Source organism: Enterobacter sp. TCD1-1 (assembly GCF_020567405.1).
GTDB lineage: Bacteria > Pseudomonadota > Gammaproteobacteria > Enterobacterales > Enterobacteriaceae > Enterobacter > Enterobacter quasiroggenkampii.
Genome location: NZ_JAJCXF010000007.1, coordinates 56,911 through 112,994, shown reverse-complemented (window position 1 = coordinate 112,994; position 56,084 = coordinate 56,911). Strand labels below are relative to the sequence as shown.

The following is a 56,084-nucleotide window of genomic DNA, read 5'->3' as shown; positions in this document are numbered from 1 at the left end:
ACAGCGGCGGTGGCGAGCATTGAGAGTGAAGCGACAAGCAAGGTACGGGTGTGCATGGTGGCTCCTGTATATATGTGAGTTCTACTTCACCAGCTTCTTCGTCATCGCCAGCAGGGTACGCACATCTTCCGGACGCGTATCACCGCTGGCTTTGTCGATAATCGAGCTGTAGATATGCGGGATGATTTTGCTCACGCCCGCGTCGAGGGCGATCTGCAGGATCTCCTCATAGTTTTCCAGATCGATACCTCCGGTCGGCTCCAGCCAGAAGTCGTGACGGGCGCAGGCTTCCGCCACCGCTTTGTACTCGTCACGGCACTTCAGGCCGCCCATCGGGAAGTATTTGATAGAGCTGCCGCCGAAATCTTTCAGCAGGGCAATCGCCGTTTCAACCGGCACGATGCCGTCCGGCGCTGCGCTGCTCAGCGGGCCGGTGGAGATTTTCACCATTCCGACGGTGCCGGTCGGGGAGACCAGACCGTTGACCACGGACTCGTTCTGCCCCAGCAGCGCGCGGCTGGTAGCCACGCCGGTAAAGACCTGGTTGACGTGCTGCGGCTGCACCTGACGGGAGATCTCGCTCACCATCGCCGACTGGTTCGGGTCGCCCGCGCCCAGCCCAACGGAGAGCGCGTTATCAATCAGCGCCGCGTACTCGCGCATATCCGCTACCGCGCTGGCCACGTCCGGGTAATTTTTGGAGAGCACGCCCACCAGCACATGACCTTCCGCAGCCTCGTAGATGGCGCTGGCGTTGGCTTTCGACCCTGCCAGCACGTTCAGACAGACGCGGTCACGGTAAAAGTTGGGGGTCAGTTTCATGCGTTTTTCTCCTGTCCTAACACTTCGCTAATGCGGCGGTACACGATGTTCAGCTGATCAGCATTCACGCTGCGCACATCCGCTTCGATAATCCCTTCGTTGGCCTTGTAGCCACGGAAGTAAATGGCGTATTCGCCCTGCTTCAGCTTCGCCACCAGGTCACCCGTGCCGACGCCGGTGGTGGCTTCGTCAAATTTAATCTCGGTGCGGGCGATGTCGCGTCCGGCGCTGTCCCAGACCACGCGCGCGGTCACACCGTTCAGGGTGTTGAGCGCCTCGATAAACGGCGTCATTTTCGCCACCATCTCGGCGCCGCTCTCTTTGGTGGCCGTCAGATAGTGTTCGATGGCGCAGGTCAGGCCAAGAATGCCCTCTTTACCCACCTTCATGGCACGGCCAATGCCCGCCGTCTGGCGTTTGACCCACTCAATGTACTGGGTTTTGCCGATCACCAGCCCGCTGGTTGGGCCTTCGATCGCCTTCGCGCCGCTGTAGATCACCAGGTCCGCGCCGGAGCGGTAGTAAACATGCAGATCTTCTTCCGCCGCGGCATCGACGATGAGCGGCAAGTCGTGTTTACGCGCAACAACGGCCGCCTGCTCGACGCTGAGCATGCTTTTCTGCACGCAGTGGTGAGATTTGATATAGAGGATCGCCGCCGTGCGCGGGGTGATCGCCGCCGCCAGCTGATCGGCGGAACATTCGTTGGCGTAGCCAGCCTCCACCAGCCTGCCGCCGCCCAGCGCGACCATGGTGCCCACCGGCGCGCCAAAGTTCACGTTGTGGCCTTTCGGCAGGACGATTTCGTTGTTCTCAATTGGGGTAACGTGCAGATTTTCCAGCAGCCAGTCGCTGTCTTTGACCAGCACCGCCGCCACGGACTGGGCAATGCCCGCCGACGCGCAGGAGACGACCGTCGCCCCTTCCACATTCAGCAGCTTCGCGATGTACTCCCCGGTTTTATTGACCAGATCCTTCATCTCGAAATAGTGATTCATGCCGTCCATCGCCGCCTGCACCACCTCCGGGCGCGGCGTAGAGACGCCCAGCGCCGTCATGCGGCCAGAGGTGTTGATAACCTGCTTTAAATGGTACTTCTCATAAATCGAAGGCATTTTCCGTGCTCCCTTGTTCGGTCATGTAGCCCTTGCCCGCGCGGATCGCGGCAAGCGGCACCAGAATGTGTTCAGCCTGCAGGCTGTCTTTTTCGGCATCCGTCAGCACCGTCGGCTGACGTTTGAGGATGAATAGCGTCAGGTCGGCGTCGAGACCCGGCTGAATGCGGCCCTTGCGCGTCAGGCGCAGACCGTCGGCGGCGTTCGCCGTGACGCAGTCAATCACCTGCGGCAATGACATGCCGATGGCGAGAAACTTCGACATCACGCTTGCCAGCGAGCCTACCGGGCCGTTGATGCGGTTGCGGCAGTAGATATCTGAGCTGATGGTGTGCGGCAGAATGCCCATCGCGATAGCGCGTTTTGCCACCTCAAAGCTAAAGCTCGCCGTGCCGTGCCCCACATCCAGACGCACGCCGCGCTTCAGGGCAGAGGATATGGAGGCGCGCAGCTCGCCCGAGGGCGTCAGAATGCGGTTAGGCTTGCCGTTATAGCAGTGGGTAATGATGTCGCCGGAACTCAGGAGTTCGGCGATTTCGTCGAGATTTGGCGGGTTGTTGCCGATGTGCACCATCAGCGGCAGGTCGCCGTTCTCTTTCTGAATCGCTTTCGCGCGCGCCAGCGGCGTGATGCCGTTGTCACCGACCACGCTGCTGCTCATGCGCGCCTTCAGGCCGACGATAAAATCAGGGTGGCGCTTCACCGCCTGCTTCACCGCGTCGGCATCAACATTGGCCATATTGGCGAGCTCGTTCTGGGCAATCAGCCCCACGCGGGAGATGTTCAGCAGAGCAAAAACCTCAGTGGAGGCCTTGCGGGTGATCTCATAGAAATCGTCCACATCGTCGGCGCCGGTGCTGCCCGCGTCCACTACGGTGGTGACGCCGGTGGCAACGCCCACGCTGTCGGGTTCGTCGTGGTAAATCGGGGAATTCGGGTAGCAGTGTACGTGGGAGTCAATCCAGCCTGCGCTGACGAACACTTCACCGTTCAGCTCAACCGTTTTATGCGCGGGCGCGTTAATCTCGCCCAGCGCCGCGATTTTCCCGTCCTGAATGGCGATATCGGTCAGGGTATCGTCGGTGAGGCGCGCACGGCGCAGGAGTAAATCAAACATGAGGATCTCCTGATAAGGCGGGCGCCAGCGCGCCCGCGGGTATTAAAGGGCAACCGGGAACAGCCAGCCCAGAATCATCGCGCCGAGGATAGCGCCACCGGTAATCGGCTTCTGCCAGATGTAGAACAGCAGCGCACCCACCAGCGAGCCGACGCCGATTGGAATGGAGGCGGTCATGGCGCTGAGGATAATCAGCGGCCCGAGGAAGCGACCGGAGGCGTTGCCCGCGCCCATCATCACGTCTGCGCCGTAGGTGGAGTTGCTCTGGTTGATGGTGAACTTACGCGCCAGGATGATGACGTAGCCAATCGCCAGACCAATCACCAGGCCGGTGATCAGCGAAGCAATAAAGTTGGTCACCGGGAACATGATCCCCGCGCCCAGCAGCAGCGCCGGTACGCCGAGACCTACGCCGGTCTGGATCGCCCCGCCGATGTCGAGAATACCGACCAGCGACCCTTCGATAATACGGGCGAACAGGAAGCTCGCGCCAAACGCCGCCACCGCGCCGTAAACGCCGGTATCAATGCCCGCTTTCAGCATCGCCACGAAGGCCACTTCGTTAAACGCGCCGATGCCGTAGAGGTAGTACATGTGCGTCCCGGCAAACACGCCGGAGGAGAGCAGGCCAACGAAGATCGGGAACGACCAGTCGGCATACCAAAAACCTTTATTCTGTTCCATTTAGAGGCTCCTGTTATTTACCGCTGAGCGAGTTGTGGATCATGTCGAGCCAGTTCGGCACGGTCAGATGGAAGGATTCGATCATCTTCATGTCGAAACCGCGGAAGAAGCCGCTCAGCACGAAGAGCAGGACGATAGCCGCCATCATCACTTTGGTGACGTGGTTCCAGCCGCTCTCTTCCACGCCTTTCCCGATCAGGATCCCCAGCACCAGGCCCGGTACGGCGTTGCCCATAATCAGCTGCGCCGCGCCGCCGAAGATGGTGGCCCAGAAGCCCGATTTTTTACCCGCATCGATGGCCGCCAGCCAGAAGATCACCGGCATCACGGTGTTCACCAGCAGGTTTGCCGCCGGCACCAGCACCTTCACGGCGGTGACCTGAAGCGCAGCGGGAACGGAGGAGGCGGTCAGGTTAAGGAAGGTCACGACGATCATGCCGATCACGCCGCAGGCAATCGCCATTTTGCGGGGATCGTGCAGCGTTTCGCCGACGTTACGGTTTTTGATCATCAGTGCAGCCGCACCCCAGTTCGGGATGATGCGGTGGTCAACGTCCTGTGTGAAAGCCCCTGCGGCCACGGAAGAGGCCCAGGCGTTAAAGAAGAAACCTAACCCAAAGGAGAAGTGGGACGCCGGATCCCCTTCACAGGAGTTCAGTTCCCCCAACGTACGAAACGCGCCCATACCCTGAGTGGTAGGCGCATGAAACATGCGTGCAGCCCCGGCGCCCACACCGACGCCAACCAGGCCGCCAATGATGAGCGATTTTATTAATATAATTAAGAACATCAGTCTGCCCTTTTATGAATAATCAGCGTTGCGTGACGAAATCCACCTGGTCGAGATTGATGGCTGTCACGTTGACGGTCACATCCAGCTCCACGCTGTAGGTGCGTCTTTCCCGGCGCAGAAAGAAGAACAGAAACGCTTCTTTACGCACCGCTTCTTGCGCCTGAACGACCTGCACATCCTGTGGCTCAATACGCAGTAAGATATGCGGTGAGGCTTTCATCACCGCGGCCTGAACGTGGTTGAGCGCGTCGGCAAAGGCGCGCGCTTTGGCGTCGCCCTTCCCCTTCACTCTCACCGTGGTTGTGAACTGTTCTTTCATGCTTATGCGCCGTATTTCTTCTGCCACGCCTGTACCAGACGCTCGCCAAGCTCTTCTTTATCCATAAAGCCAAAGCCCAGCACGTTGCAGCCTTCGTTGATGGCGGTCACGCCCTCTTCCACGGAACGCATGCCGTATTTGGCTTTGTAGCCATACTTGGTCTGGGCGGTGATGGCACCCGCGCCGCCGCTGCCGCAGAAGGAGATGCCGAAGGTGGCGTTTTCCGCTTTCATCATGTCGCCCAGCTTCATGTCTGCCGCCATGCCCGGTACGACAACCGCGCGTCCACCTGCTTTTTCCACACCGGCAGCCACTTTCTGACCTTTACCCAGGCGATCGCCAATCACGACTGTAATCTGTTCCATGTGTTGCTCCTTAAAGGTTGTCTTTTGCGACTTCAAAGTGAACGGAGAGCAGCCAGGCTTCTTCATCAGGAAGGTTGCCAAACTGCGCGACCACTTCACGGGCAAGCCGCATTGAATCCGGCGAAATTTCGTCAAACAGCTCTGCTTCAACCTCCGGCAGCGGCTCGCCGGTCACGGACCGGTGCGCCATGGCGCGCACGTGGGAGGTGAGCATCTGCTCCTGTACTGCATTGGGGATGATGTTGTTCCGGGCCAGCAGGACATAGACCTGCTGCAGCATGGTGTTTGCGAGTTGATCTGTTTGCACCGCCTGTTCCCCAACGTCGTTCATTACCGCTCCGTTAATCACTGGTCTTACCCCGTTAATGGCTCTGGATTAAAACTAACGGTGGGAGGGACGGGTTTGTAGCGAGTTGTTTTCCACTTCGAAGTGGAAAGGCGAGCCGCAGCAGTGATCTGTGCCACATAAATGCGCCGAATCTGGATAAATCAATGTATTCGCGTGATGAATATCACGCTATTACGCGGCAACGAACGGGTAAGCAGAGTGGAAAAGATTCCGAGCAGGCTCGTAGAAATGTGACGTGGATAAGGTTTTCTTATGGGGATTGGGTAGAGTGGCGGCGGGTGCTTGAGACTGACCGTCTCAGGCATGGGACGGAAAGTGGAAAGCCCCGCCTGATAGAAAATCAGGGCGGGGGCTCGAAACGACACGTCACGACCGTGGAGTTCGCTACCTCGCCCGCTTTACAGCAAGGAGGCATCCATGAAACGCAGAAACCCAAGTATCGGGGTTTTGATGATTATTGCTTTGACAATAATCATCTTAACGCTGGTGACGAGGAAAACACTGTGCGAAATCCGTTTTCGAAACGGCTCGCTTGAAGTGACAGCGCGGATGGATTGTCGCTCCGGCCAGTAGGGAGCAAGGATGCGGAGGCGCGTCATGCGCCTCCGCATACGGGGAAGGACGTACAGCTCAGGCACCCAATTAACGATACTTTTTGTGGTACGTATTGCGCGTGGTCACAAACTGCTCGGCCGCCGCCTGGGCCTCTTTCACTTTGCCTTCGTTAGCGAGCTTCAGCGCGCCGTCGATCTGGCCGACCAGCACGTCAAAGCCGTGGCGGTAGTCTTTCATCTCTGCACTGTCTGCCGCTTTGCTTTCCAGCTTTGGCGGCGTCGCTTTTTGGGCGTCCAGCGCCGCTTCACGCATTTTGGTCAGCGCGTCTTTCATTTCCGCCGCATTGTCGGTTTTCTGCACCACCTTCAGGTTTTGACCGAGGATGCCCATGTCGTCTTCAAGATCGGCAGCAAACGCAGAAGAGCCAAGAACCAGCGTTGAAGCTGCGACGATCGCTAACAGATGTTTACGCATTGCTCACTTCCTTTTTTATTATTAACAAAACGCTATCTCTATTGTCCGGCGATTTTCATTTCCGGAAGTAATACAGAACCACACTGTATATTGCTGCGTGTTTCAATATCGTTACCGACCGTAACGATATTGCGCCACATATCCTTCAGATTGCCAGCGATGGTAATTTCGCTCACCGGATACTGGATTTCACCGTTTTCCACCCAGAAGCCCGCCGCACCGCGAGAGTAGTCTCCGGTGATGCCGCTGACGCCCTGACCCATCAGCTCGGTCACCACCAGACCGGTGCCCATCTCCTTCAACATCTGCTCAAAGTTGAGGCCCTGTCCGGCAATGCGCCAGTTGTGAATGCCGCCCGCGTGCCCGGTGCTTTTCAGCCCCAGCTTGCGCGCAGAGTAGTTGGTCAGCAGCCACTGGGTCAGCACGCCGTCTTTGACGATGTCACGACGTTCGGTGCGCACGCCTTCGCTGTCGAACGGCGTGGAGGCCAGCCCTTTCAGCAGGTGCGGATGTTCTTCGATGGTCAGCCATTCCGGCAGGATCTGCTTGCCCAGCGAGTCGAGCAGGAAGGTTGATTTACGGTAAACGGAGCCGCCCGCAATCGCGCCCACCAGATGGCCAAACAGACCGGTCGCCACTTCATTGGCAAAAATCACCGGCGCTTTCATGGTGGAGAGTTTACGCGGCGACAGGCGAGACAGCGTGCGTTCAGCGCATTCTTTGCCTACCCACTCCGGAGACTGCAAATCCCCCAGCGCGCGGCCAATGGTGTAGGCGTAGTCACGCTCCATGTCACCGTTCTCTTCGGCGATGACGCAGCTGGAGAGCGAGTGGCGGGTAGAGCAATAGCCCTGCAGCATGCCGTGGCTGTTGCCAAAGACTTTGATGCCGTAGTGGCTGTTAAAGCTGCCGCCTTCGGTATTGGTGATGCGCTTGTCGGCCTGCAGGGACGCCTGCTCGGCGCGCGCGGCCAGTTCAATGGCTTCGTCCGGGGTCACTTCCGCCGGGTGGAAAAGATCGAGATCCGGCGCGTCAAACGCCAGCAGATCTTTATCCGCCACGCCGGCGTAAGGATCCGGCGAGGTGTAGCGGGCGATATCCAGCGCGGCCTGCACCGTACGGGCGATGGCATCCGGACTGAGATCGGTGGAGGACGCACTGCCTTTGCGATTCTGGTGGTATACCGTGATACCCAGCGCGCCGTCGCTGTTAAATTCGACATTCTCCACTTCGCCATAGCGGGTGCTCACGCTAATGCCGGTGGTTTTGCTGACCGCCACTTCGGCGCCATCTGATTTTTCTGAAGCAAGCATCAGCGCGGTGGAGACGGCTTCTTCCAGAATCTTACGCTGCGCTTCAACTTGTGAGGTTACTTTCATCGCAAATGCCATACTGTAAGAGAGAGTTAACTGAAGTCTAACAGAGAACCGTTTTTCAGTGCGCGTCTTAACTGGTAACATTAGCCTCTTTTTTTTAAGGAGCCTGACATGACTAAGCAGCCCGAAGACTGGCTCGACGACGTTCCCGGTGATGACATCGAAGACGAAGATGATGAGATCATCTGGGTCAGTAAAAGTGAAATTAAACGTGACGCCGAAGAGTTAAAACAGCTTGGCGCGGAAATGGTAGAACTGGGTAAAAACGCGCTGGATAAGATCCCGCTCGACCAGGATCTGCGCGATGCCATTGAACTGGCACAGAAAATCAAAAAAGAAGGCCGTCGTCGCCAGCTTCAGCTTATCGGGAAAATGCTGCGTCAGCGCGATGTTGATCCGATCCGCCAGGCGCTGGACAAGCTGAAAAACCGCCACAACCAGCAGGTTGCGCTGTTCCACAAGCTGGAGCAGATCCGCGATCGTCTGATTGAACAGGGTGATGACGCCGTACCAGAAGTGCTGAACCTGTGGCCGGATGCCGACCGCCAGCAGCTGCGTTCCTTGATCCGAAACGCGAAGAAAGAGAAAGAAGGGAATAAGCCGCCGAAGTCTGCGCGCCTGATTTTCCAGTATCTGCGCGAGCTGTCTGAGAACGAAGAGTAATCCGTTCCCCTCACCCCGGAGGGGCGAGGGGGAAAAGAACGTAGGCCCGGTAAGCGCAAGCGCCACCGGGCTTTTTTTTACGCCTCGGCGGCCGCTTCCGCTTTCTTCGCCAGCCCGTCCAGCAGCTTCTGATGGATCCCACCAAAACCGCCGTTGCTCATCACCAGAATATGGTCGCCAGGCTGAGCGGCTTTCACCACCATATCCGCGAGCGCATCCACATCTGCACTCCAGTGTGCCGGCTGAATGCAGGCATCGGCCACTTCCGCGACCTGCCACGGAATATGCTGCGGCTGCAGCAGGAAGACTTCATCGGCACGTCCTAACGACGGCGCGAGATCGTCTTTGCAGATGCCCATCTTCATGGTGTTCGAGCGTGGTTCCAGCACCGCCAGAATGCGCGCGGTACCGCCAACTTTGCCACGCAGGGCGGCAAGCGTGGCCAGAATGGCCGTTGGGTGGTGCGCGAAATCGTCATACACGGTGACGCCGTGGGCTTCACCGCGCAGTTCCAGACGGCGGCGGGCATTGATAAACGAGCCCAGCGCATTCGCCGCATCCGCAGGCTGAACGCCCACGTGACGCGCTGCGGCAATCGCCATCAGGCCGTTGTGCATATTGTGTTCGCCCACCAGGCCCCACTTCACCTCACCCACTTTTTCACCGTCGAGCAGCACTTCCCACTCGGAGGCATCGGCATTGAGTTTCTTCGCCTGCCAGTGGCCCTGCTCGCCCACCAGCTCCTGCTCGCTCCAGCAGCCCATTGCCAGGGTCTGCTTCAGGTTAATGTCGTTTTCCGGCAGGATGATGCGGCCCTGGCCTGGAACAATGCGCACCAGGTGATGGAACTGTTTCTGAATGGCCTTCAGGTCGTCAAAAATATCCGCGTGGTCAAACTCAAGGTTATTGAGGATCAGCGTGCGCGGGCAGTAATGCACGAACTTAGAGCGCTTGTCGAAGAACGCGCAGTCATACTCGTCGGCTTCGATCACAAAGAACGGGCTGTCCCCCAGGCGCGCAGAAACGTCAAAGTTGCCCGGTACGCCGCCGATGACGAAGCCCGGCTTATAGCCGCAGGCTTCGAGGATCCAGGTCGCCATGCCCGCGGTGGTCGTTTTGCCGTGGGTACCGGCAACGGCAACCACCCAGCGGTCACGCAGGACGAAGTCATGCAGCCACTGCGGGCCGGACATGAACGGAATATTGCGTTCCAGTACCGCCTCAACGCACGGGTTGCCGCGGGTCATGGCGTTGCCAATGATCACCAGATCCGGCTCAGGATCCAGCTGGCTGGCATCGTAGCCCTGAATTAAAGCGATGCCCTGTTTCTCCAGAAGTGTGCTCATTGGCGGATACACATTGGCGTCCGAACCTGTCACCTCATGGCCCAGCGAGCGCGCCAGCATTGCCAGTCCGCCCATGAAAGTGCCACAAATCCCCAATATATGAATGCGCATACGTCACTATCCTTCTTCAATGTGGCGCACATTTTACTCACATGTCAGCGGGTGTGAAACGCATTTCAGGAAAATCCGTATCCTGCTGGCGCGATTCACCTCTGCGCTACTATTTGAATATTTGTTAAGATTGTTGGGCTTTAGTCGTTTTAGTGAACATACAATCGCTCTACTCACAAAGATGCAGGGAAAGTGTTATGAAAACGTTAGGTGAATTTATTGTCGAAAAGCAGCACGAGTTCTCTCATGCTACCGGTGAACTCACTGCTTTGCTGTCGGCAATAAAGCTGGGCGCTAAGATCATCCACCGTGATATCAACAAGGCCGGTCTGGTCGATATCCTGGGTGCCAGCGGTGCCGAGAACGTTCAGGGCGAGGTTCAGCAGAAACTCGATCTGTTCGCAAATGAAAAACTGAAAGCTGCACTGCGCGCGCGCGACATCGTTGCGGGTATCGCCTCCGAAGAAGAAGATGAAATTGTTGTTTTCGAAGGGTGTGAACACGCGAAATACGTTGTTCTGATGGATCCGCTCGACGGCTCCTCCAACATCGACGTTAACGTTTCTGTCGGTACCATTTTCTCCATCTACCGCCGCGTCACGCCTGTTGGCACGCCGGTGACCGAAGAAGATTTCCTGCAGCCGGGCATTAATCAGGTTGCTGCCGGTTACGTGGTTTATGGCTCCTCCACCATGCTGGTGTACACCACCGGGTGCGGAGTGCACGCCTTTACGTACGATCCATCACTGGGCGTTTTCTGTCTGAGCCAGGAACGCATGCGCTTCCCGGAGAAGGGCAACACCTACTCCATCAACGAAGGCAACTACATCCGCTTCCCGAACGGTGTGAAGAAGTACATCAAATTCTGCCAGGAAGAAGATAAAGCGACGCAGCGCCCTTACACGTCCCGCTATATTGGCTCCCTGGTCGCGGATTTCCACCGTAACCTGCTGAAAGGCGGCATCTACCTCTACCCAAGTACCGCCAGCCACCCGGACGGGAAACTGCGTCTGCTGTACGAATGCAACCCGATGGCGTTCCTGGCCGAACAGGCGGGCGGCAAGGCGAGCGACGGTAAAGAGCGTATTCTGGAGATCGTGCCGGAAAGCCTTCACCAGCGCCGTTCATTCTTCGTCGGCAACAACCACATGGTTGAAGATGTCGAACGTTTCATCCGTGAGTACCCGGACGCATAATCCCTCTCTTCAGGGGAGCCGATCCGGCTCCCCTGGTCATTTATATATTTTACCGTATAAGTGTTTATAAAAAACATGCTTTAATCTTCGCCACTGCTCCTGCATTATTTCCATAACAGTTTGACAGATATTTCGTGGAGCAGAATCGCAATGAAAAATTATTCCCGTGCTAACACCGGTATTGATTTAAATCTTATCCCTGTATTTATTGAAATCGTCCGTTGCGGCAGCATGGCAAAGGCCTCTTTGCGTCTGGAGATGTCCCGTCCTGCGGTGAGTCTGGCATTAAAGCGTTTTAATCAACTCTTTGATGAGCCGTTATTTTTCCGTAAAGGTTTATATCTTGAACCGACTGAAAAAGCGTTAGCCTTAACCAGCTCGCTGGAAATATTAATGGGTGAAATTCACGATAATATCGGGGCGCTTAATTCCGGAAGGAATAAAACCCCGGCACAGAACGTACCGGGGCTGGGTAATATTATGCCGCGTTCTGAGTCGTCACTTTGAATGATGACATGGCTTCCATCAGCTGACGCGACTGCTCCTCAAGGGAGCGGGTCGCGGCGGATGATTGCTGCACCAGCGCCGCATTCTGCTGCGCGGTTTCGTCCATCTGGTTCACCGCAATATTTACCTGCTCAATGCCGCGGCTCTGCTCATGAGACGCGGTCGCAATCTCACGCATCAGTTTGGTCATACGCAGCACTTCGGTTGCAATCTCGTCCATCGTTTCGCCAGCCTGCTGGGCCAGCTCGCTGCCCTCGTTAACGTGGGTCTGCGAGTCGCCGATAAGCGTTCGAATCTCTTTCGCCGCGTCAGCGCTGCGGCTGGCCAGGTTGCGCACCTCGCCCGCGACGACGGCAAAACCGCGCCCCTGCTCGCCCGCACGCGCCGCTTCCACGGAGGCGTTAAGCGCCAGAATATTGGTCTGGAAGGCAATGCCGTCGATGACGCTCAGGATGTCAGCGATACGCGCCGAACTGCCGGAGATATCGCGCATTTTTTCAATCACGTAGCAGACCATTTCACTGCCGTGATCGGCCGTGTCGGACACCGATTTCGCCAGCTGGTGCGCCTGCTCGGCGTTATCGGCGTTGAGCTTCACCGTCGCGGTGATCTGTTCCATGCTGGCCGCGGTCTGCTCCAGCGACGTGGCGGTGGATTCCGTACGCTCGGCAAGATCGCGGTTTCCCAGCGTCAGCTCGCGGCTGCCGGTGTCAATCTGCGCGCTGGCATCGCGTACCCGCAGAACCGAGTTCATCAGCGACTGACGCATCTCCTCTATCACCGCGTTAAGGCGGTTAAACTCCTGGCTCGCGGGTGCAGCCAGCGTATGGGTTAAATCGCCCGCTGCTACATTCTCCAGTTGAGCAATCGACGCCGAGAGCGGCTTGAGCAGCATATGGCGCAGCGCCAGCCAGGCCAGCACAATAATGCCCGCCGTCAGCAGCGCCGCCACGATAATCAGGATCAGGACGCGGGTTTTGCTCGCCTGCACGGCACTCACTTCCGCCAGACCTCGCGCTTCGCTCCATTTCTGAAACGCCTGCATGTCATTATCGAACGTTGACGCCAGCGGGATCAGCGTCTTCTCCAGCAGATCGTAATACCCGTCCGCGCTCTGGTCATTGAGGGTTTTCAGCATCGGGTTGATCCCCTGCTGGATATACGTCCCCAGACTGGCCGCCACCTTATTGAGCAGCTGTTGCCCCTGCTCGTCAGCCACGCCGCCGTCGATCACGCCCTTCAGCGTTTTCTGGGCCAGGGCGACTTCCTGGTTGATGTTTTTTACCGCGTTGGCCGCATCATCCAGCATGCCGATTTCCATCATGCGGACGGCCTGCCCCGCTTCATTGCGCGCGCGCAGGATCAGCGTATAGCCTGAATTAAGCTGCACCATCTGCTCACCCTGAAGGTGATTAATACGCTGCAGCGAAGAAGAACTCTGTGTGAGGGCATAAATGCCAATGCCGCTGACAATCAGCAGCAGAAGGGTCATAACGGCCAGTAAAGAGAGCAAGCCGGTACGAATCGATAGCGTTTTCAGCATGATATTATTTCCGGTAGCGAGATATTTCTGGGCATAAAAAAAGAGTATCGGCCGCTACCGGAAAATGTTTAGACTTTAAGCAAATTCAGGGTGTTATCGCTCTGTTACTGATGTGTTTACACGGGTAACAGGCGAGCTTTGACGGTTCTCCCAGAGCACCGTCAGACCGCGCTGTAGGGCAATAAAAATAAACAGCAGAATGCCGATGGCGATCTTCGTCCACCACGAGCTGAGCGTGCCGTCAAAGTTGATATAGGTCTGGATCAGCCCCTGAATCGCCACGCCGAACAGCGTCCCCAGCACCGTCCCCACGCCGCCGCTGAGCAGCGTGCCGCCGATGACCACAGAAGCAATCGCATCCAGCTCAACGCCCACGCCTGCGAGGGCATAGCCCGCCTGGGTGTATACCGAGAAGACGATACCCGCCAGCGTCGCCAGGCCGGTCGAGAGCATATAGATGCGGATGGTGGTGCTGCGGGTCGAGATCCCCATCAGGTTGGCCGACGTGGCGTTGCCGCCAATGGCGTAAACCTGATTACCAAACCGGGTACGGTGAGCAAGGAAGATGCCAATGACGACCACGCCCAGCATCAGCAGCCCCATCGCGCTCAGGCGGCCGCCGCCGGGGATCTTCCACGCCAGGCTGGAGAGCGTGTCATACACCGGATGGTTAATTGGAATCGACTCTTCCGACACCAGGTAGCTCACCCCACGGAGGAAGAACATTCCCGCGAGGGTAATAATAAACGCCGGAATCTTTAACGCGTCGATCAGCAGCCCCATAAAGGCGCCAAACGCGCAGCCCATCACCAGCACCAGCGGAAACGCCACCAGCGGTGAGATGCTCCAGAAGCCGATCGCCTTTGCGAGGAACACGCCCGTAAACGCGATCACCGAGCCGACGGAGAGGTCGATCCCGCCGGAGAGGATCACAAAGGTCATGCCGACGGCGATGATGCCTAAAAAGGCGTTATCGGTCAGGATATTGCAGATCACGCGCGTCGAGGCAAAGCCGGGGAACTGCGTCAGACAGTAGAGGTAGCCCAGCACAAACACGCCCAGCGTGATCATTAGCGGTAAATTACGTTTTATCATGGCCACGAATCCCCTTAATGATGCTGACAAAGCGCGGCGACTGGACGATCAGCACGCAGAGCACGACCACCGCTTTCACCACCTGGTTGAGTTCCGGCTGGAAACCGGAGAGCAGGATCCCGGTATTCATGCCCTGAATAATCAGCGCGCCGATCACCGAGAGCAGCAGGTTAAAGCGTCCGCCCATCAGCGACCCGCCGCCGATGACCACCGCCAGGATCGCATCCAGCTCCAGCCAGAGCCCGGCGTTGTTGGCATCGGCTCCGCGGATATCCGCCGCGACGATCACCCCGGCGATGGCGGCGCAGATACCGCTCAACACGTAGGTCAGCATCACCATCAGCCGCGTGTTGACCCCGGCGTTGCGCGCGGCGCGGATGTTGATCCCGACGGCCTCAATGAACATGCCCAGTGCCGTTTTGCGGGTGAAAAGCCAGAACACCACTAGCGTCACCAGGGCAATAATCACAGGCGTCGGGAAGAACAGAAGGTTGCCGCTGCCGAGCCACGCCAGGCTCGGTGAGTTGAAAGTAACAATCTGGCCGGAGGTAATCAGCTGCGCGACGCCGCGCCCGGCCACCATTAAAATCAGCGTGGCGACAAAGGGCTGGATTTTCAGGACCGCCACCAGAATGCCGTTCCATAACCCGGCCAGCACGCCGGTACCTAAGGCTGCCAACAGGACCACCGGCAGGCTGTGCCCGGCCACGGTCATGGAGGCGGCCGTGGCCCCGGCGATAGCCATCACCGCGCCGACGGAGAGGTCAATCCCGCCGGTGGCAATCACCAGCGTCATCCCGATGGCCAGCAGCGCCACGGGCGCGGCACGGTTTAAAATGTCTATCGGGCTGCCAAACAGGCGGCCATCCTGCACGATGATCTGGAAGAAATGCGGGGCAACCAGGCTATCAACCAGCAGCACCACCAGCAGCGCCGCGATTTGCGGCGTGCCGGTCGGCCAGCTGAAGCGGCGCTTTGACTCACCGGTTTGCGAAAGCGAACGGGACATCACGATTCACTCCTTATGCCGCGATGGCATTCATGATCGCCGGAACGGACAGCTTATCCAGCGGGATCTCTGCCACCTGTTTACGATCGCGCATAATGATGACGCGATCGGCATAACCCACCAGCTCTTCCAGCTCGGACGAAATGACCAGCAGCGCCAGACCGTCAGCGCACAGGGTCTCGATAAGCCGGATAATTTCGGCGTGCGCCCCCACGTCAATGCCGCGGGTCGGTTCGTCGAGGATCAGGAACTGGGGTTTGGTCAGCAGCCAGCGCGACAGCAGCACTTTCTGCTGGTTACCGCCGGAGAGAAATTCAATGGGCTGTTCCGCGCTCGGGGTGCGGATGCCGAGCTGGCGGATAAACCGCTCGGCAATGGCGTTCTGCTCTTTGCGAGGGATCGGCCGCAGCCAGCCGCGCTGGGCCTGTAGCGCCAGAATGATATTTTCCCGCACCGAGGCCGCGGCAATAATGCCGTCCGTTTTCCGATCCTCCGGGCAGAAGCCGACGCCGAGACAGGAGGCCTGATGCGGCGATCGCAGGGTTTGCGGTTTGCCCTTGATCAGCGCGCTGCCGCTGTCGGCGGGCTTGATCCCGAAGATCACCTCGGCGGTCTCGGTTCGACCCGAGCCTAACAGGCCCGCCAGCCCGACAATTTCGCCTGGCCGCACCTCAAGGTTAAACGGCGAGATGACCCCTTTTTTACCGTAATCGCTGAACGCGGCGACCGGCTTCTCGCTCAGCAGCGTGCGGCCCGCGCGCTGAAGGGCGTTGGTCTCCAGCTCGCGGCCCAGCATCATTTTGACCAGCTCGATCTGCGGCAGCTCACGGGTTTCACGGCAGCCGACAAAGCTGCCGTTGCGCAGCACCGTAATGCGATCGCTTACCTCATACACCTGATCGAGGAAGTGGGTAACGAAGATCAGGCTGACGCCCTGATCGCGCAGCTGGCGCATCAGGGTAAAGAGCATCTCCACCTCCTGGGTATCGAGGCTGGCGGTGGGTTCGTCGAGGATCAGCACCTTTGCGGAGAGATCGATCGCGCGACAAATGGCGACGATCTGCTGCATCGCCACGGAAAAGCGGTTCAGCGGCTCGCGGACGTCGAGGGAGAAGCCGTAGGATTCCATCAGCGTTGTCGCCCGCGCCTCCATCTCTTTACGGCGCAGCAGGCCAAAGTGTCGTGGCTCACGGCCAATAAACAAGTTATCCGCCACCGACATATTCGGCAGCAGGTTCACTTCCTGATAGACCGTCCCGATCCCCAGCTGCTGGGCATGGGCGGTGTTTTTGGGCGAAATGGCGTTACCTTCCAGCCAGATGGTGCCGCGGTCAGCGTGATAAACACCGGTCAGGGATTTAATCAGCGTCGATTTTCCCGCGCCGTTTTCGCCCAGCAGCGCCATGATCTCCCCGCGCCGCAGGCTGAAATCAACGTTATCCAGCGCCTTTACGCCGGGAAAGAATTTACTCAAGCCCTCTGTGCGGAGGATTTCCTGGTGTTGTTCAGTGGTCATGGTTTCCCCCTCACCCTGACCCTCTCCCCTGAGGGGAGAGGGGATTGATCGTGCCAATTGTTAATATCCAGCTCCGCCCTGCCTTTCTCCCTCTCCCCTCCGGGGAGAGGGCTGGGGTGAGGGGCGCGGGTCTTAGTAGCCCATATTTTTCTTCTTCTCTAACTCTTCTTTCGCCGTGTCAGGCAGGTAGAGGGTGGACTTGGTGACCGTCACTTTCTCAGGCATCGTGCCGTCTTTCTTGAATTTCTCCAGCGCGTCGAATGCCGGGCCCGCCATGTTTGGCGTCAGCTCCACGCTGGCGTTGGCTTCGCCGTCGATCATCGCTTTGTAGATGTCCGGCACGCCGTCGATAGAGCCGGTGAGGATATCTTTGCCCGGCTTCAGACCCGCTTCTTTAATGGCCTGAATCGCACCGATCACCATGTCATCGTTGTGGGCGTAAACCATGCAGATGTTCTTGCCGTTGTTTTCAGCCTTAATGAAGCTCTCCATGACCTCTTTACCTTTGCTACGGGTAAAGTCGCCGGACTGAGAGCGGATAATCTTGATGTTTGGCGCTTTCGCGATGGCTTCAGCAAAGCCTTTTTTACGGTCGATAGCCACGCTCGCCCCGACGGTACCCTGCAGCTCAACGACGTTACACGGCTTGCCGTCGACCTGTTTTACCAGCCAGTCACCAATTAACTGCCCTTCCAGCACGTTGTTGGCCGTCACGGTGGTCATATAGAGAGATTTGTCTTTGACGTCGATGGAACGATCGAGCAGGAAGACCGGGATCTCAGCGTCTTTCGCTTCCTTCAGGACGGGTTCCCAGCCGGTCGCCACGACGGGGGCAATAAAGATGGCATCCACGCCCTGGGCGATAAAGGAGCGCACGGCTTTGATCTGATTCTCTTGTTTTTGCTGACCATCGGCGATTTTCAGGGTAATGCCGCGTTTCTGAGCTTCGCTTTTCGCCACGTTGGTTTCTGCCGCTCGCCAGCCAGATTCAGAGCCGACTTGCGAAAAACCTACGGTTAAGGGAGCGGCCATCGCCATAGACGACATGGCTGCCGAAACGGCTGTGACCAGGAGTAAGCGCTTCCACATATGAACGTCCTCGTAGGGTGAGTTATTGTTGGTTAAAAGATGTTCTGCGGAATGACTATAGCCCATGAAATATGTAACGAATTGCGTTACATCACACTTCAGAAAAGTGAATAAAAGGTTAATCACAAGTTTGTAATCGCTTTCATTTCTCCATGAAAAATGCGGCTGAGTTTATGGATTTTTCTGTCATGGAATCGGTCTGAAAAGTGGGAATAACGTGGAGAGAAGGCGAAAACAGGCGGAGACATTCAGCGCGAGTTGGCTATAATACCTGCCACTTGTTTACCATCCATTTTAAAGGACACCGACATGAGCTTACTCAACGTCCCAGCGGGTAAAGAACTGCCAGAAGACATCTACGTAGTTATCGAAATCCCGGCTAACGCAGATCCGATCAAATACGAAGTGGACAAAGAGAGCGGCGCCCTGTTCGTAGACCGTTTCATGTCTACCGCGATGTTCTATCCGTGCAACTACGGTTACATCAACCACACCCTGTCTCTGGACGGTGACCCGGTTGACGTGCTGGTCCCAACGCCATACCCACTGCAGCCAGGTGCAGTGATTCGCTGCCGTCCCGTTGGCGTGCTGAAAATGACCGACGAATCCGGTGAAGATGCGAAGCTGGTTGCGGTACCGCACACCAAGCTGAGCAAAGAATACGATCACATCAAAGATGTGAACGACCTGCCAGAACTGCTGAAAGCGCAGATCACTCACTTCTTCGAGCACTACAAAGATCTCGAAAAAGGCAAGTGGGTTAAAGTTGACGGCTGGGACAACGCAGAAGCAGCGAAAGCGGAAATCATCGCCTCTTTCGAACGCGCTGCTAAGAAGTAATTCTTACTGTCGATTAAAAAAAGCCCCGCATGCCGGGGCTTTTTTGTGGCTGGAACATGCAGGCCGGGTAAGCGCAGCGCCACCCGGCAAGAGGCGTAAAAAAACAACGCCACCTCACGGTGGCGTTGTTTTTTTCAGTACTGGTCTCTGTCTAACCAGTTACCGCTTACAATCCGCGTTAACCCTTCGACCGGACGCTGGTAGACATACATCCACGCACTTCCGTACGGCGTCTGGATCAACTGGCGCGCGTATTCACCGCCCCTGGTGCGCAAGGCATCAAGTTCGGCAAGTGTCGCGTTATCAATACGATAAACTTCACCCTGTACTGTTCCTTCGCCGGGAACCGCGCCTGGATAGTGGCCCAGGCTGTACAACTGGTAGTTCTCGATATTGTAATTCCCCAGCAGCAGGGCATTGGTCATCCAGTGACTGTTGCCTTGCTTGGTTCGTAAACTGCCGTAGACAAATATTCGCATTGCTAAAACTCAAACTGATAGAGCAGATCAAGTGCCTGGTCTACGCCGGACACTGCTTCCAGATATAGCTTAGGCATCAGGCGATAGCGTAACGTGAGTGTTGCCAGTGAGTCAAAGATCCCCACACCATATTTTACCTGCAGACCCGGCAGTACATAGCCGCTGACCACCACCTGCGAGGAGTCGCCCACGCCCTGGGTGTCCAGCGCCAGATTGCTTACGCCGAACGTCTCGCCGATTTTACCCACAACCTGCCCACTTTGTGCAACCCCCAGCCCCACTAACATCGAGGTCATCGCCGCACTGTCGCTCTGACCGCTGTCGAGACCTTGTCCACGCAGCAGGTAAGAGAGGGCTTCCTGCTGGGACATCGCCGGGTCAGAGAAGATCTCCGCCTTCGGTTCGTCAGCAGAACCGGTGACGCGTACCCCAGCAATGACGTCGTTTTCCGTCGCTTCCGGGTTACGAATCGCTTCGATGTTCAGCAGAGGCTGATCCGGTGGACCGGAGAACAGCAGCTCGCCTTTACGGACAATCAGATCCTGACCATAAGCGTGGAAACGCCCTTCAGGAATATTGATTTGCCCGTTCAGGCCTAGCCCTTGTTTATCCTGCGCCACCTTCAGGTCGCCCGTAAGCCTCGCCTTCAGCCCAAACGCATCCAACCGCACGTTATTCCCCACGTGCACGATAAGGTTACTATTAATCGGTATGCCAGCGCTCTTCTGTTCGACAGGTTTCAGATTTTCATTGAGCATAACTTCATCACTTGAGACGCCGACCGCACTTTCCGGCACATCGTGAACCACGATGCGCGCCCACGGCACGTCGACGCGACCGTCAAGCGTGAAGAGGCTTGGCGTGGCTTCAAAGACCACATCAGGCGAGACGTCCAGACGCACCATCGGCGGTACGGTGATGCGCACCTTACTGCCTTTCGCGGCAATACGGGCGCGCCAGTTATCGAGCTGGCTCCAGTCCGCGTCGCCGCTCAGGTTGATTTGCCCTTGCTGCGTCAGTACCGAGCCGCTTAGCGTCGAGCTCATGCCGTTGAAGTTCATGGCGATCTGGCTGGGCTGCATGTCAAACGGCATAAAGTTGCCGTCAATATCCACGCCGCTGAGGCGCAGCTGGCCGAACAGCTGAGGGCTTTGTGCATTGCCCGCCAGGCGCAGGTTGGCATTCACCATGCCCTCGGCTTTTTCCCCGCGTGCGAAAATCGGGTTCACCATCGCCAGGTTGAAGTTGCGGATAGTGACGTTGCCACCCAGATTTCGCCGTCCCTGTGGGTCGGTAATTTGAACCTTTCCGTCAAACTGACCGTTATTGGTGAGGCGAATCAGCCACCCCAGCTCCGCACGGTTGTTATGCAGGTCAGCGCTCAGGTTCAGGGTGTCGAAGGCCACCGGCAGCGGCGCGTCATTCACCTCCTGCGTCACCTTCACGTTACGCCCGGACAGCGTGACGCTACCCTGCGGCAGCCCCTCTTTGGTGGTGTCCCAGGCGACATCGGCTTTCCCGCTGAAGACGCCGCTCGCCTGCGTGGTATCCGGCATAAACGGTTTTAGCATCGCCAGATCGAAGCGGTTGAGGTTGATCTGCGCGCGCCCTTCCGCGCCCGCATCGATGGTTTGCGGCACGCACAGTTCCGCATTCGGGTTGGTCCAGCAGTGCGGCCCAATGCTGATCTTCTGCTCGGCGTTGCGGTAGTCCAGAGCGATGGCGCGCGACAGCGCCAGCGGCCCGACCGGCGTATTGAAACGGGTATTATCCAGCGTCCCTTTCCAGCGCGCCTGTTTGCGGTCGAAGCTGCCGGTCAGGTGAAGCTGGCCGGAGACCGGCTCGCCCTGCACCCGTAGCTGCAGGTCGTGCTGCTTCTCGTTCCCTTTCGCGTCCAGGGTGACCAGGCTGATGTTCACGTCCGGCTGAGAAATGCGCTCCACGCGCAGGTTCAGGTTACCGCCGATCTGGTCGGTGGATTTCACATCCCCTTCCACGCGGACGCGGGCAACGCTCAGCTCTTGCCAGCGCAGGTTATTGGCGGTGATATCCGCCAGCAGCTGCGGCGCGTCTACCGTGCCGCGCACCTTCACGAGTCCTTTCGCCGTACCGCCAAGCCCCGGCAGGGCGTTATCCAGATTCGGCGCGTCGATGGTGGCATCCAGATTAAGATCTTTCACCCCCAGCTCGCCTTTGATATCCGCCGTGTTGCGCCCCAGGGCCACGTGCAGGCCCGGGATAACCCACTGCAGATAGCTGTTGCCTTTCACCGAGCCTTCAACGTTTACCTTGTTCTGCTTCACGTTCCCGGTGAGCTTGATCTCCGGCACGTCCATCTGCCACGTGCCGCCGTACAGGCTGCCGCGGGTTTTGATCAGACCATCGAGCTTCGACGGCCAGTCCGGCACCTCTTTGGCGGTGTTAATGCCCGTCAGCTTCAGCTCGCCGCGCCAGCTGATCGCCTGCTGCCAGTCGAGCAGCGCGGTCAGCTCGGTTTTACCTTCCAGCGCCGCGACGGTCAGCTTGTCGAGGTTGACCTGCTGTTCGTTGCCCTTCGCATCCAGGGTGATGTTCGCGGGCGGCACGCCCTGCCCCTTCACCGCGGTGCGGAACGAGAGCGTGTAGTCGGTCATCTTGCCGCTCAGCTTCAGCTTCAAGTCATCGGCCTGGAACTGCTTTTCGCCGGTGAACGGCCAGGAAAGCTGCTTGCTGACAACCTCAAGATTGAGCGGCAGCCCGGCTTCCGCCAGCTGGGTTTGTGCACGCAGGGCCATATCCACCGGGCCGGAGAGATTAACGCCAACATCAAGCTTTTCGCGCAGCGCCCCGCCCACCTTGACCTTCACTTTCTCGCCTTTCAGCGGGTCGATGTTCAGGGTGCTATTCAGCGTGATATCCACCGGCCAGCTGTCGCGCAGCAGGGCATTACCTGACGCATTCACCGAGCCCTGGTTGGTGTCGATATCCAGCGCGTCGAGCTTCATGTTGCCGTCAATGCTGCTGACCTTCAGCAGCATGTTATAGACCGTCAGGTCGGTATCGCCCGTCAGACGCAGCTGTTCGCCTTTGAATTCCTCAATGTTAAGGTTCAGCGGCAGATGAACGTCGGTCATTTCCGGCAGCACTGGCTTCGAGAAGAGGTCTTTCAGCGTTTCGCCCAGCGGCTTCTCTTCCGGCTGCGGGTTCTGGATCTTCGGCTCGACGATCTCTTCCTGCGCCACGTCGGCCACTTTCGGCAGCGCGATCAATAAGCCCTGCAGGGACGTTGGCGTCAGGGTGAGGTTTTTCTCCTGCCAGCGCAGGCCGGAGGTGAAATCCATCACGGACACGGTGGTGTCGTCGATTTTGATATTGATGTTATCGAGCGCGACCCGATAAAGCGCGATCGGGTACGGCGTGGAGAGATTCAGCGGGCCGCTGTCCTCTTCTTCAACCGGCGCAGACTTCGGCATTTTCTTCGAGTCTATCGCCACGTTGACATCTTTTAGCAACAGATCGTTGACGCAGAGCTTGCTGTCCCGCAAACAGCCCAGCTTCACCGCCAGGTGAAACTCCCCGGCGTTAACCGCCACGCCCGGCTGCTCATAGCGGATGTTCTTCAGGCGCAGGTCACGCCAGCCGCCCGTCACCTGGCCAATTTCCAGCCCCGGCACCCAGCGGTTCGCGGCGTTAAACAGCAGATGCAGCCCGGTCGTCGTTCCTACCAGAAACGCCACCGTACCGAGCAGCAGCACGATAAAGATCAGCACTCCGAGGCTTATTTTCTTCCATAAACTCATAATTCAGGCCCCAGACCGATGTAAAACTGTAATCCGTGTTCATCTTTGTCGCCCACCGGCACGGCGAAATCGAGCTTGATGGGGCCGACGGGTGACTGCCAGCGCACGCCGACGCCCGCGCCGGTTTTAAAGTCGCTGCGGCGGATATCGTTCACCGCTTCACCGCCGTCAACAAACATGGCGCCCCACCACTTTCCGCTGACGTTGTACTGGTACTCCAGCGAGCCCGTCGCCAGTTTTGACGCACCGGTCAGCTGGCCCTTTTCGTTCTCAGGTGAGATCGATTTGTACTTATACCCGCGAATGCTGCGGTCGCCCCCGGCGAAGAAGCGCAGATCCGGCGGAACGCGCTCGAAATCGCCCGTTTCAATCCAGCCGAGATTGCCACGCATCACAAAGCGATGTTTATCGTACAGCGTGCGGATCCAGACGTTTTGCGCCTGAAAGACGGAGAAGTCCACGTCGGAGCCCCAGGCGGTGTTGGAATAATCGATGGAGTAGCGCTGTGAGTCGCCCCAGGTCGGCATCAGGCCCCCGCGCGAGCGGGTGCGGCTGATCATCACCCCCGGATAAAGCAGCATAGTGGTGTTGGTGACGTTAGCCTGGGTAAAGTGATCGAGGCTCCAGCGCAGGTTAATGGCGCGCTGCCAGCCGCTGGAGAGATCCCAGAAGCGGGAGACCGCAAGCGTTGTCGAGTCCTGCTCGGTGTCGTTCAAATCGGTGCGCTTAAAACCACCCTGCAGAAGGTAGTACTGCTCCAGCGGATTTTTCAGCAGCGGCATTTTGTAGCTGAAATCCAGCTGCTGCTCGGGCGCAGAGAGGCTCAGGCTGGTGGTCAGGCTGTGGCCGTACGAGTTCACCCACGGTTTTTTCCACGAGGTTTTCACCCGTGGCCCCACGTCCGTCGAGTAGCCCACACCGGTCTCAATGGTGTTCTCGGTGCGCGGCGAAACAACGCCATGCAGCGGCAACACCTTGGTTTTGCGAGACTTATCAAATTCCGGTGCGACAACCACGGAGTTAAACCAGCCGGTAGCGGAGAGGCGTCGGTTCAGCTCTCCGAGGTCGCTCGACTGGTAGTAGTCCCCTTTTTTGAAGGGCACGAGGTTTTGCAGGTACTCTTCACGAATTTGCGAACCTTCGAACGTCACGTCGCCAAAGCGGTAACGCTCTCCGCTGTCGTAATCGATATCCCAGAAGGCCTGACGTCGCGCCAGCGCAATGCCCAGCTGGCTTTTGTTGAACTGGCTGTCAAAGTAGCCCTTACGCAGGGAAACGCTGGTCAGCTCTTTTTTGAAATGGTCGTAGTCGCCGTGATTAAGCACAGTACCGATTTTCGGCCGCGTGCTGAGCAGGTCCAGGTAATCCCGGTCGGTACGCGCCCCGCCGCGCAGGATGACGTTCGTGCCGCCAATCAACACCGGCTCGCCCGGCGAAACGCGGGCAATAAGCACCTGGCGCCCCTTCTTTGGAGGCGGACGGAGGTCAAAATCAATGGTGGGTTCGTAATAACCCAGCGCTTTCAGCCCCTCGCGGATCGCATCATCGACGCGCGCGCGAAAACGCCGGTCCGGCGTCACCTCATCACTCTGGATGGTCGATAACTGCGCACGTACGTTTTTTTGTAGCGCCCCGGATAACCCCTCAACCTGCAAACGGACATTCGCCGCGCTGGCAATCCCGCTTGTCAGCAACACACTGACTAAACATAACTGGCGGATTTTTGTCACGTTTTCTCCTGAATATCCCTGTTTCCACCCTGGAAGCAAATGAAGTGCCGCTCCGCGGCAAAATACGGCCTGTTGGCCAAAAACCCGAATCGCGGGTTGAAAATGGGTGTAACACCCAAATATTTCTTATGATTAAATCTAGTCTCATTCAGCGCATTTATTGTGTTCAATTAAACGCTTCGTGACAACCTTAACTGAAACATCGCACCCCGGGAGGCCCCATCGTGAGTTTATTCGACAAAAAGCATCTGGTTTCACAAGCAGATGCATTACCGGGACGCAACACCCCTATGCCTGTAGCGACCTTACACGCCGTCAATGGCCATTCTATGACCAACGTGCCGGATGGCATGGAAATCGCCCTGTTCGCCATGGGCTGCTTCTGGGGCGTTGAGCGCCTCTTCTGGCAGCTGCCCGGCGTTTACAGCACGGCAGCCGGCTACACGGGCGGTTACACGCCGAATCCAACCTACCGCGAAGTCTGCTCCGGCGAAACCGGCCATGCGGAAGCGGTGCGCGTGGTCTATGACCCTGCGGTAATCAGCTACGAACAGCTCCTGCAGGTCTTCTGGGAGAATCACGACCCGGCGCAGGGCATGCGTCAGGGTAACGACCACGGCACGCAGTACCGTTCGGCTATCTATCCGCTCACCCCTGAGCAGGATGCCGCCGCGCGCGCCAGCCTGGAGCGTTTCCAGCAGGCCATGCGTGAAGCGGGCGATACGCGCGAGGTGACCACGGAAATCGCGACGGCGAAACCGTTCTACTACGCCGAGGACGATCACCAGCAGTATCTGCATAAAAACCCGTACGGCTACTGCGGCATTGGGGGCATCGGCGTTTGCCTGCCGCCACAGCTGGCCTGATCACTGATCCAGCGCCACGCGAGCCGCGTGGCGCGTGGCATTGCTGACCGAGCCGTAATCCATCACTTTGCCCTGCAACAGCAGGTTAAAGACCGGTGCCTGCGGTCGGTTGAGCCGCGTTTGCAGCAGATGGACGGCCTCAATACCCAGCTCGCGGCAGGGCACCGTCACGCCCGTGACCGGTTTTTCCAGACGGTGCGCTAAATTCCATGCAAAATCGGTCGTGATGAGCGAAATGTCTTCCGGAATCCGCAGCCCGTGTCGCGTCAACGCCCTTACCACCCCTTCCGTCATGCTGGTACTGTTCGGGAAAATCACCTCCGGCCACTGCGAGCGGTCATGATTCACTAACCACGCATCCAGCGCCTGCTCGGCCTCTTCTGCGGTAAACCACTCCGTCACGAGCAAATCGCGCTGGGGATCGAAGGCGACATGAAAATGACGGTACGCCTCTTTGATGCCGTCCAGACGCGCGTACAGCGTATCCCGCCGCAGGCAGGTGAGCGTGAGCACGCGGCGATGCCCCTGCTCGAAAAGGTACTGCATGGTGGTGAAGCCGATCGCCCGGTGATCGGGTGACACGGAATCCAGTACCCGATCCCGGTCAACGGAATTAATTAACACGCAGGGCTTATTCAGGGTGCTTGCCAGTTTAAATATGGTGGAATCATCAGTGCCAATAATAATTATCGCGTTAATATTCTTATGGCTGGCCTTTTCCATAAAGACTTTCACATCGGCGTGCTGCTCTTCTAAACCACAGCACGTGACCCACACATTATGCCGCGCGCAGGCTTCAGCAATTCCTTTCGTCACTTCCAGATAAAAAATATCCCCGCGTCCCTGAAAGGTTCTTTCCGGTGCAAAAACAGCGATACCGTTAATGAGCAGTCTTCCGCTCGCCATAGACTCCAGCACACCGAGCTCCCGCGCGGTGCGAACGATCGCCTCCCTGGCTTTATCGCTGGTGTAAGACTTGCCGCTTAATACCCGCGAAACCGTGCTGACGGAATAGCCCGTCAGAGCCGCAATTTCCTCCATTTTTAACTTGCCCGGCATAGTGTGACCTCGCTCTCATTCAGTTTTTGCAAATATTTGCAGAAACAGTCCTTTGATTTTAAAACCAAATTTCAAAACGCCTGGAGATTACTTAATCACCTTGCGAGTATTCTCACAAAAACACATTGTCGCTACCGCTCCCCTTTCCTATTTTCCGGTCATCACTCATTTCAACTGAAATTAAGGTGTGACATGGAGAAGGTACGTTTTGGCATTATTGGAATAGGTAATATCGGTACGGTCCACGCGCGTTATTTACTGGCGGGTACGGTCAGCGACGCCTGCCTTGCCGCAGTTTGTGATAATGCGCCGGAAAAGCATCCGGCCATTCGCCAGCTGGTCGGCACCCTCCCCGTGTTCAGCGACGCGCAGGAGATGCTCCAGAGCGGGCTTATCGACGCGGTGATTGTCGCTACGCCCCACTACGAGCATCCGCGCCTGTCGATGCTGGCGATGCGCAACGGCATCCACACCCTGTGTGAAAAACCGGCGGGCGTGTATACCGCCCAGGTACAGGAGATGAACGCCTGCGCCCAGGCGTGCGATGTGGTGTTCGGCATCATGTACAACCAGCGCCCGAACCCGCTCTACCAGAAGGTGAAAGATCTGATCGACAGCGGCGAGCTGGGTGAGATCCGCCGCTCCAACTGGATCATCACCAACTGGTATCGCTCGCAGAGCTATTACAACTCCGGCGGCTGGCGCGCCACCTGGAAAGGAGAAGGCGGCGGCGTGCTGCTCAACCAGGACCCGCACCAGCTCGATCTCTGGCAGTGGCTGGTCGGTATGCCGGTCCGTCTGCGCGCATTCTGCCAGTTCGGCAAGCATCGCGATATCGAAGTGGAAGACGACGTCACCGCCTATGCCGAATATGCCAACGGCGCGACGGGCGTGTTCATCACCACCGTGGCGGAAACGCCGGGAACCAACCGGCTGGAAATCGTCGGCGATCGCGGCAAGGTGGTCGTCGAAGAGGGCAAGCTGCGCTACTGGCGGCTGCGGGAATCTGAAACCGCCTTCAACGCCCGCTGGCAGAACGGTTTTGGTGAGCCTGAATGCTGGGAGGTCACGCTTCCCGTGGCCCCGGAATGCAGCGAACACCACGTCATTACCGCCAACTTCTGTGCCGCCATCCTGCGCGGCGAGCCGCTCATTGCGCCGGGTCTGGAAGGGATCCACGGGTTGACGCTCTCCAACGCCATGCACCTTTCCACCTGGACGGACGACTGGGTCGAGTTCCCGCTCAACGAAAAACAGTATCTGCGCCTGCTTCAACAACGCATCAGCACCTCAGTGGCTAAAGAGACAGCCAGCGTCACGCTGGACGCCTCAGGCACCTGGTAACTCCGGAGAAGAATCAATGTTAAATGTCGCTATTGTGGGAACAGGGAATATCTCCCACAACCATATTCAGGGCTATTTGCAGTTTGGCCAACGCTGCCGGATCGTCGCGCTGGTTGATATTTATCCGGAAAAAGCCCACGAGAAAAAAGCGCGCTACGGCCTGACGGACGCCCGCGTGTATGACAGCCACCAGCAGATGCTGGCGTCCGAACCGGATATCGACATCGTCGACGTCTGCACGCCACCCTACGTCCACGCAGAGATCAGCATTGATGCCCTGAACGCGGGCTGCCACGTGCTGTGCGAAAAACCGATGGCCGCCTCGCTGGAAGAGTGCGACGCGATGATCGCGGCACAAAAGGCCAGCGGAAAAATGCTCTCCATCATTGCCCAAAACCGCTTTACCGATGCCTTCTGGCGCTTAAAAGCAGCGCTGGATTCGGAGCTTGCGGGCAAGGTTTGCCACGCGCAGGTGGACTCCTTCTGGTGGCGCGGACACTGCTATTACGACCTTTGGTGGCGCGGCACCTGGGAAAAAGAGGGCGGCGGCTGCACCCTTAACCACGCGGTTCACCACATCGACGCCATTCAGTGGATGCTGGGCTTTCCGTCCGAGGTGGTGGCGATGATGACCAACGTGGCGCACGACAACGCTGAAGTCGAAGACCTTAGCGCCGCGATCTTCAAATACCCCAGCGGTGCGCTCACCCAGCTTACCGCCTCGGTCGTGCACCACGGGGAAGATCAGAAAATCATTATTCAGGGTGAGAAGGCGCGCATCTCCGCGCCGTGGCAGGCCTTTGCCAGCGTCAGCGCCGATAACGGCTTCCCGCAGGAAACCCACGACCAGCAGCGCGAAGCGCAACTCGACGCGGTGTTTAAGCAGACGCCGAAGCTCGAGTGGACGCTGCACGCCGGGCAGATTAATGACCTGCTTTCTGCCATCGAGCACGGCACGGCACCGTTAGTGGATGGGTTACAGGGCAAACGCTCGCTGGAGCTGATCGCCGCGATCTATAAATCCGCCATTACCCGCACCGTGGTCTCGCTGCCGATTCAGCGCGACGACCCGTTTTACCGTACCGGTGGGACGAGCGCCCTTGCTCCCCGTTTTTATGAAAAATCCGCAAGCGTCGCCAACTTCAGCGAAGTAGGTGCGATTCCCCTTGGCAAAGACCTGGATTAAGGAGTGACACCATGAACAAAAATGACGGAATGAACTACGCGCCGGTGGGTAAACCTCAGCCGGTTGTCCGCGAGGGGGAGTTTGTTTTTGCCGCTGCCGCGCTCGACCACGGCCATATCTACGGCATGAGTAACGGCCTGATTGAAGCCGGGGCCACGCTGAAGTGGGTATACGACCCCGATCCGGCAAAAGTGGATAAATTTATCCAGCAATACCCGCAGGTAAACGTGGCGGAGTCGCTGGAGGTGATACTCAACGACGACGAAGTGCGTCTGGTGGCCGGCGCGGCCATCCCGTCTGAGCGCTGCGCGCTGGGGCTGAAAGCGATGGCGGCCGGCAAGGACTACTTCACGGATAAAGCCCCGCTCACCACTCTTGAACAGCTGGCGGATGCCAAAGCGATGGTTGAGAAAACCGGCCGGAAATACGCCGTGTACTACAGCGAACGTCTCCACGTGGAGAGCGCGGTGTTTGCCGGACAGCTGGTGCAGCAGGGGGCCATTGGCCGCGTCGTCCAAACCCTGGGGACAGGCCCGCACCGGGAAGGGACCGGCCGCCCGGACTGGTTCTACGATCGTCGCTACTTCGGCGGCATTCTGTGCGACATCGGCAGCCACCAGATTGAGCAATTTCTGTTTTACACGGGCAACCGTAACGCCACCGTGGTCGCCAGTCAGGCACGCAATTTCAACCATCCGCAGCATCCGGCATTCGAAGATTTCGGTGACGCAACAATCAGGGGCGAAAACGGCGCCAGCGGTTATTTCCGCTGCGACTGGTTCACCCCCGACGGACTCTCAACCTGGGGCGATGGACGTCTGACGCTGCTCGGCACCGACGGGTATATCGAGATCCGCAAATATGTCGATCTCACCCGCGGCGAGCAGGACGTGGTTTATCTCGTCAATAAAGAGGGGGAATTCCGCTATCCGGTCGCCGGACAGGTCGGGTTCCCGTTCTTTGGCGAACTGATCCTCGACTGTCTGCATCGTACCGAAAACGCCATGACGCAGGCGCACGCCTTCAAAGCGGCCGAGCTCTGCGTGAAGGCCCAGATGCTGGCCAACGCGACGGAATAACGGGAGGCGACAATGACGATCCTGAACACGGCGGTTATCGGTGCCGGAGCGATCCACGGCTGCCATGTGAATGCGTTGCGCCTGCTCCCCAACGTCGCGCTACGCGCGCTGGTCGACATCGACAGCGTCAAAGGGCTGGAGCTGGCAATGCGCTATCAGTGCCGCTTCTATCAGGATTACCGGGAAATGCTGCTGGATGATGCCATCGACGTGGTCCACATCTGCACGCCGCATTTCGAGCATAAAAGCATGATCCTGGCGGCGCTCGCCGCCGGGAAACATGTTTTCTGCGAAAAACCGGTGGGCATGAACAGCAGCGAACTCGTGGATATCACCCGCGCCGCCGAACAGGCGTCGGGTCTGCTCGGCGTGTGCTACCAGAATCGCCTCAACCCCACCAGCCTGCGCATTCGCCAGATGCTGGAGGAGGGCGAGCTGGGGAAAATGCTCAGCATTAAGGCCGTGCTGACGTGGTCACGCTCGGGCGCGTACTACACCGAAAGCCCGTGGCGCGGGCGGCTGGCAACGGAAGGTGGCAGCCTGCTGATCAACCAGGCCATTCATACCCTCGACCTGATGCAGTGGTTTGCCGGTGGCGTAACGCGCGTGAAAGGCGTGGTGGACAGCGGCGAGCTGGCGGACGTGACCGAAGGGGAAGACAGCGCAATGGCCACGCTGCACTTTGCCAACGGCGCGCGCGGCCTGTTTTACGCCAGCAACTGCAATACCACCGATTCCCCGCTTCTGATGGAGATCCACTGCGAAAAGGGCTCGCTGCTGCTGCATAACAACGTGCTCTGGTGCATCACCCGCGGCGAGCGCCTCAGGCTGGCCAGCGATGACTCTCCCGACGGCTCGGTCAAAAGCTACTGGGGGCTGGGGCACGAGCAGGCGATCCGCCGGTTTTATCACGCCATCACCCACCCGGGGCACACGGATTACACCACCATCCGTGAAGCCGGACATTCACTCACGCTTGTGGAGGCTATTTACCGCTCATCTCAATTAAGACAATGGATAGATATCAATAACTAGAACGTAATTTGTATTCCAGCACTCAATAAAAAAACGACCCGAAAAACGGGTTAATCATTACCCTACACTGGATATTATTATGGTCAAACCAACTGAACGTAGAGTGGGTTATGGCGTAGCGCTCGGCTACGGCGTAACCGATCTTTTTGGCGGAGGCGCTTTCGCCATTATCGGCACCTGGCTGTTATTTTTTTACACCACCTATTGCGGACTCTCGGTCATTGAAGCGGGATCGATATTCGCCATTGCCCGCGTGATTGATGCGCTATTAAGCCCGATAATGGGTTATATCACCGATAACTTCGGGGATACCTGGCTCGGGCGTAAATTTGGCCGTCGCCGCTTCTTTTTATTACTCAGTTCACCGCTCATGTTTTTATATGCCCTGCTGTGGCTGACGGACATGGGTTACTGGTACTACCTGGGCACCTACCTCTCTATTGAGCTGCTGTCGGCGATGGTGCTGGTCCCCTGGGAGACCCTGGCGGCTGAAATGACGAACCGGTATGAAGAGCGTAGCCGCCTGTCCGGCGTGCGGATGATCTGCTCCCAGCTGGGCGGTTTTCTTGCGGTATCCGTTCCCGGGGTGATTATGCAGTTCACGGGGAAAGATAATCCGTTTACCTATACCCTCACCGGGCTGATATTTTCCTGCGTGTTCTGCCTTGCGGTATTTATTACCTGGTACACCACCTGGGAAGCGAAGGATGTGCAACAGGAATCCAGTTTTAAAGTGGATAACCAGCGCAGCGGCGGGCTACTGAATCACCTGAAATATCTGGTGCTGGATCTCTTTTCCTCCTTCCGTATCCGCGCGTTCCGCCTGCATATTATTATTTATATCTTTTCGTTCACGGCGATGGACGTGTTCGGTTCGGTGTTTACCTATTATGTCGTGTACTGTCTAAGCCAGGATGCGGCTGCGGTATCAGGCTGGCTGAGCATTGCGGCCTTCGCCTCGGTCCCCGGCACCTATGGGTTTATGCTGTTGCTGAACCGGCTGAACGTCACGCCGTCTGCCGCCCTGCGGCTCTCCTACGGCTGTATCTTCCTGGTGCTGGCCTTCCTGTTTACGGTCTACCTCACCAAAACGCAGGTACCGACGCTGCTGTTCTCCGCGGTCTTTATTCTGCTCGGTGCCGCCCGCTCTGGCCTCTACTATATTCCGTGGAATATCTACAGCTTCATTCCGGATATTGACGAGATGGTGACCCAGCAGCGCCGCGAAGGGATTTTTGCCGGGGTGATGGTCCTGACCCGCAAGAGCACCGTGGCGATTGCCATCATGATTATTGGCCTGGTGCTGCAGGAATCCGGCTTTGTGAAGGGCAGCGGCGCACAGCCTGAAAGCGCGCTGGGGGCGATTATCGGCCTGATGATCTTCGCAACGGCAGCTCTGCTGGCGGTAAGCTTCTTCACCACCTACAGGTTCAAGCTGACACGTGAGACGCACAAGCTGCTCCTCAAGGAGATTGCGCGCCGTAAGCTGGGTGGCGATTACCGCGACTGCGATGCCAGCACCCGCGTGGTGATCAAACAACTCACGGGCTATGAATACGATCAGGTATGGGGAGGCGATGCCACCCGTCGGGCGGTGGGCGATGTCCGCCTGTCAACCGTGAAATAATGCGATGTACCGGACAGCGCCCGCTGTCCGGTCTGTTTTATGCCAAAAATGTGACCTCTGGCAGATTTACATCTCTTTACGCTATACTACCCGCTGAAATAATCGGCTCAACGCTACGAGCTGGTGTTCAATGTGTTTCCACACAAATGGTATCAACTTCCCTTCCGAGGATCTGGCGAGAAGCCGGATAAACTATGTTAAACAGTATTTTAGTAATACTTTGTCTGATTGCCGTCAGTGCATTTTTCTCAATATCCGAGATCTCGCTGGCCGCGTCCCGTAAAATCAAACTGAAGCTGCTTGCCGACGAAGGCAACATCAACGCCTCACGCATTCTCAAAATGCAGGAAAACCCCGGTACGTTCTTTACCGTGGTGCAAATTGGTCTGAACGCGGTAGCCATTCTCGGCGGTATCGTGGGCGATGCGGCGTTTTCCCCGGCGTTTTACAGCCTCTTTGCGCAGTACATGTCCGCCGAACTGGCCGAACAGCTGAGCTTTATCCTCTCCTTCTCACTGGTGACCGGGCTGTTCATCCTCTTCGCCGACCTGACCCCGAAACGCATCGGTATGATTGCGCCAGAAGCTGTGGCTTTGCGTATCATCAACCCGATGCGCTTCTGCCTGTTCGTGTTCCGCCCGCTGGTGTGGTTCTTCAACGGCCTGGCAAACGTCATTTTCCGCATCTTTAAGCTACCTATGGTGCGTAAAGACGACATCACCTCTGACGATATTTATGCGGTCGTGGAAGCTGGCGCGCTGGCCGGGGTGCTGCGCAAGCAGGAACATGAGCTGATTGAGAACGTATTCGAACTGGAATCCCGTACCGTGCCCTCTTCCATGACAGGCCGTGAAAGCATTATCTGGTTCGATTTACATGAAGATGAGCAGAGCCTGAAGAACAAAGTGGCGCAGCATCCACACTCTAAGTTCCTGGTCTGTAATGAAGATATCGACCACATCATCGGTTACGTCGACTCCAAAGACCTGCTGAACCGCGTGCTGGCGAACCAGAGCCTGGCGCTGAACAGCGGCGTGCAGATCCGCAATACCCTGATTGTGCCGGACACCCTGACGCTCTCAGAAGCGCTGGAAAGTTTCAAAACCGCCGGGGAAGACTTCGCGGTGATCATGAACGAATACGCGCTGGTGGTGGGTATTATTACCCTCAACGACGTCATGACCACGCTGATGGGCGACCTGGTAGGCCAGGGGCTGGAAGAGCAGATTGTTCAGCGTGACGATAATTCATGGCTGATTGATGGCGGCACGCCGATTGAAGACGTGATGCGCGTGCTGGATATCGACGAGTTCCCGCAGTCCGGAAACTACGAGACCATCGGCGGCTTTATGATGTTTATGCTGCGTAAAATCCCGAAACGCACCGACTCGGTGAAGTTCTCCGGCTACAAGTTTGAGGTGGTGGATATTGATAACTACCGCATCGACCAGCTGCTGGTGACGCGTATCGACAACAAACCGACCGTACTGGTGCCGAAGCTGCCGGATGCGGAAGAGAAGGTGTCGGCGTAACGTTCCTGCCCCCACAAACATCAACGGCTCCCATCGGGAGCCGTCTTTTTATCTACTACTACTGCATAGCACGTTGGTTAAGCCATCTCAGTTTGCAGACGCATAACCTGACGGTTGACTTCGGACATCACAGACAGGTGCTGTTTGTCCTTCACTTTTGGGACAAGGATTTTGCCCTTATCAAACTCAAAAGCGCCAACATCCTTGATGTACAACCGTCCACGGAACAGGATCTTCACGTACTTCGCCACCTGAAGCGGGTTGTAGCGTTGGAAAATTTTCATTCTTGTATCTCCTGCGAATCATACGCTCTTGCGGTGCCACAATCGGCCCGACTGTCCTGAGCGCAAATTTTAATGCCCAATGACTATAGACCAGAACTACGGTGTTACCCAGTGTGCATAAGTTTATTTACCGTTTGATTACAATTATTCAGAATAATCTTTGCAAAGCGTGACTGAGCGCAGTATAAGCCGTCGTTTTTTCATGGATATGTGCGTTCACCCGCAAACTGGCATCGGGATTGCGGGAAAACCACATTGATCGCACTTATCATTAAAAGCGTATGACCAAGTGGTCGGATCACCTGCAAACAATAAGGAAACGCCATGACCCTACGTAATATCCTTGCAGCAGCCTGCCTGCTGCTGCCCCTGTGGGCGAGTGCTCACAACATTGAAAAAGGACAACGTGTACCGCCAGTCGGCATTGCTGACCGGGGAGAATTGATTCTCGACAATGATAAGTTTAGCTACAAAGCCTGGAATAGCGCGCAACTCGCGGGCAAAGTGAGAGTTGTACAACATATTGCCGGTCGTACATCTGCAAAAGAGAAAAATGCCAGCCTGGTGGAAGCGATCAAGGCCGCAAAATTCCCTCACGACCGCTACCAGACCACCACGATCGTGAATACCGATGACGCCATTCCGGGTTCCGGGATGTTTGTGCGCTCAAGCCTTGAGAGCAATAAAAAGCTCTACCCGTGGTCGCAGTTTATCGTCGACAGCAACGGCGTCACCCGTAAGGCCTGGCAGCTGGAGGAAGAGAGCTCCGCGATTATCGTGCTGGATAAAGAAGGTCGCGTACAGTGGGTGAAAGACGGGGCGCTGACCCAGGAAGAGGTGCAGCAGGTTGTCGACCTGCTGCATAAGCTGCTGGCTCAATAAATAGAGACGCGGAAGCCGGGGTTGAGGAAGGATTCGCGCGGGGTGTAGTCCAGCGGCTTGCCCTGCCAGTCATGAACATGCGCCCCGGCGGCCGCAGCAACGGCATGCCCCGCGGCGGTATCCCAGACGTTCGTCGGCCCAAAGCGGGGATAGAGCTGAGCCTGTCCTTCCGCCACCAGGCAGAATTTCAGCGATGAGCCAATCGAGGTGGTCTGGTGTTCACCCAGCTGCTGCAGGTACTCCTGCAGCTCGCTGTCGCTGTGCGAGCGGCTAATCACCACCAGCGGCGGACGCGCATCGCGCACCTGGATCTGCTTGCGCACGCCGCACTCTTCTTTCCACGCCTTCCCTTCTGCAGCACTGTACATCACCTTCATGACCGGCGCGTAGACCACGCCCAGCACCGCTTTCCCCTTCTCAATCAGGGCGATATTGACGGTGAATTCACCGTTGCGCTTGATGAACTCTTTTGTCCCGTCCAGGGGGTCCACCAGCCAGTAACGCTGCCAGTGCTGGCGTTCGTCCCAGCTTTGCGGCGCTTCTTCTGACAGGACGGGGATGTCCGGCGTTAAGGCCTGTAACCCTTTCAGGATCACCTTATGCGCCGCGATATCTGCCGCCGTGACCGGAGAGTCGTCCGCTTTGCTGACGACCTCCATAGGTTTAATACCGTCATACACCTGCATGATGGCATCTCCCGCATCCCGTGCGAGCTGACAAATTTTATCTAGCATTTTCCACCTCTTTGTTAACGCAGTGAGGTTAACTCTTTGTTTTAGTTATATCGTAATGTGAACAATTCCGCTATCTGTGAAGCAATTCCGGTTTCAGGTTGCTTTTTTCTGTCAGGATTCACATTTATGTAAGCAACGCGTTATAGATACATACTCTTTTGTGGCCTGGATCGAAAAAAGGACTCTTCTGATGATTAAGTTTAGCGCAACGCTCCTGGCGACGCTGATTGCGGCGAGCGTGCAGGCAGCGACGGTCGATTTACGTATTCTGGAAACGACCGATCTGCACAGCAACATGATGGACTTCGATTACTACAAAGATACCCCGACGGAAAAATTCGGACTGGTACGCACGGCAAGTTTGATCAATGCCGCACGTGGCGAAGTGAAAAATAGCGTGCTGGTCGACAATGGCGATCTCATTCAGGGCAGTCCGCTCGGGGATTACATGGCGACTAAGGGGCTGAAAAAAGGCGAGGTCCATCCTGTTTATAAAGCGATGAACACCCTGGACTATACCGTCGGTAACCTTGGCAACCATGAATTCAACTACGGTCTGACATACCTGCACGATGCCCTGGCAGGTGCAAAATTCCCGTACGTTAATGCCAATATCATCGACGTTAAGACCCAAAAGCCGCTCTTTACCCCTTACCTGATTAAAGAGACCGAGGTTGTCGATCGGGACGGGAAAAAGCAGACGCTGAACATCGGCTATATCGGTTTTGTCCCGCCGCAGATCATGACATGGGATAAGGCCAACCTCGACGGTAAGGTGACCGTTAACGACATCACCGAAACCGCGCGCAAATACGTGCCGGAAATGCGTGAGAAAGGCGCCGATCTGGTGGTCGTTGTCGCCCACTCGGGTCTCTCCGCCGACCCGTACCAGGCCATGGCAGAAAACTCCGTTTACTACCTGAGTGAGGTACCGGGCGTCGATGCGATCCTGTTCGGCCACGCCCACGCGGTCTTCCCGGGCAAAGACTTCGCCAGCATCAAAGGGGCGGATATCGGGAAAGGCACGCTCAACGGCGTGCCGTCGGTGATGCCGGGCATGTGGGGTGACCATCTTGGCGTAGTGGATCTGGTGCTGAATAACGACGGCGACCGCTGGAAGGTGACGCAGTCAAAAGCCGAAGCGCGTCCGATCTACGACGCGGCAGCGAAGAAATCACTGGCGGCGGAAGATAAAAAACTGGTCGACGTGCTGAAGCACGATCACGACGCCACGCGCGAATTCGTCAGCAAGCCGATCGGTAAATCCGCTGACAACATGTACAGCTTCCTGGCGCTGGTGCAGGACGATCCGACCGTCCAGGTCGTCAACATGGCGCAGAAAGCCTATGCCGAACACTTTGTGCAGGGCGATCCGGATCTGGCGAAGCTGCCGGTCCTGTCGGCCGCTGCGCCATTCAAAGTGGGCGGACGTAAGAATGACCCGGCAAGCTATGTTGAGGTCGAAAAGGGCCAGCTCACCTTCCGTAATGCCGCCGATCTCTATCTCTATCCGAATACGCTGGTAGTGGTTAAAGCCACCGGGAAAGAGGTAAAGGAGTGGCTGGAGTGTTCTGCCGGACAGTTTAACCAGATTGACCCGCGCAGCAGCAAGCCGCAGTCGCTGATTAACTGGGATGGCTTCCGCACCTACAACTTCGACGTGATCGACGGCGTGAACTACCAGATTGACGTCACCCAACCGGCGAAATATGACGGTGAGTGTCAGGCGATCAACCCGCAGGCGGAGCGCATTAAAAACCTGACCTTCAACGGCAAGGCGATCGACCCGAATGCCACCTTCCTGGTGGTGACCAATAACTACCGTGCCTACGGCGGTAAGTTTGCCGGTACGGGAGATAGCCATATCGCCTTTGCCTCGCCGGACGAGAACCGCTCGGTGCTGGCGGCGTGGATCAGCGCGGAGTCGAAAAAGGCCGGCGAAATTCATCCGGCGGTGGATAACAACTGGCGTCTGGCGCCGATCCACAGCGATACGCCGCTGGATATCCGCTTTGAAACGTCACCGTCCGACAAGGCAGCCGTGTTTATCAAGGAGAAGGCGCAATATCCGATGAAACAGGTCGCGACGGATGATATTGGGTTCGCGATTTATCAGGTGGATTTAAGCAAGTAAAAGCAAAACGGCAACGCACGTTGCCGTTTTTGGTGTTTGTTCCCTCTCCCTGTGGGAGAGGGCCAGGGTGAGGGCATCAGGCCGCACATACCCGGCTTTTACGCCGCGCGATCGTCCCTGTTCGCCATCACCTTCGGCGTATTTACCTCAATCCAGTCCGCCAGCGCGGCGACTTTTTCGCTGACCTCGATACCCATCGGCGTCAGGCTATACTCTACGTGCGGCGGCACGACCGGATACGATACGCGATCGACAAACCCGTCCTGCTCCAGCGCCTGAAGCGACTGGGACAGCATCTTTTCGCTCACCCCGCCCATTTTACGGCGCAGATCGCTAAAGCGATGCGTCCCCTGGCGCAGAGCCAGCAGAATCAGTACCCCCCAGCGGCTGGTCACGTGTTTGAGCACCTCTCGTGAAGGGCACTGTTCCGCGAAAAGATTGCCATCGCGCATTTGTTCGCTGAGCGTCGGTATCGTTGTTTTCATACTTACCTTTTTGTACGTACTTACTAAAAGTTAGCTATGGTGCTAGTGTGCCACAACACCAGACAAACACGAAGGAGATTCATCATGATCGCGATTACCGGCGCCACCGGCCAGCTTGGCCATCTCGTTATCGAACAGCTGTTGAAAACCGTACCGGCTAACCAGATTGTGGCTATCGTACGTAACCCGGCGAAAGCGCAAGCCTTAAGCCAGCAGGGAATTGTGGTTCGTCAGGCGGACTACACGGATGAAGCCGCCTTCGCCGCCGCGCTGAGCGGCGTGGATAAGCTGCTGCTGATCTCGTCCAGCGAAGTCGGCCAGCGCGCAACCCAGCACCAGAACGTGATTAACGCCGCCAAAACGGCAGGGGTGAACTTTATCGCCTACACCAGCCTGCTGCATGCGGATACCTCACCGCTCGGCCTGCACGTTGAACACGTTGCCACTGAAAAAGCGCTGGCGGCGTCCGGCATTCCTTATGCCCTGCTGCGCAACGGCTGGTATACCGAAAACTATCTGGCGAGCGCGCCGCCTGCGCTGGAACACGGCGTGTTTATTGGAGCGGCAGGCGAGGGTAAAATTTCCTCTGCCACCCGCGCAGACTATGCCGCGGCGGCAGCCAAAGTGATCGCTGAAGAGGGCCACGCGGGCAAGGTATATGAACTGGCGGGCGACCACGGCTGGACGCTGAGCGAACTGGCGGCTGAACTCAGCAAACAGAGCGGGAAGCCGATCACCTACCAGAATCTCAGTGAAGCGGATTTTGCCGCCGCGCTGAAGAGCGTCGGCTTGCCTGCCGGTCTGGCCGATATGCTGGCGGACTCCGATGTCGGGGCCTCCAAAGGCGGGCTCTTTGACGACAGCCATACGCTGAGCAAACTGATCGGACGCGCCACCACGCCGCTGGCGCAGAGCATCAAAGCCATCCTGTAATTGTTACGGGATGGTTATTTTTTGTGGCATCCCCTCTGGTCATCTTTGATAATGAAAAGATGACCCACGAGGAGGCTTACCGTGCAAGGCGTACCGGAACAGTTTAATGATGAAAGAGACAGCGCGCGCTTTCGCCATCTGGCGCAGCTGCCGGGCCTGGAGCTTTATCATGCCCATATTTCTGACTACGCCTTTGAGCCTCACACCCATGAAGCCTTCGGGATCGGCACGATTGAAACCGGTGCCGAACGTTTTCGCTATCGCGGTAGCCAGCATCTCGCGGCGGAAAAATCCGTCGTTACCATGAACCCGGACGAGATCCATACCGGCGAATCCGCCACCGAGGGCGGCTGGCGCTACCGGATGGTCTATATCGAACCCGATCTGCTGGAAGAGGTGACCGGTCTGCGGCACTGGTGGTTCAGCGACGTGACCCGTCATGACCCATTGCGCTCGCAGCAAATTGGCAGGCTTATTTACGGCTTGTGGCACACGGACGATCCGCTTGCGCAAAAAGGATTACTGCTGGATTTGATTGAGACCTTCCAGCCGTTTGCCCATCACGCGCCGCGGGTTCAGGAAGGCGCGCACCGCTTCGAACGGGTACGCGAGTACCTGCACGACAACTATATGCGCGCTCTGACGCTGGACGAGCTGGCCGGCGTCGTTTCACTCAGCCCGTATCATTTCCAGCGCCAGTTCAAAGCCCATTTTCACGTGACGCCGCATCAGATGCTGATGGCCATTCGCCTCTGGCGCGCCAAAGCGTTTCTCACCCACGGCATGCCCGCCGCAGAGGTCGCCGCCGCAACCGGACTGACCGATCAGTCGCATCTGACCCGCGCGTTTACCCACCGCTACGGCATTACCCCCGTGCGCTACCAGAAGCAGGTCACCCGGCGCTAATGCGCAACCTCATACAATACGCGCGCATTTGCCCCTCCTACACTGAGAACAGCGTAAATACCTGTGGATGGAAAAATGATTAGTGGAGTGTTGTATGCCCTGCTGGCCGGGATGATGTGGGGGCTGATTTTTGTCGGCCCGCTGATCGTGCCGGAGTACCCGGCAATATTGCAGTCGACCGGACGTTATCTGGCGCTGGGGCTGATTGCCCTGCCCCTGGCGTGGCTGGGGCGCGCGCGCTTGCGTCAGCTCAGCCGTCAGGACTGGGGTACCGCGTTGGCGCTGACCATGATGGGCAATCTTATCTATTACGTTTGCCTCGCGAGCGCCATTCAGCGTACCGGTGCGCCGGTATCGACCATGATTATCGGCACGCTGCCGGTCGTCATCCCCGTCTTTGCTAACCTGCTTTACAGCCACCGCGATGGCAAACTGGCGTGGTCAAAAATGGCACCAGCGCTGGTCTGCACTGCCCTCGGGCTGATATGCGTCAATATTGCCGAGCTGCGTCATGGGCAGGGGGATGTTGACCTGTGGCGATACGGCTCTGGCATTCTGCTGGCGTTCATTTCCGTGGCGTGCTGGGCCTGGTATGCCCTGCGCAACGCGCGCTGGCTGCGTGAGAATCCGGACAAGCACCCAATGATGTGGGCGACGGCGCAGGCGCTGGTCACGTTGCCCGTATCCGTCGTGGGGTATCTCGGCGCATGCCTCTGGCTGGGCCATCAGCAGCCGGACTTCGCCCAGCCCTTCGGGCCAAGACCGTGGGTGTTTATCGGCCTGATGGTGGCGATTGCGGTGCTGTGTTCATGGGTGGGCGCGCTGTGCTGGAATATTGCCAGCCAGAAGCTGCCGACGGTGATCTTAGGGCCGCTGATTGTCTTCGAAACCCTGGCCGGACTGCTGTATACCTTCCTGATGCGCCAGAGCGTGCCGCCGTTGTTCACGGCCTGCGGGATCGTGCTGTTGGTCGTGGGCGTGGTGATGGCGGTGAGAGCGAAGCCGGAAAAACCGAGGGTTGTTCCGGCGTCGGAGATGTGAGTATTGCCCGGCGGCGCTGCGCTTGCAGGGCCTACAAAACCGTAGGCTCGGTAAGGCGTAGCCGCCACCGGGCAAGACCTTAAAACGTTTCCCAGTTCGCTTCAGACGCCGCCGCTACGGGCTGCGCTTTTGGCACATAGGTTTTCACCGGCGCCGCTTTAACCGCCTGATTGCGGGTGATTTTGAACACCGCCACCGCTTCGTTCAGACGTGCAGCCTGATCTTCCAGCGCTGCCGCTGCGGCCGCAGACTCCTCCACCAGCGAGGCGTTCTGCTGGGTCACGCGGTCCATTTCGGCTACCGCCTGGCCCACCTGGTCAATACCGCGGCTCTGCTCGTCAGAGGCCGAGGCTATTTCGCCCATGATGTCGGTGACGCGGGTGACCGCATTGACGATCTCGGCCATCGTGGCCCCGGCTTCGTTAACCAGCTGCGAACCCGCGTTCACGCGTTCGCCGGAGTCGTCGATCAGCGCTTTGATCTCTTTCGCCGCCTGAGCACTGCGCTGGGCAAGGGTACGCACTTCCCCTGCCACCACCGCAAAACCACGGCCCTGCTCGCCTGCACGGGCCGCTTCCACCGCCGCGTTGAGCGCCAGAATATTCGTCTGGAAGGCAATACCGTCGATCACGTTAGTGATTTGCGCGATCTTGCTGGAACTGGTGGCGATCTCATCCATCGTACGTACGACGCCTTCCACCACGTTGCCGCCCTTCTTCGCCGTTGAGGAGGCGTCCAGCGCCAGACGGGAAGCCTGACGCGCGTTATCGGCATTCTGCTTCACGGTTGCCGTCAGCTGCTCCATGCTGGCTGCCGTCTCTTCCAGAGACGCGGCCTGCTGCTCGGTGCGGGAAGAGAGATCGTTACTGCCTGCAGAGATTTCGCCTGCACCGGTGTAAATGGTATCTGCGCCTTCACGCACTACGCCCACGGTGTTCGCCAGCGAAGTTTGCATCTCCTGCACGTTGCGCGCCAGGATAGCCATTTCATTTTTACCGTCGGCCTGAATCGGCTGGGTGAGATCGCCTGCCGCAATGGCGCGAATATGGTTAATCACCTCTTCCAGCGGCAGCAGCAGCACGCGGCGCATCGCAATCCAGCTGGAGATAATCACCACAATTACCAGCAACATGACCGCAGAGAGGATCCACAGGATGCGCTTGTAATCACTTTCGTTATCCTGAATGCCTTTATCCGTGAGCGCAGCCTGCGCTTCACGCCATTCACGATAAACCGTCTGCATCGCGTTCTGTTTTTGTTCGGCATTCTGCTTGAACATATCTTCCAGATTGCCCTGGCTCAGCAGAACGTTCATTTGCGTCAGCGTTGCAGAGTAAATGCGGTACTGCTCTTCGAGTTGGTTGGTCAGGCTCTCATCCAGGCCTGGCGTGTTCGGCAAGGCATAGTATTTATCGTAATGAACCTGCGCTTCAGTCAGCAGATTTTTCGCAGTGGTCACCAGCTCATTCAGCTGACCGCCGTTAATTTGCGAGGCCATGCTGCTTTGCAGGCGCAGCATCCCGCGATTCAGGGTGACGCGTGCCTGGTTCAGACTGATCCACGCATCGGTAAACTCCGCCACGTTCTTGCTGGAGAGCTGCGCCACGGTGAAGTTGTCTTTATCGTTGTTCAGGGCGTTGATAAAGATACCGGCGGAAATCACTTGCATGATGCCGAGCACAAGCAGCACCGAAATCAGAAGGGTAATGACTTTTATACGTTTAAACATGCGTTGCCTTTGTTATATGCAGGTTTGTCTGACGTGGATATATCGGCAGGCACAGCGGGTTGTTTACTGTTTCTCCACCTTTAAAAAGTTTCGAAACCACTTTCCTGAGCCCATTCAGAGAGTTAAATCGGATATTTTTTTGTGATCTGCATCTCATTTTTACCCGTCCCTCTAAAGGGTTATAGCGCCACCTTAAAGATGCATTTAATATGCATCTTATATTATTGAGAATGAGGTAACTGCTATGGCCTTTCGCGACCAACCCCTCGGCGAGCTGGCGCTCTCCATTCCTCGCGCTTCTGCGCTGTTCCGTAAATACGATATGGACTACTGCTGCGGCGGTAAGCAAACCCTGGCACGTGCGGCGTTACGCAAAGAGCTGGACGTTGAGGTGATTGAAGCCGAGCTGGCGCAACTGGCCGCACAGCCCATCGACAAAGACTGGCGAACCGCTCCGCTCGCGGAAATCATCGACCATATCATCGTGCGTTATCATGACCGTCACCGTGAACAGCTGCCGGAGCTGATCCTGCTGGCGACCAAAGTCGAGCGCGTCCATGCCGATAAACCGTCCGTACCGCGCGGTCTGGCGAAATACCTGACCCTGCTGCACGAAGAGCTTTCCAGCCATATGATGAAAGAAGAGCAGATCCTCTTCCCGATGATTAAACAGGGAATGGGAAGCCAGGCGATGGGGCCCATCAGCGTGATGGAAAGCGAGCATGATGACGCAGGCGAACTGCTGGAGGTGATCAAACATACCACCCAAAACGTCACGCCGCCGCCAGAAGCGTGCACAACGTGGAAAGCGATGTACAACGGCATTAACGAAACGATCGACGACCTGATGGAACACATCAGTCTGGAGAATAACGTTCTGTTCCCGCGGGCATTGGCGGGGGAATAAAAAAGCCCGGTGGCGCTAGCGCTTACCGGGCCTGCAACGTCCTCGAACGTAGGCCGGGTAAGCGTCAGCGCCACCCGGCAACATGCTTAGCGCATGCCAGCCATACGTTTCTTACCGATAAACATCCAGCCCAGCCCCAGCGCGATAAACCACAGCGGCGTGACGATCAGCGCCTGACGGGTATCATCTTCCAGCGTCAGCAGAACCAGCACGAAGACGAAGAACGCCATGCACACCCAGCACATCAGCTTGCCCAGCGGCATCTTGTAGATCGATTTTTCATGCAAGTGTGGGCGCTGTTTGCGGTACACCAGATAGGAGCAGAGGATGATGGTCCAGACGAACATAAACAGGATCGCAGAGACCGTGGTGATCATGGTGAATGCGCCAATCACGCTTGGGTTCACGTAGAGCATCACCACACCGCCCAGCAGACACATGCAGGAGAAGGTCAGCCCTTTTGCCGGTACGGCACGCTTAGAGAGCTTGGCGAACGCGCTCGGCGCCACGCCTTCCTGCGCCAGACCAAACAGCATACGGCTGGTTGAGAACACGCCGCTGTTTGCGGAAGAAGCCGCAGAGGTCAGCACCACGAAGTTAATCAGGCTCGCTGCCGCAGGCAGGCCTACCAGCACGAACAGCTCAACGAACGGGCTCTTGCTCGGCACCACCGAGCTCCACGGCGTCACGGACATAATGATAATCAGCGCGAAGACGTAGAACATGATGATACGCACCGGAATGGAGTTGATGGCGCGCGGCAGGGACTTCTCCGGATCTTTAGTTTCCGCAGCGGTCGTTCCGACCAGCTCAATCCCTACAAACGCGAACACCGCAATCTGGAAGCCGGCAAAGAAGCCGCTGATGCCTTTCGGGAACCAGCCGCCGTCATTCCACAGATGGGTAAACGACGCCTGAACGCCGGTTGGTGACTGGAAGTGGGTGAGCACCATTACCAGGCCCACCACGATGAGCCCGACAATGGCCACAATTTTGATCATTGCGAACCAGAACTCCATCTCACCGAACATTTTAACGGTGGCGAGGTTAAGGCTCAGCAGCAGAACGATGACCGCCAGCGAGGCCACCCAGTCCGACAGCCCCGGGAACCAGAACTGCGCGTAGGCGGTAATCGCCACGACATCCGCCATACCGGTCACGACCCAGCAGAACCAGTAGGTCCAGCCGGTAAAATAGCCCGCCCATGGTCCGAGCAGGTCTGAAGCGAAGTCGCTGAAGGATTTGTATTCAAGGTTCGAGAGCAGCAGTTCACCCATTGCACGCATCACGAAGAACAGCATAAAACCGATAATCATATAGACGAATATGATTGACGGTCCGGCGAGACTGATGGTTTTGCCTGACCCCATAAACAACCCGGTACCGATGGCACCCCCGATGGCAATGAGCTGAATATGACGGTTTGTGAGATTGCGCCGTAGCGACTGTTCAGACGACGCCTCTTCGTCGGCGACGACTTTGACCTGATCTACCATGTGATATTTTCCTGTTTATGCCTGTCTGTGTTGTTAAGGCTCTTCTGGCCTTTAAATACGTCAAAAAAATGACGTTCCCTTGTAAGGGCTAATCGATATTAGGTAAGAATCGGCGGGATGAATACTATGATTTAGATATTATGTTAATAATATGTTGAAAGTGAGTGTCATATCACTCATACAGCGCGAAACAGCTCACAAAAATACACGCAACAGTTTCGTTTGCAAGATAAAATATTGATTCCGGCTTAACTATAGGTTTTCACGCTATTTTCCCCTCCCCAGCCGGGGAGAGGAGATAAGAAAAGTCGATTACAGAATTTCCAGCAGCTCGACTTCAAAGACCAGGGTGCTGAATGGCGGGATGGACGCGCCAGCGCCGCGCTCGCCGTAGGCCAGGTTGTGCGGAATAGTCAGTTCCCATTTAGAACCCACTGGCATCAGGGTCAGCGCTTCGATCCAACCTGCGATAACGCCATTCACCGGGAACTCAGCCGGTTCGCCGCGCGCCACGGAGCTGTCGAAGACGGTACCGTCGATCAGCTTACCGGTATAGTGTACGCGAACGTGGTCGGTACGCGCCGGGATCGCGCCATCACCCTGATTGATCACGCGGAACTGCAGTCCAGACTCGGTGCTGTTCACGCCTTCACGCTCACGGTTCTCTTCCAGATATTTCACACCTTCGGCGGCCATCTCTTCAAAACGTGCGCGACGCACGGCGTCAGCACGTTCGTGGATTTCACGCAGCGCACGGTGCACAACGTCAACCGGAACGGCAGGCTGTTTACCTTCCAGCGCGTCAGCGATACCCGCCACCAGCGCTTCGGGTAACAGACCTTCCAGGCCGGATTCGCTCAGCTGCTGTCCTACCTGCAAGCCGATACCGTAACTTGCCTGCGCTTCGATAGTGTCAAAAGTCGGGGTGGTCATGGGTTTTCCTTCCATCACATTTAAAGTAGCGGGCAGCATATCAGCCATGCCCTTATGGGTAAAACTTTGTCTGAAGTTAAGGTGACAAACCGCGACGAAACAGAAACAATAGAGAGAACCAGGATTAATCCCGAACTGATGTCACGGATGTCGGGTTTACTACGCCGTTCAGGCAGTTAGCAAACTATACTTCGGGGCACAGGATAAAAAATACGCGGAGCAGGAGGAGTGCCATGCCCGGGCGATTTGAACTGAAACCTACCCTGGCGAAAATCTGGCAGGCGCCGGACAATTTTCGCATCATGGACCCGCTGCCGCCTCTGCATCGCAGAGGGATCATCATTGGTGCGCTGATGGTGATTGTGGGCTTCCTGCTTCCTTCCGGTGGCGATGATGTTGATACCGCCCCCGTCACCCGCAATGCTCAGCTGGATATTCAGTCGCAAACCCGACCGCAGCCTGACGCACAGCCGATGCAGACGCAGCTCGTCACCCCGTCTAACGACCCGGGTCAGGTCGCGCCGGTTGAGCCAGAGCCCATTCAGGACGAACAGCCGCAGGAACAAGCCGCCGCCCCGTCTCAGCCTCAGGCGCAACAACCCACCGGCATTGAGCAACAGTGGCGTTCCTATCGCGTAGAACCGGGTAAAACGCTGGCGCAGCTGTTCCGTGACCACAACCTGCCGCCTACAGACGTGTATGCCATGGCGAAGGTGGAAGGTGCGGGTAAGCCGCTCAGTAACCTGCAGAATGGCCAGATGGTGCAAATACGCCAGAATGCCAGTGGGGTGGTGACAGGGTTAACGATTGATACCGGAAATGGACAACAGGTGCTGTTTACCCGCCAGCCAGACGGCAGTTTTATCAGGGCACGTTAAGGACTGGGATCTGTAAAAAGCAAAACGCCGGCACAAGGCCGGCGTTTCAACGTGAGCAGAGTAAAAAATTACTCAGCTACAACGTTAACAACCAGTTTAGCGAACACTTCGCTGTGAACCTGGAAGTCAACTTCGTGCTCACCAGTGGTACGCAGAACGCCGTTCGGCAGACGAACTTCGCTCTTAGCCACTTTAACGCCTGCTGCAGAAACTGCATCAGCGATATCGCGGGTACCGATGGAACCGAACAGTTTACCTTCGTCGCCAGCTTTGGACGCGATGGTAACGGTGCCCAGTGCGTTGATTGCTTCAGCGCGAGCATTAGCAGCCGCCAGAACGTCAGCCAGTTTGGCTTCCAGTTCAGCGCGACGTGCTTCGAAAAACTCTACGTTTTTCTTGGTAGCTGGAACAGCTTTACCCTGTGGAACCAGGAAGTTACGAGCGTAGCCCGCTTTAACGTTTACCTGATCACCCAGGCTGCCCAGGTTTGCTACTTTATCAAGCAGAATAACTTGCATTACCTTATCCTCTTAAAGTCGTATTAATGGACCGTGCCCGATTACTGATGACGATCAGTGTACGGCAGCAGGGACAGGTAGCGAGCGCGTTTGATAGCGCGAGCCAGCTGACGCTGATATTTTGCACGAGTACCGGTGATACGGCTTGGGACAATCTTACCGCTTTCGGTGATGTAGTTTTTCAGCGTTGCGATATCTTTATAGTCGATCTCTTGAACGCCTTCCGCGGTGAAACGGCAGAACTTGCGACGACGGAAATAACGTGCCATATGGCTAGTCTCCAGAATCTATCAAATCAATCTGCTCGGCATGCAGAACCATTTTGCTCAGACCGTTCTTTGCCTTGTGGCAAGAGATGAACCCCTGAACGATTACTGCACTACCGACCGTTAAACTGTGAGTAATGGCCTGGTTTTCGTGTCCGCTAATAATAACGGGCATTTGGCACCACGCCTGCCGGTGAAACCCGGCTTCCTCTTGCACAGAACGATGCTCAAGCACGAACTGGCAATGCGGAATTCCTGATGGACTGACCTTTCGAAGGGGAGCCCTGCATACGATGCCGGACAACGCCAGACGGTTGGTCATCAGAAATTACTCTTCAGAATCCCCAGCATCAGAATCATCTGCGGTTTCGTTTGCGAAATCATCGCGACGCTCACGGCGCTCGTCTTTCGCTTTAACCATCGGAGATGCTTCGGTAACTGCGTGTTTAGTACGCATAACCATGCTGCGGATAACGGCATCGTTGAAGCGGAAGTTAGTTTCCAGCTCATCGATCACTTCCTGCGGCGCTTCAACGTTCAGCAGAACGTAGTGAGCTTTGTGCAGTTTGTTGATCGGATAAGCCAGCTGACGGCGGCCCCAGTCTTCCAGACGGTGGATCGTGCCCGCTGCTGCAGTGATTGCACCAGTGTAGCGCTCGATCATACCCGGAACCTGTTCGCTCTGGTCAGGATGGACCATAAAAACGATTTCGTAATGACGCATCGAATTGCTCCTTACGGATTATTCAGCCTCCTGTCTGGGTCAGCCGAGGCCCGGGGAGGCAAGGAACGTGTTAAAGGTCGGCTGAAAAATTGACGCGTCATAATACTTGCGCGCCCCCGGAAACTCAAGCTGATTGCACAAATAATTCGCACAAAGCGCGAAGCGGGTCTAAGTGGGTGATTTAAAATTACTCACACCCGGAAGCGGTGTTTTTTTGAACAACTGCATCAGAAATGGTCACGCTTCCCCGCCGGAGGAATGATTACACTTTAATCAGAGATCACCTGAACAGAAGAAGGAGTCCCCCTCTCAGAGCACGCAGTTGTGGAGCGCATATCATGAAACAAATCGCATTAGCCCTAATGGCAGCGCTTTTGCTCAGTGCAAACGCGATGGCAGCCATCAAGATAGACAGCCGACAGGCCAGAAACATGGATGATGTGCAAAGCTTGGGCGTCATTTACATCAATCATAATTTCGCCACGGAAAGTGAAGCAGATCAGGCCCTTAATCAAGAAACCGATGCACAGGGCGCAACCTATTACCACGTGATGTTAATCCGTGAGCCCGGCAGCAACGACAATATGCACGCCAGTGCAGATATTTACCGATAACGCGTTAACGCTAGCACCAGGAAAGCCAACAACGAGAACATAGCCATAGTTGACGTTGCCCCCTGCCCGGGGGCTTTTTTTTGTGAATGGCTCCGGAATACCACCGGTTACAACTGTTTTTCGGTATTCCAGAGCACTTATTCACTTCTGCCCGTAATAGGCATTCGGGCCGTGCTTGCGCATGAAATGCTTATTCATCAGATAATCATCAATCCCCTGAAGCTGTGGGTTGATGCCGCGAGCAATCCACGCCATGCGTGCCACCTCCTCCATGACAACCGCATTGTGAACGGCGTCGTGGGCATCTTTTCCCCAGGCGAACGGGCCGTGCTGATAGACCACAATACCCGGCGTATGCAGCGGTTCGCTTTCACCCAACGTTTCGATGATAACCTTCCCGGTGTTGAGCTCGTATTCGCCTTCCACTTCAGCCTGCGTTAATGCGCGCGTGCAGGGGATGTCGCCAAAGAAGTAGTCCGCATGCGTTGTTCCCAGCGCCGGGATCGCCAGCCCCGCCTGTGCCCAGGCCGTGGCATGGGTCGAGTGGGTATGCACAACGCCGCCGAGTGAGGGATAACGACGATAAAGCGCCAGATGGGTCGCCGTATCTGACGAGGGACGCCATTTTCCCTCTACGACGTTTCCGTCAAGATCGACCACCACCATATCGTCAGCGTTCATGGTGTCATACGCCACACCGCTAGGCTTAATCACGATCAGCCCCTGCTCGCGATCGATAGCGCTGACGTTACCCCAGGTGAAGGTGACCAGGCCATAGCGCGGCAGATCCATGTTGGCTTCAAAGACCTGCTGTTTCAGCTTAAGCATGTTCAGCCTCCAGTAACCCCGCGCGCGCCATACGCTCGCGCACCCAGTCCCGCGCCTTTGCTACTTCCGCCGCAGGGTTGTCCGACGTTTCGCTCCACATCTCAATCAGGTAAGGCCCGCAATAGCCTGTCTGCCTGAGTGTCTCGAAACACCGTTCGAAATCCACCACCCCGGTGCCGAACGGTACGTTTTTAAACACGCCAGGACGGGTATCTTTGACGTGCACCGCCACGATATGCCCCATACCTGCCTGCAGTTCCATCTGCACATCGTTATCCCATGCCGACAGGTTGCCGATATCAGGATAAAGCTGGAACCACGGGTTATTCAGATAGTGCGCGTAGCCCAGCGCCTTGCTGATGGAGTTCATCAACGGGTAGTCCATGATCTCCATCGCCAGCGTGACCTGCGCACGGCTGGCCATCTCAACGCTCTCCTTCAGCCCGTCACGGAAACGACGGCGCGTTTCATCGTTGGCTTCCTGGTAATAAACGTCATAACCCGCCAGTTGGATCACGCGGATACCCACGTCCTGCGCAAAGCGAATGGCTTTACGCATGATCTCCAGCCCCTGAGCGCGCACAGCATCGTCTTCACTGCCGAGAGGGAACCGGCGGTGGGCGCTCAGGCACATCGACGGCACGCGTACCCCCGTTTCGGCGATGGCGCTCACCAGCGCCAGGCGCTGTTCACGGCGCCAGTCGAGACGAGAGAGGCGTTCGTCCGTCTCATCCACGGACATTTCGACAAAATCGAAGCCCAGCTGTTTTGCCAGCTGTAACCGCTCCAGCCAGCACTCCCCCGCAGGGAGTGCCTTTTCATAGATGCCAAGCGGGACCTGTTTGGACAACATACCCGCTCCTTAGCCCCAAAGCTGAGCGATTGAGCGTTTGAACTGACGCGCCGCTTCCACCGGAGACGCCGCATCACGAATGCTGCGACCGGCAATAAAGACGTGAATCGGAATGCCCTTGAACAGCGGCAGATCTTCCAGTGCCAGACCGCCGGTAACGGTGACTTTAAAGCCCATATCCGCCAGACGTTTGATCGCGCTGATATCCGCTTCGCCCCACGCCACCCCTGCGGCCTGCGCGTCGCGGCTGCGGTGATACACCACCTGCTGTATACCCGCATCACGCCACTCCTGGGCCTGTTCCCAGGTCCAGAAACCGGTCAGCTCAATCTGCACGTCGCCGTTAAACTCTTTTGCCACGTCCAGCGCGCCTTTGGCGGTGTTGATATCCGCACAGCAAATGACGGTGACCCAGTCAGCGTTGGCTTCGAAGCACATGCGGGAGAGGATTTTGCCTGCGTCGGCTATTTTGGCATCTGCCAGCACGATTTTGTGCGGATAAAGCGCCTTCAGGTCGCGAACGGCGCGAACGCCCTCGCCCACGCAGAGAATGGTACCCACTTCGATGATATCGACTTCTTCCGCAATCAGACGGGTCGTTTCATAAGCGTGGGACAAGGTCTGGTTATCAAGCGCAACTTGCAACATGGGTAATGACATTTTCAATTCCTCTTAAACAGCCGCCGCTGTGGCGTTATCAATTAAATCCAGCACATCCTGCTCGGTACGGCAGGCGCGTAAACGGTCGAAATTGGCTTCGTCATCAAACAGATTGACGATCTGCATGATGCCCACCTCCTGGTGGGTGTTAGCGTCAACAGCGGCCATGGTGATCAGGATGTCGACCGGGTCGTTATCTTCGTGGTTAAACACCAGCGGCGTTTTCAGCGTCACCAGCGCGAAGCCGGTTTTCTTGACGCCCTCTTCCGGGCGGCCATGCGGCATCGCCAGGCCCGGCGCAATCACAAAATAAGGGCCATGTTGCGCCACGCCATCCAGAATGGCCTGGTAGTAACGCGGCTCGACAACGTCAGCCTTAACCAGCAGATCCACGCTCAGCTTTACCGCTTCCTGCCAGGTGCTGGCCTCAGCCTGTAAAAGGATGGAGTTATTCTCTGCCAGCGAATCACGTAGTTTCATGTGGCGTCCTTACTTCACGTCTTGTGGGAAGTGCTCTTTAATCACTTCCAGCAGTTTTGGTCCGAAATCCGCAGGCGACAGCATGTTGCGCACGCCCACCACGTATTTATTACCCGGCACACTGATTTCGCCGGCGATATGAGTAGAGGCGATGATGATGTCCGCGCCGTTCAGCTCACTTTTGTATTCACCCACTGCGCAGCTGTTCACCGTGTGGTCGATGTTGGACTGGGTTAAAAACTGGTCCACTTTCATCTTCATGATCATGGAGCTGCCTTGCCCATTACCACACACAGCCAGGATACGTACGGTCATAATCGAAACTCCTTAATGAGCAGAGACTTCTGCTGTTTGTTTTTCCGCGTCTTCTTCTGCTCGCAGCGAACGGCCAGCGAAGAACATATAAGCCAGAGCAATCAGGATGATGATGGCCATAAAGACCAGCCCGATGGAGGCAAAGCCCTGCATCATCGGCGGTGCCAGAATTGACCAGTCCGCCATACCCATCCAGGCGCTCATACCGGTGAGCTTGACCGCCCACACGCAGCCGAAGATTTCCACCATGCCCATCACCAGGCAGATTTTGAGCGCCGCACGCCAGCCGCCGAAGTGATTAGCGAATACGCCGATGGTGGCGTTGGAGAAGAACATCGGGATAAAGCCTGGAATAATCAGGATTGAGGAGCCGCAGCCGACCAGAATGCCCACCGCAATCAGCTGGCCGATAGTGCCCCACATAAAGCCCCAGACCACCGCGTTTGGCGCGAAGCTATAGATAGCGGCGCAGTCGATGGCCAGTACCGCGCCAGGGATCAGGCGCTGGGAGATACCGTTGAACGCTTCCGACAGTTCGGCGACGAACATACGTACGCCCTGAGTGATGATGAAGATCGCCACCGCGAAGGAGAAACCGGTCTGCAGGATGTAAACCGTCCAGTGGGTTTTGCCTGCCATCGCCTGCACCACGTCAATACCAAAGGAGAGCAGAATGGCACCGAAGAAGATGGTCATGACAATTGCGGTCGAAACGATGTTGTCGTGGAAGATATTCAGCCAGCCAGGCAGCTTGAGGTCTTCAACGCTCTCTTCTTTTTTGCCCAGGTATGGCGCAACTTTATAGGCAATCCAGGAAGCAAACTGCTGCTGATGGCCGATGGAGAAACCGCAGCCGTCCGTCACTTCCTGAGTCGGCTTGTACATCATGTTGGAGGTGATACCCCAGTAGAGCGAGACCAGCACCGCGGTGCAGATAATCGTGGTCCACATTGGGTAACCGAAGATATAGAGAGAAACCGCGATCAGCCCCGCCTGCTGGAACATGATATGTCCGGTGAGCATGATGGTGCGAATGCCGGTAATACGACGCAGGAGAACGTAGATGATGTTCAGCGCCAGGGCGAGCAGCACTGCATACCCCACCCAGCTATAGGCATCACCCATGCGCTCGATGGTCGCCATCATTGACGCGTAAGTGTCAGAAATCGCACCGTTGATGCCATACACTTCGGACATTTTGGCGACGACCGGCTTAAAGGTGCTGGTCAGAATGCCAGACCCCGCCTGTAACAGCATGAAACCGATAATGGTTTTGATGGTGCCTTTAATAATCACGCTGACGCTTTTGCGCAGCAGGATATAGCCCAGACACGTCACGATACCCAGCAGCAGCGGGGCGTTGGTCATTACCTGATTAAAGAACACGGTAAAGACGTTGTAGAGGATCTCCATAACTCTCTCCAGAAATGAGAACACGAGGGGTAATCCCTGTGCGGTTGGTGCCATCACTCTATTAATCACAAATAATCACCACAAGATTGCATTTGATTATTTGTGACGTATCACGCAATTTATTTACATGCAGTTAATAATGATTTTCACTACTGCATTGCAAAAACAAATTAATCCTTATAATTCATCAAATTAATGAGTTGTGCGTACTACTATAACAAGTAAGAAGCGGAGAATCTGTGAAGTTGAACGGATAAAAATCCGCATTTTTACCATTGCAAAGCGCGTCAAATGGTGCCAGCATTAATCACAACAAATCACTAAGTGATTACTTTTGATTAAACCAGGAGTCAAAACGATGAGTAAAGTGAACACCATCACCCGTGAGTCATGGATTCTGAGCACCTTCCCGGAATGGGGCAGCTGGCTGAATGAAGAGATCGAGCAGGAACAGGTTGCTCCTGGTACCTTTGCGATGTGGTGGCTGGGCTGTACCGGTATCTGGCTGAAATCAGAAGGCGGCGCCAATATCTGCGTCGATTTCTGGTGCGGCACCGGCAAGCAGAGCCACGGCAACCCGTTGATGAAAAAGGGCCACCAGATGCAGCGCATGGCGGGCGTGGAAAAACTGCAGCCGAACCTGCGTACCACGCCGTTTGTGCTCGATCCGTTTGCCATTCGCCAGATCGACGCCGTGCTCTCCACTCACGATCACAACGATCATATCGATGTGAACGTGGCGGCAGCGGTGATGCAAAACTGTGCTGACGATGTGCCGTTTATCGGGCCGCAGACCTGCGTGGATCTGTGGATTGGCTGGGGCGTGCCGAAAGAGCGCTGCATCGTGATGAAGCCTGGCGACGTGGTGAAAATTAAAGATATTGAAATCCATGCGCTGGATGCCTTTGACCGTACAGCACTGATTACCCTGCCTGCCGATCAGAAAGCCGCAGGTGTACTGCCGGACGGTATGGATGAGCGCGCGGTTAACTATCTGTTTAAAACCCCTGGCGGCTCCCTGTACCACAGCGGCGACTCTCACTACTCTAACTACTACGCGAAGCACGGTAACGAGCACCAAATCGACGTGGCGCTGGGCTCCTACGGTGAGAACCCGCGCGGCATTACCGACAAAATGACCAGCGCCGACATGCTGCGCATGGCGGAAGCGCTGAATACCAAAGTGGTGATTCCGTTCCACCACGATATCTGGTCAAACTTCCAGGCCGATCCGCAGGAAATCCGCGTGCTGTGGGAGATGAAAAAAGACCGCCTGAAGTATGGCTTCAAGCCGTTCATCTGGCAGGTCGGCGGCAAGTTCACCTGGCCGCTGGACAAAGATAATCTTGAATATCACTACCCACGTGGTTTCGATGATTGCTTCACCATTGAGCCAGACCTGCCGTTCAAGTCCTTCCTCTGATTGTGCAGCCACATCGCCAGACTTGATGTCTGGCGATGTCATATTTCT

Annotated in this window: 58 protein-coding genes (1 of these 58 running past the window's edge); 21 read left to right on the top strand and 37 right to left on the bottom strand. The window is 56.7% G+C overall.

Translation table 11 applies throughout. The features are described from left to right. The 9 genes in view from LJA86_RS20275 to LJA86_RS20235 are tightly spaced (at most 42 nt apart) and all read right to left on the bottom strand, a layout consistent with a single transcriptional unit that may run on beyond the window. Positions 1-56: the 5' portion of a lactonase family protein gene (locus tag LJA86_RS20275; protein ID WP_229226641.1), read on the bottom strand. Its footprint begins 1,081 nt before the window's first position; only the first 56 of its 1,137 coding nucleotides appear in the window; it begins with the start codon at positions 54-56; the stop codon falls past the left edge of the window. Positions 57-81: 25 nt separating this feature from the next. Next, positions 82-822 carry a 2-dehydro-3-deoxy-phosphogluconate aldolase gene (gene dagF / locus LJA86_RS20270; RefSeq protein WP_024907273.1) on the bottom strand — a complete coding sequence of 247 codons (741 nt, stop codon included), beginning with the start codon at positions 820-822 and terminating at the stop codon, positions 82-84. Next, positions 819-1,937 (bottom strand): DgaE family pyridoxal phosphate-dependent ammonia lyase, encoded by a 1,119-nt coding sequence (locus tag LJA86_RS20265; protein ID WP_229226640.1) that lies wholly within the window; start codon positions 1,935-1,937, stop codon positions 819-821. Before LJA86_RS20265 ends, dagF begins: the two co-directional genes overlap by 4 nt. Beyond that, entirely contained in the window at positions 1,921-3,054 is a 1,134-nt protein-coding gene (locus LJA86_RS20260) for an amidohydrolase/deacetylase family metallohydrolase (RefSeq protein ID WP_229226639.1), read from the bottom strand. Before LJA86_RS20260 ends, LJA86_RS20265 begins: the two co-directional genes overlap by 17 nt. 42 nt (positions 3,055-3,096) lie before the next feature. After that, complete coding sequence (locus LJA86_RS20255) at positions 3,097-3,738, bottom strand: DUF4310 family protein (protein ID WP_003856081.1); 642 nt, start codon at positions 3,736-3,738, stop codon at positions 3,097-3,099. 13 nt (positions 3,739-3,751) lie between these two features. Then, complete coding sequence (locus tag LJA86_RS20250; RefSeq protein WP_008501408.1) at positions 3,752-4,528, bottom strand: DUF4311 domain-containing protein; 777 nt, start codon at positions 4,526-4,528, stop codon at positions 3,752-3,754. Between the two features lie 22 nt (positions 4,529-4,550). Further along, entirely contained in the window at positions 4,551-4,850 is a 300-nt protein-coding gene (locus LJA86_RS20245; protein WP_006810338.1) for a DUF4312 family protein, read from the bottom strand. Between the two features lie 2 nt (positions 4,851-4,852). Continuing rightward, entirely contained in the window at positions 4,853-5,215 is a 363-nt protein-coding gene (locus LJA86_RS20240) for an SFCGS family glycine-rich protein (protein ID WP_010427372.1), read from the bottom strand. Between the two features lie 10 nt (positions 5,216-5,225). Beyond that, positions 5,226-5,564, bottom strand: a complete 339-nt coding sequence (locus tag LJA86_RS20235; protein ID WP_229226638.1) for a glycine dehydrogenase — start codon at positions 5,562-5,564, stop codon at positions 5,226-5,228. 417 nt (positions 5,565-5,981) lie between these two features. Between LJA86_RS20235 and LJA86_RS20230 the strand changes: the two genes are divergently transcribed. After that, entirely contained in the window at positions 5,982-6,137 is a 156-nt protein-coding gene (locus LJA86_RS20230) for a Hok/Gef family protein (RefSeq protein WP_072061332.1), read from the top strand. Between the two features lie 69 nt (positions 6,138-6,206). Here the strand turns inward: LJA86_RS20230 and cybC are convergent, their stop codons facing one another. Next, positions 6,207-6,593 carry a cytochrome b562 gene (gene cybC, locus LJA86_RS20225; RefSeq protein WP_008501412.1) on the bottom strand — a complete coding sequence of 129 codons (387 nt, stop codon included), beginning with the start codon at positions 6,591-6,593 and terminating at the stop codon, positions 6,207-6,209. A 38-nt stretch (positions 6,594-6,631) separates the two neighbouring features. After that, positions 6,632-7,984, bottom strand: a complete 1,353-nt coding sequence (pmbA, locus tag LJA86_RS20220; RefSeq protein WP_032643854.1) for a metalloprotease PmbA — start codon at positions 7,982-7,984, stop codon at positions 6,632-6,634. 96 nt (positions 7,985-8,080) lie between these two features. Here pmbA and yjgA point away from each other — a divergent pair, with 96 nt between their 5' ends. Beyond that, positions 8,081-8,632 carry a ribosome biogenesis factor YjgA gene (yjgA, locus tag LJA86_RS20215; protein ID WP_008501414.1) on the top strand — a complete coding sequence of 184 codons (552 nt, stop codon included), beginning with the start codon at positions 8,081-8,083 and terminating at the stop codon, positions 8,630-8,632. A gap of 77 nt (positions 8,633-8,709) precedes the next feature. On the opposite strand, the gene mpl is transcribed toward yjgA, so the two are convergent. Further along, positions 8,710-10,089: a UDP-N-acetylmuramate:L-alanyl-gamma-D-glutamyl-meso-diaminopimelate ligase gene (gene mpl, locus LJA86_RS20210; RefSeq protein ID WP_023345313.1), complete on the bottom strand. Its 1,380-nt coding sequence runs from the start codon at positions 10,087-10,089 to the stop codon at positions 8,710-8,712. A 197-nt stretch (positions 10,090-10,286) separates the two neighbouring features. Between mpl and fbp the strand changes: the two genes are divergently transcribed. Together fbp and LJA86_RS20200 are read left to right on the top strand one after the other, a co-directional pair. Continuing rightward, on the top strand, positions 10,287-11,285 hold the full coding sequence (gene fbp / locus LJA86_RS20205; RefSeq protein WP_008501416.1) for a class 1 fructose-bisphosphatase: 999 nt from the start codon (positions 10,287-10,289) through the stop codon (positions 11,283-11,285). Between the two features lie 150 nt (positions 11,286-11,435). Next, positions 11,436-11,792 carry a helix-turn-helix domain-containing protein gene (locus tag LJA86_RS20200; protein WP_024907284.1) on the top strand — a complete coding sequence of 119 codons (357 nt, stop codon included), beginning with the start codon at positions 11,436-11,438 and terminating at the stop codon, positions 11,790-11,792. Here LJA86_RS20200 and LJA86_RS20195 read toward each other — a convergent pair. From LJA86_RS20195 to ytfQ, 5 genes are all read right to left on the bottom strand, one after another. Next, complete coding sequence (locus tag LJA86_RS20195; RefSeq protein WP_229226637.1) at positions 11,764-13,335, bottom strand: methyl-accepting chemotaxis protein; 1,572 nt, start codon at positions 13,333-13,335, stop codon at positions 11,764-11,766. The two genes, LJA86_RS20200 and LJA86_RS20195, sit on opposite strands and share 29 nt — an antisense overlap. Positions 13,336-13,428: 93 nt before the next feature. Further along, positions 13,429-14,430 carry a galactofuranose ABC transporter, permease protein YjfF gene (gene yjfF, locus LJA86_RS20190; RefSeq protein ID WP_229226636.1) on the bottom strand — a complete coding sequence of 334 codons (1,002 nt, stop codon included), beginning with the start codon at positions 14,428-14,430 and terminating at the stop codon, positions 13,429-13,431. After that, positions 14,417-15,442 (bottom strand): galactofuranose ABC transporter, ATP-binding protein YtfT, encoded by a 1,026-nt coding sequence (gene ytfT / locus LJA86_RS20185; RefSeq protein ID WP_181575560.1) that lies wholly within the window; start codon positions 15,440-15,442, stop codon positions 14,417-14,419. Before ytfT ends, yjfF begins: the two co-directional genes overlap by 14 nt. Positions 15,443-15,452: 10 nt before the next feature. Then, on the bottom strand, positions 15,453-16,955 hold the full coding sequence (gene ytfR, locus LJA86_RS20180; protein WP_229226635.1) for a galactofuranose ABC transporter, ATP-binding protein YtfR: 1,503 nt from the start codon (positions 16,953-16,955) through the stop codon (positions 15,453-15,455). A 132-nt stretch (positions 16,956-17,087) separates the two neighbouring features. Next, positions 17,088-18,044 carry a galactofuranose ABC transporter substrate-binding protein YtfQ gene (gene ytfQ / locus LJA86_RS20175; RefSeq protein ID WP_014882271.1) on the bottom strand — a complete coding sequence of 319 codons (957 nt, stop codon included), beginning with the start codon at positions 18,042-18,044 and terminating at the stop codon, positions 17,088-17,090. Positions 18,045-18,353: 309 nt separating this feature from the next. On the opposite strand from ytfQ, the gene ppa reads away from it, so the two are divergent. After that, positions 18,354-18,884 (top strand): inorganic diphosphatase, encoded by a 531-nt coding sequence (gene ppa, locus LJA86_RS20170; protein ID WP_008501423.1) that lies wholly within the window; start codon positions 18,354-18,356, stop codon positions 18,882-18,884. A gap of 134 nt (positions 18,885-19,018) precedes the next feature. Here the strand turns inward: ppa and LJA86_RS20165 are convergent, their stop codons facing one another. Genes LJA86_RS20165 through tamA form a run of 3 tightly spaced genes read right to left on the bottom strand, consistent with a single transcriptional unit; the run spans position 19,019 to position 24,872 of the window. After that, on the bottom strand, positions 19,019-19,363 hold the full coding sequence (locus LJA86_RS20165; protein WP_014830431.1) for a gamma-glutamylcyclotransferase family protein: 345 nt from the start codon (positions 19,361-19,363) through the stop codon (positions 19,019-19,021). Between the two features lie 2 nt (positions 19,364-19,365). Then, positions 19,366-23,142, bottom strand: a complete 3,777-nt coding sequence (gene tamB / locus LJA86_RS20160; RefSeq protein ID WP_229226634.1) for an autotransporter assembly complex protein TamB — start codon at positions 23,140-23,142, stop codon at positions 19,366-19,368. Beyond that, on the bottom strand, positions 23,139-24,872 hold the full coding sequence (gene tamA / locus LJA86_RS20155; protein WP_045908043.1) for an autotransporter assembly complex protein TamA: 1,734 nt from the start codon (positions 24,870-24,872) through the stop codon (positions 23,139-23,141). Before tamA ends, tamB begins: the two co-directional genes overlap by 4 nt. A 224-nt stretch (positions 24,873-25,096) precedes the next feature. Between tamA and msrA the strand changes: the two genes are divergently transcribed. After that, positions 25,097-25,738: a peptide-methionine (S)-S-oxide reductase MsrA gene (msrA, locus tag LJA86_RS20150; RefSeq protein WP_048027915.1), complete on the top strand. Its 642-nt coding sequence runs from the start codon at positions 25,097-25,099 to the stop codon at positions 25,736-25,738. Here msrA and LJA86_RS20145 read toward each other — a convergent pair whose 3' ends face one another. Continuing rightward, the gene (locus LJA86_RS20145; RefSeq protein ID WP_048027913.1) at positions 25,739-26,797 is read right to left on the bottom strand and encodes a LacI family DNA-binding transcriptional regulator; all 1,059 of its coding nucleotides are present in this window, start codon (positions 26,795-26,797) and stop codon (positions 25,739-25,741) included. A gap of 192 nt (positions 26,798-26,989) precedes the next feature. Here LJA86_RS20145 and LJA86_RS20140 point away from each other — a divergent pair, with 192 nt between their 5' ends. From LJA86_RS20140 to LJA86_RS20115, 6 genes are all read left to right on the top strand, one after another. Then, on the top strand, positions 26,990-28,141 hold the full coding sequence (locus tag LJA86_RS20140; RefSeq protein WP_048225344.1) for a Gfo/Idh/MocA family protein: 1,152 nt from the start codon (positions 26,990-26,992) through the stop codon (positions 28,139-28,141). Between the two features lie 16 nt (positions 28,142-28,157). Next, positions 28,158-29,327, top strand: a complete 1,170-nt coding sequence (locus LJA86_RS20135; protein WP_048225340.1) for a Gfo/Idh/MocA family protein — start codon at positions 28,158-28,160, stop codon at positions 29,325-29,327. 11 nt (positions 29,328-29,338) lie between these two features. Continuing rightward, entirely contained in the window at positions 29,339-30,406 is a 1,068-nt protein-coding gene (locus LJA86_RS20130; protein WP_048027907.1) for a Gfo/Idh/MocA family protein, read from the top strand. A gap of 12 nt (positions 30,407-30,418) precedes the next feature. Next, positions 30,419-31,441 (top strand): Gfo/Idh/MocA family protein, encoded by a 1,023-nt coding sequence (locus LJA86_RS20125; RefSeq protein ID WP_229226633.1) that lies wholly within the window; start codon positions 30,419-30,421, stop codon positions 31,439-31,441. A 79-nt stretch (positions 31,442-31,520) separates the two neighbouring features. Continuing rightward, positions 31,521-33,068, top strand: a complete 1,548-nt coding sequence (locus LJA86_RS20120; protein WP_045908036.1) for an MFS transporter — start codon at positions 31,521-31,523, stop codon at positions 33,066-33,068. Positions 33,069-33,262: 194 nt separating this feature from the next. Next, positions 33,263-34,600, top strand: coding sequence for a hemolysin family protein (locus LJA86_RS20115; RefSeq protein ID WP_008501429.1), 1,338 nt, complete (start codon positions 33,263-33,265; stop codon positions 34,598-34,600). Between the two features lie 77 nt (positions 34,601-34,677). On the opposite strand, the gene LJA86_RS20110 is transcribed toward LJA86_RS20115, so the two are convergent. Next, entirely contained in the window at positions 34,678-34,884 is a 207-nt protein-coding gene (locus LJA86_RS20110) for a DUF1107 domain-containing protein (protein WP_008501430.1), read from the bottom strand. 324 nt (positions 34,885-35,208) lie between these two features. Between LJA86_RS20110 and LJA86_RS20105 the strand changes: the two genes are divergently transcribed. After that, positions 35,209-35,766: a YtfJ family protein gene (locus LJA86_RS20105; protein WP_023617831.1), complete on the top strand. Its 558-nt coding sequence runs from the start codon at positions 35,209-35,211 to the stop codon at positions 35,764-35,766. Here the strand turns inward: LJA86_RS20105 and cysQ are convergent. Then, a complete protein-coding gene (gene cysQ / locus LJA86_RS20100) occupies positions 35,760-36,500 on the bottom strand; it encodes a 3'(2'),5'-bisphosphate nucleotidase CysQ (protein WP_023617832.1) in 741 nt (246 codons plus the stop codon). The two genes, LJA86_RS20105 and cysQ, sit on opposite strands and share 7 nt — an antisense overlap. Before the next feature lie 190 nt (positions 36,501-36,690). Here cysQ and LJA86_RS20095 point away from each other — a divergent pair, with 190 nt between their 5' ends. Further along, positions 36,691-38,634 (top strand): bifunctional 2',3'-cyclic-nucleotide 2'-phosphodiesterase/3'-nucleotidase, encoded by a 1,944-nt coding sequence (locus LJA86_RS20095; protein ID WP_229226632.1) that lies wholly within the window; start codon positions 36,691-36,693, stop codon positions 38,632-38,634. 98 nt (positions 38,635-38,732) lie between these two features. Here LJA86_RS20095 and LJA86_RS20090 read toward each other — a convergent pair whose 3' ends face one another. Then, a complete protein-coding gene (locus tag LJA86_RS20090) occupies positions 38,733-39,119 on the bottom strand; it encodes a winged helix-turn-helix transcriptional regulator (protein WP_023331869.1) in 387 nt (128 codons plus the stop codon). Between the two features lie 84 nt (positions 39,120-39,203). Here LJA86_RS20090 and LJA86_RS20085 point away from each other — a divergent pair, with 84 nt between their 5' ends. The 3 genes from LJA86_RS20085 (at position 39,204) to LJA86_RS20075 (ending at position 41,999) form a co-directional block, all read left to right on the top strand. Beyond that, positions 39,204-40,052, top strand: coding sequence for an SDR family oxidoreductase (locus LJA86_RS20085; RefSeq protein WP_229226631.1), 849 nt, complete (start codon positions 39,204-39,206; stop codon positions 40,050-40,052). Between the two features lie 81 nt (positions 40,053-40,133). Then, the gene (locus LJA86_RS20080) at positions 40,134-40,958 is read left to right on the top strand and encodes an AraC family transcriptional regulator (protein WP_045907981.1); all 825 of its coding nucleotides are present in this window, start codon (positions 40,134-40,136) and stop codon (positions 40,956-40,958) included. 75 nt (positions 40,959-41,033) lie between these two features. Beyond that, positions 41,034-41,999, top strand: a complete 966-nt coding sequence (locus LJA86_RS20075) for a DMT family transporter (protein ID WP_048027884.1) — start codon at positions 41,034-41,036, stop codon at positions 41,997-41,999. 79 nt (positions 42,000-42,078) lie between these two features. On the opposite strand, the gene LJA86_RS20070 is transcribed toward LJA86_RS20075, so the two are convergent. Next, entirely contained in the window at positions 42,079-43,728 is a 1,650-nt protein-coding gene (locus tag LJA86_RS20070; protein ID WP_063622701.1) for a methyl-accepting chemotaxis protein, read from the bottom strand. 244 nt (positions 43,729-43,972) lie between these two features. Between LJA86_RS20070 and ytfE the strand changes: the two genes are divergently transcribed. Beyond that, positions 43,973-44,635, top strand: coding sequence for an iron-sulfur cluster repair protein YtfE (gene ytfE / locus LJA86_RS20065; protein WP_229226630.1), 663 nt, complete (start codon positions 43,973-43,975; stop codon positions 44,633-44,635). Positions 44,636-44,721: 86 nt separating this feature from the next. Here ytfE and cycA read toward each other — a convergent pair whose 3' ends face one another. Together cycA and fklB are read right to left on the bottom strand one after the other, a co-directional pair. Then, on the bottom strand, positions 44,722-46,131 hold the full coding sequence (gene cycA / locus LJA86_RS20060; protein ID WP_008502891.1) for a D-serine/D-alanine/glycine transporter: 1,410 nt from the start codon (positions 46,129-46,131) through the stop codon (positions 44,722-44,724). A 312-nt stretch (positions 46,132-46,443) separates the two neighbouring features. Continuing rightward, the gene (fklB, locus tag LJA86_RS20055) at positions 46,444-47,064 is read right to left on the bottom strand and encodes an FKBP-type peptidyl-prolyl cis-trans isomerase (protein WP_008502892.1); all 621 of its coding nucleotides are present in this window, start codon (positions 47,062-47,064) and stop codon (positions 46,444-46,446) included. Positions 47,065-47,297: 233 nt separating this feature from the next. Between fklB and LJA86_RS20050 the strand changes: the two genes are divergently transcribed. Beyond that, the gene (locus tag LJA86_RS20050) at positions 47,298-47,942 is read left to right on the top strand and encodes an OapA family protein (protein ID WP_045907977.1); all 645 of its coding nucleotides are present in this window, start codon (positions 47,298-47,300) and stop codon (positions 47,940-47,942) included. A gap of 68 nt (positions 47,943-48,010) precedes the next feature. On the opposite strand, the gene rplI is transcribed toward LJA86_RS20050, so the two are convergent. The 4 genes from rplI to rpsF are packed head-to-tail and all read right to left on the bottom strand — an operon-like array spanning position 48,011 to position 49,450. Continuing rightward, a complete protein-coding gene (gene rplI, locus LJA86_RS20045) occupies positions 48,011-48,460 on the bottom strand; it encodes a 50S ribosomal protein L9 (RefSeq protein ID WP_008502894.1) in 450 nt (149 codons plus the stop codon). A 41-nt stretch (positions 48,461-48,501) separates the two neighbouring features. Continuing rightward, the gene (gene rpsR / locus LJA86_RS20040) at positions 48,502-48,729 is read right to left on the bottom strand and encodes a 30S ribosomal protein S18 (protein WP_000135199.1); all 228 of its coding nucleotides are present in this window, start codon (positions 48,727-48,729) and stop codon (positions 48,502-48,504) included. Positions 48,730-48,733: 4 nt separating this feature from the next. Further along, on the bottom strand, positions 48,734-49,048 hold the full coding sequence (gene priB, locus LJA86_RS20035; RefSeq protein WP_008502895.1) for a primosomal replication protein N: 315 nt from the start codon (positions 49,046-49,048) through the stop codon (positions 48,734-48,736). A gap of 6 nt (positions 49,049-49,054) precedes the next feature. After that, positions 49,055-49,450, bottom strand: a complete 396-nt coding sequence (rpsF, locus tag LJA86_RS20030) for a 30S ribosomal protein S6 (protein WP_014830397.1) — start codon at positions 49,448-49,450, stop codon at positions 49,055-49,057. Positions 49,451-49,788: 338 nt separating this feature from the next. Here rpsF and yjfY point away from each other — a divergent pair, with 338 nt between their 5' ends. Next, complete coding sequence (gene yjfY, locus LJA86_RS20025) at positions 49,789-50,064, top strand: DUF1471 family protein YjfY (RefSeq protein ID WP_229226629.1); 276 nt, start codon at positions 49,789-49,791, stop codon at positions 50,062-50,064. A gap of 141 nt (positions 50,065-50,205) precedes the next feature. Here the strand turns inward: yjfY and LJA86_RS20020 are convergent, their stop codons facing one another. Genes LJA86_RS20020 through ulaA form a run of 6 tightly spaced genes read right to left on the bottom strand, consistent with a single transcriptional unit; the run spans position 50,206 to position 54,613 of the window. Continuing rightward, positions 50,206-50,892 carry an L-ribulose-5-phosphate 4-epimerase gene (locus LJA86_RS20020; RefSeq protein WP_048027876.1) on the bottom strand — a complete coding sequence of 229 codons (687 nt, stop codon included), beginning with the start codon at positions 50,890-50,892 and terminating at the stop codon, positions 50,206-50,208. After that, positions 50,885-51,745 carry an L-ribulose-5-phosphate 3-epimerase gene (locus LJA86_RS20015; protein WP_048027874.1) on the bottom strand — a complete coding sequence of 287 codons (861 nt, stop codon included), beginning with the start codon at positions 51,743-51,745 and terminating at the stop codon, positions 50,885-50,887. The genes LJA86_RS20020 and LJA86_RS20015 overlap by 8 nt, the downstream gene beginning before the upstream one ends. Before the next feature lie 9 nt (positions 51,746-51,754). Further along, positions 51,755-52,405, bottom strand: coding sequence for a 3-keto-L-gulonate-6-phosphate decarboxylase UlaD (ulaD, locus tag LJA86_RS20010; RefSeq protein WP_008502901.1), 651 nt, complete (start codon positions 52,403-52,405; stop codon positions 51,755-51,757). A 12-nt stretch (positions 52,406-52,417) separates the two neighbouring features. Then, positions 52,418-52,885: a PTS ascorbate transporter subunit IIA gene (gene ulaC, locus LJA86_RS20005; protein WP_024907321.1), complete on the bottom strand. Its 468-nt coding sequence runs from the start codon at positions 52,883-52,885 to the stop codon at positions 52,418-52,420. Positions 52,886-52,894: 9 nt separating this feature from the next. Continuing rightward, positions 52,895-53,200, bottom strand: coding sequence for a PTS ascorbate transporter subunit IIB (ulaB, locus tag LJA86_RS20000; protein WP_229226628.1), 306 nt, complete (start codon positions 53,198-53,200; stop codon positions 52,895-52,897). Positions 53,201-53,212: 12 nt separating this feature from the next. After that, entirely contained in the window at positions 53,213-54,613 is a 1,401-nt protein-coding gene (ulaA, locus tag LJA86_RS19995) for a PTS ascorbate transporter subunit IIC (RefSeq protein ID WP_032675818.1), read from the bottom strand. Between the two features lie 358 nt (positions 54,614-54,971). Between ulaA and ulaG the strand changes: the two genes are divergently transcribed. Next, positions 54,972-56,036, top strand: coding sequence for an L-ascorbate 6-phosphate lactonase (gene ulaG, locus LJA86_RS19990; RefSeq protein WP_010427455.1), 1,065 nt, complete (start codon positions 54,972-54,974; stop codon positions 56,034-56,036). Positions 56,037-56,084 lie beyond the last annotated feature (48 nt).

Bases quoted from the DNA above. Each gene is read 5' to 3' on its own strand.
- rpsR (WP_000135199.1), bottom strand. From the start codon at position 48,729: ATGGCACGTTATTTCCGTCGTCGCAAGTTCTGCCGTTTCACCGCGGAA.
- dagF (WP_024907273.1), bottom strand. From the start codon at position 822: ATGAAACTGACCCCCAACTTTTACCGTGACCGCGTCTGTCTGAACGTG.
- LJA86_RS20265 (WP_229226640.1), bottom strand. From the start codon at position 1,937: ATGCCTTCGATTTATGAGAAGTACCATTTAAAGCAGGTTATCAACACC.
- yjfF (WP_229226636.1), bottom strand. From the start codon at position 14,430: ATGATAAAACGTAATTTACCGCTAATGATCACGCTGGGCGTGTTTGTG.
- LJA86_RS20115 (WP_008501429.1), top strand. From the start codon at position 33,263: ATGTTAAACAGTATTTTAGTAATACTTTGTCTGATTGCCGTCAGTGCA.
- LJA86_RS20135 (WP_048225340.1), top strand. From the start codon at position 28,158: ATGTTAAATGTCGCTATTGTGGGAACAGGGAATATCTCCCACAACCAT.
- LJA86_RS20105 (WP_023617831.1), top strand. From the start codon at position 35,209: ATGACCCTACGTAATATCCTTGCAGCAGCCTGCCTGCTGCTGCCCCTG.
- cybC (WP_008501412.1), bottom strand. From the start codon at position 6,593: ATGCGTAAACATCTGTTAGCGATCGTCGCAGCTTCAACGCTGGTTCTT.
- rpsF (WP_014830397.1), bottom strand. From the start codon at position 49,450: ATGCGTCATTACGAAATCGTTTTTATGGTCCATCCTGACCAGAGCGAA.
- LJA86_RS20240 (WP_010427372.1), bottom strand. From the start codon at position 5,215: ATGGAACAGATTACAGTCGTGATTGGCGATCGCCTGGGTAAAGGTCAG.
- LJA86_RS20050 (WP_045907977.1), top strand. From the start codon at position 47,298: ATGCCCGGGCGATTTGAACTGAAACCTACCCTGGCGAAAATCTGGCAG.
- yjfY (WP_229226629.1), top strand. From the start codon at position 49,789: ATGAAACAAATCGCATTAGCCCTAATGGCAGCGCTTTTGCTCAGTGCA.
- LJA86_RS20255 (WP_003856081.1), bottom strand. From the start codon at position 3,738: ATGGAACAGAATAAAGGTTTTTGGTATGCCGACTGGTCGTTCCCGATC.
- LJA86_RS20120 (WP_045908036.1), top strand. From the start codon at position 31,521: ATGGTCAAACCAACTGAACGTAGAGTGGGTTATGGCGTAGCGCTCGGC.
- ppa (WP_008501423.1), top strand. From the start codon at position 18,354: ATGAGCTTACTCAACGTCCCAGCGGGTAAAGAACTGCCAGAAGACATC.
- priB (WP_008502895.1), bottom strand. From the start codon at position 49,048: ATGACCAACCGTCTGGCGTTGTCCGGCATCGTATGCAGGGCTCCCCTT.
- ulaG (WP_010427455.1), top strand. From the start codon at position 54,972: ATGAGTAAAGTGAACACCATCACCCGTGAGTCATGGATTCTGAGCACC.
- LJA86_RS20195 (WP_229226637.1), bottom strand. From the start codon at position 13,335: ATGCTGAAAACGCTATCGATTCGTACCGGCTTGCTCTCTTTACTGGCC.
- ulaC (WP_024907321.1), bottom strand. From the start codon at position 52,885: ATGAAACTACGTGATTCGCTGGCAGAGAATAACTCCATCCTTTTACAG.
- LJA86_RS20245 (WP_006810338.1), bottom strand. From the start codon at position 4,850: ATGAAAGAACAGTTCACAACCACGGTGAGAGTGAAGGGGAAGGGCGAC.
- ytfR (WP_229226635.1), bottom strand. From the start codon at position 16,955: ATGACCACTGAACAACACCAGGAAATCCTCCGCACAGAGGGCTTGAGT.
- LJA86_RS20110 (WP_008501430.1), bottom strand. From the start codon at position 34,884: ATGAAAATTTTCCAACGCTACAACCCGCTTCAGGTGGCGAAGTACGTG.
- ytfE (WP_229226630.1), top strand. From the start codon at position 43,973: ATGGCCTTTCGCGACCAACCCCTCGGCGAGCTGGCGCTCTCCATTCCT.
- cysQ (WP_023617832.1), bottom strand. From the start codon at position 36,500: ATGCTAGATAAAATTTGTCAGCTCGCACGGGATGCGGGAGATGCCATC.
- ulaB (WP_229226628.1), bottom strand. From the start codon at position 53,200: ATGACCGTACGTATCCTGGCTGTGTGTGGTAATGGGCAAGGCAGCTCC.
- LJA86_RS20140 (WP_048225344.1), top strand. From the start codon at position 26,990: ATGGAGAAGGTACGTTTTGGCATTATTGGAATAGGTAATATCGGTACG.
- fbp (WP_008501416.1), top strand. From the start codon at position 10,287: ATGAAAACGTTAGGTGAATTTATTGTCGAAAAGCAGCACGAGTTCTCT.
- LJA86_RS20015 (WP_048027874.1), bottom strand. From the start codon at position 51,745: ATGTTGTCCAAACAGGTCCCGCTTGGCATCTATGAAAAGGCACTCCCT.
- pmbA (WP_032643854.1), bottom strand. From the start codon at position 7,984: ATGGCATTTGCGATGAAAGTAACCTCACAAGTTGAAGCGCAGCGTAAG.
- LJA86_RS20260 (WP_229226639.1), bottom strand. From the start codon at position 3,054: ATGTTTGATTTACTCCTGCGCCGTGCGCGCCTCACCGACGATACCCTG.
- LJA86_RS20130 (WP_048027907.1), top strand. From the start codon at position 29,339: ATGAACAAAAATGACGGAATGAACTACGCGCCGGTGGGTAAACCTCAG.
- LJA86_RS20165 (WP_014830431.1), bottom strand. From the start codon at position 19,363: ATGCGAATATTTGTCTACGGCAGTTTACGAACCAAGCAAGGCAACAGT.
- ulaD (WP_008502901.1), bottom strand. From the start codon at position 52,405: ATGTCATTACCCATGTTGCAAGTTGCGCTTGATAACCAGACCTTGTCC.
- LJA86_RS20250 (WP_008501408.1), bottom strand. From the start codon at position 4,528: ATGTTCTTAATTATATTAATAAAATCGCTCATCATTGGCGGCCTGGTT.
- LJA86_RS20125 (WP_229226633.1), top strand. From the start codon at position 30,419: ATGACGATCCTGAACACGGCGGTTATCGGTGCCGGAGCGATCCACGGC.
- mpl (WP_023345313.1), bottom strand. From the start codon at position 10,089: ATGCGCATTCATATATTGGGGATTTGTGGCACTTTCATGGGCGGACTG.
- LJA86_RS20085 (WP_229226631.1), top strand. From the start codon at position 39,204: ATGATCGCGATTACCGGCGCCACCGGCCAGCTTGGCCATCTCGTTATC.
- LJA86_RS20090 (WP_023331869.1), bottom strand. From the start codon at position 39,119: ATGAAAACAACGATACCGACGCTCAGCGAACAAATGCGCGATGGCAAT.
- LJA86_RS20145 (WP_048027913.1), bottom strand. From the start codon at position 26,797: ATGCCGGGCAAGTTAAAAATGGAGGAAATTGCGGCTCTGACGGGCTAT.
- LJA86_RS20020 (WP_048027876.1), bottom strand. From the start codon at position 50,892: ATGCTTAAGCTGAAACAGCAGGTCTTTGAAGCCAACATGGATCTGCCG.
- tamB (WP_229226634.1), bottom strand. From the start codon at position 23,142: ATGAGTTTATGGAAGAAAATAAGCCTCGGAGTGCTGATCTTTATCGTG.
- LJA86_RS20070 (WP_063622701.1), bottom strand. From the start codon at position 43,728: ATGTTTAAACGTATAAAAGTCATTACCCTTCTGATTTCGGTGCTGCTT.
- cycA (WP_008502891.1), bottom strand. From the start codon at position 46,131: ATGGTAGATCAGGTCAAAGTCGTCGCCGACGAAGAGGCGTCGTCTGAA.
- fklB (WP_008502892.1), bottom strand. From the start codon at position 47,064: ATGACCACCCCGACTTTTGACACTATCGAAGCGCAGGCAAGTTACGGT.
- LJA86_RS20200 (WP_024907284.1), top strand. From the start codon at position 11,436: ATGAAAAATTATTCCCGTGCTAACACCGGTATTGATTTAAATCTTATC.
- ytfQ (WP_014882271.1), bottom strand. From the start codon at position 18,044: ATGTGGAAGCGCTTACTCCTGGTCACAGCCGTTTCGGCAGCCATGTCG.
- LJA86_RS20095 (WP_229226632.1), top strand. From the start codon at position 36,691: ATGATTAAGTTTAGCGCAACGCTCCTGGCGACGCTGATTGCGGCGAGC.
- rplI (WP_008502894.1), bottom strand. From the start codon at position 48,460: ATGCAAGTTATTCTGCTTGATAAAGTAGCAAACCTGGGCAGCCTGGGT.
- ulaA (WP_032675818.1), bottom strand. From the start codon at position 54,613: ATGGAGATCCTCTACAACGTCTTTACCGTGTTCTTTAATCAGGTAATG.
- yjgA (WP_008501414.1), top strand. From the start codon at position 8,081: ATGACTAAGCAGCCCGAAGACTGGCTCGACGACGTTCCCGGTGATGAC.
- LJA86_RS20230 (WP_072061332.1), top strand. From the start codon at position 5,982: ATGAAACGCAGAAACCCAAGTATCGGGGTTTTGATGATTATTGCTTTG.
- LJA86_RS20075 (WP_048027884.1), top strand. From the start codon at position 41,034: ATGATTAGTGGAGTGTTGTATGCCCTGCTGGCCGGGATGATGTGGGGG.